We start from the raw sequence: 56,768 nt of genomic DNA, 5'->3' as shown, positions 1-56,768 counted from the left end.
GCGAACATGAAGAAGACGAGCATCGACTTCAGCATGAACCAGACGATGCCCGGTACCCAGTTGAGGAGCCAGATATCGACCGGCGGCAGCCAGCCCCCGAGGAACAGGATGGTCGTCAGCGCGCACATCAGGCAGACGGCTGCGTATTCGCCAAGCATGAACATCATGTATGGCGAGGAGCCGTATTCGACCATGAAGCCGGCAACCAGTTCCGATTCCGCTTCGGGAAGATCGAAGGGCGGGCGGTTGGTTTCGGCGAGCGCCGAGATGAAGAACACCACGAACATCGGGAACAGCGCCAGCCAGTGCCAATCTAGGAAGGAAGCAGGCAGACCCATTCTCGTGCCGAGGCCGTCATGCTGGGCATTGACGATATCGGTCAGGTTCAGCGAGCCGACGCAGAGGAGCACCGTGACGATGACGAAGCCGATCGAGACTTCGTAGGAGACCATCTGCGCCGCCGAACGGAGCGCGCCGAGGAACGGATATTTCGAGTTCGAAGCCCAGCCACCCATGATGATGCCGTAGACTTCGAGCGAGGAGATCGCAAAGATATAGAGGATGCCGACATTGATGTTGGCGATCACCCATCCGTCCGCGAGCGGCACCACCGCCCAGGTCGACAGGGCCAGGAGCACGGCAACCAGCGGCGCGAGCAGGAAAACGGCCTTGTTGGCGCCAGCCGGAATGACCGGCTCCTTGAAGACGAACTTCAGAAGGTCGGCGAAGGACTGGAACAGGCCGAAGGGGCCGACGACGTTCGGACCGCGGCGCAGCTGGACAGCTGCCCAGATTTTGCGGTCGGCAAGCAGAACATAGGCGATGAAGACGAGCAGGCAGACCAGCAGCAGCAGCGACTGCGCGACCATGACGATGCCCGGCCAGACGTAGATGGAAAAGAACGAATCCATGTTCAAAATTACTCCGCCGCAGCCTGGAAATTGTTGCGGGCCAATGCCGAGCATTCAGCCATGACGGCCGAAGCGCGAGCGATCGGGTTCGTCAAATAGAAGTCTTTGATCGGCGACGCAAACCCGGACTTCGTCATACCACCCGCTTTTTGGCCAAGTGCGGCAATTTCGTTGACCGAGCCCGCCGCAATCGCGTCGATAGCGGCGAAATGCGGGTAGTCCGCATAGAGTTTCGCACGCAGAGCCTGCAGCGAATCGAAGGGCAGCTTCTTGCCGAGCACGTCGGAGAGCGCGCGGATGATCGCCCAGTCTTCGCGAGCCTCGCCGGGCGCGAAGCCGGCGCGGTTGCCCATCTGGACGCGGCCTTCGGTATTGACCCAGGTGCCGGACTTTTCGGTATAGGCCGCACCCGGCAGGATGACGTCGGCATTGTGCGCGCCGGCATCGCCGTGGCTGCCGATATAGACCGTGAACTTGGCGCCCTTCTTCGAGAAGTCGAGTTCGTCGGCACCGAGCAGGAAGAGAACGTCCATGCCGGCCAGCTGGGCGCTGGCATTGATGCCGTTCGCACCCGGCACGAAGCCGAGGTCGAGGCCGCCAACGCGGGCAGCAGCAGTGTGGAGCACGGCAAAGCCGTTCCACTCGTCGGTCAGTGCGCCGACCGAACCGGCAAGCTGGGCGGCCGAGCTAAGGATCGCCGCACCGTCCGGACGGGAGAGAGCCCCCTGCCCTATGATGATCATCGGGTTCTTGGCAGCGCGCAGCTTGTCAGCAAAACCGTTCGAACCGGAGGCGAGGTCGGAGAGCGTTTCAGCGCCGGCACCGAGATAGTCGTAGACGTAACGCAGTTCGCTGACTTCGCCGATCACGCCGATCGGGAAGTTGCCGCGACGGAAGCGCTTGCGGATGCGGGCGTTGAGGACGGCTGCCTCGAGGCGCGGATTGGCGCCGACCAGGAGCAGAGCGCCGGCCTGTTCGATGCCTTCGATGGTCGGGTTGAAGATGTAGCTTGCACGGCCGAGCGACGGATCAAGCGCCGTCCCGTCCTGGCGACAGTCGAGGTTTTCCGATCCGAGCGACCGGATCAGTTCCTTCAGGGCATACATTTCTTCGACCGAAGCCAGATCGCCGGCGATCGCGCCGATCTTTGCAGCAGACGTTGCGGAAACCGCAGCCTTGATGGCGCCGAAGGCTTCGCCCCAGGAGGCAGCCTGAAGGCGGCCGTCCCTGCGGACGTAAGGCCGGTCGAGGCGCTGGGTCTTCAGGCCGTCCCAGATGAAGCGGGTCTTGTCGGAGATCCATTCCTCGTTCACCTGCTCATTGACGCGCGGCATGATGCGCATCACTTCGCGGCCACGGGTATCGACGCGGATCGCCGAGCCGACGGCATCCATGACGTCGATCGATTCGGTCTTGTTGAGCTCCCACGGACGGGCGGTGAAGGCGAAGGGACGCGAGGTCAGAGCGCCGACAGGGCAAAGGTCGATGACATTGCCCTGCAGCTCCGAAGTCATCGCGCTTTCGAGATAGGTGGTGATCTCGGCATCCTCACCGCGGCCGATCAGGCCGAGTTCGGAAATGCCGCCGACTTCGGTGGTGAAGCGGACGCAGCGCGTGCAGTGGATGCAGCGGTTCATCACGGTCTTGACCAGCGGGCCGATATACTTGTCTTCGACGGCGCGCTTGTTTTCCGTGTAGCGGGAACTGTCGATGCCGAAGGCCATCGCCTGGTCCTGCAGGTCGCACTCACCGCCCTGGTCGCAGATCGGGCAATCCAGCGGATGGTTGATCAGCAGGAATTCCATCACGCCTTCGCGAGCCTTCTTGACCATCGGCGTGTTGGTGAAGATTTCCGGCAGCTCGCCGTTCGGTCCGCCGCGGACATCGCGCACGCCCATGGCGCAGGAGGCTGCCGGCTTCGGCGGTCCACCCTTCACTTCGATCAAGCACATGCGGCAATTGCCGGCGACCGAAAGACGTTCGTGGAAACAAAAGCGCGGGACCTCGGCGCCGGCTTCCTCGCATGCCTGAAGCAGCGTGAAATGATCCGGAACTTCGACCTCTTTGCCGTCAACCTTCAGCTTAACCATCGTCTCACTTACGTCCTTAGTTCCATCCTTTGGGTCTCCTGGGGGTCAGGCGACTCGGGGACATATTCTTTTATTTCAACAGAGCTTTCGCCTGGCCGACCCAGTCGTCGCGGCTGATGCGTCCCTCGAAACCCAATTCCTTGTCGAAGCGGGCGATATCGGCCTCGTTCCAGGCCGCAACCTGCGCAAGGCTCGTTACGCCCAGGCCGTTCAGCACTTCCGCCAGCTTCGGACCGATGCCCGAAATCTGCTTCAGGTCGCCGCCCGCAGGTGCCTTGGCCGTCTTCGCCTTCGCCGGCTTTACCGAGACCGGCTGCTTGACCGAATCCTTCGGAGCGGCCTTGGCGGCCGGCTTTTTGACTGGTTCGGCAACCGGCGCCGCCTTGAGAACCGGAGCTGCTGCCTTGCGAAGCGCCTTCGGCTTGGCGACGACCGGTTCTGCAGCCGCCGACGCTCCCGCAGGGGCCGGAGTTTCCGCAATCGGCGACGCCTCAGCCGGATTTGGATCTGCGGCTTTCTGGCGGCCACCTGCTTCCATCGCGCCCTGCAGCGCGCCGAAGAAGACGCCAGCCATCTGGGTGGCGATGCCAAAGCCGATCGCGGTTGCGGCAGCCATGTTCGCCATCAGCGGATTGAGCTTCATCGCCTCGGAAAAATCGGGCATGCGCGCTGGATCGAGCGCCGGACGATCCGTCGCCTCCCGTTCATGCTCTTTGCCCGACTTCGTCACGTGGCTACTCCGCAGCTTCCAGGACGGCGCCATGCGCCGTCGCGTTTCGGGTATATTGGTCGATACGCGCTTCGATCTCCGGACGGAAATGCCGGATCAGGCCCTGGACAGGCCAGGCCGCCGCATCGCCGAGCGCGCAGATGGTGTGGCCCTCGATCTGCTTGGTCACCTGGAACAGCATGTCGATTTCGCGCTTCTGGGCATTGCCCTTGACCATGCGCTCCAGCACCCGCCACATCCAGCCGGTGCCTTCGCGGCACGGCGTGCACTGGCCGCAGCTCTCGTGCTTGAAGAAGGCCGAGATGCGGGCGATCGCCTTGATGACGTCGGTCGACTTGTCCATGACGATGGCGCCGGCGGTGCCGAAGGAGGAGCCGACGGCGCGCAGGCCGTCGAAATCCATCTGGCAGTCCATGATGTCCTTGGCCGGCACGATCGGGCAGGATGCGCCGCCCGGAATGACTGCCAGCAGATTGTCCCAGCCGCCGCGGATGCCGCCGGCATGCTTGTCGACCAGCTCGCGAAAGGTGATGCCCATCACTTCTTCGACGGTGCACGGCTTGTTGACGTGACCGGAGAGCATGAACAGCTTGGTGCCGACATTGTTCGGGCGGCCCATGGACGAGAACCAGCCGGCGCCACGGCGCAGGATGGTTGGGGCAACCGCGATCGATTCGACGTTGTTGACCGTCGTCGGGCAGCCGTAGAGGCCCATGTTGGCCGGGAACGGGGGTTTAAGGCGCGGCTGGCCCTTCTTGCCTTCGAGGCTTTCGAGCAACGCGGTTTCTTCGCCGCAGATATAGGCGCCGGCGCCGTGGTGGACGTAGATGTCGAAATCCCAGCCGAGCTTGTTGTTGCCGCCGAGCAGGCCGAAATCATAACACTCGTCGATCGCCGCCTGCAGCGCTTCGCGCTCGCGCATGTATTCGCCGCGCACATAGATGTAGGCCGTGTTGGCACCCATGGCGAAACCGGCGATGACGCAGCCTTCGATCAGCGTATGCGGATCGTGGCGCATGATTTCGCGGTCCTTGCAGGTACCGGGCTCGGATTCGTCGGCATTGACCACGAGGTAATGCGGACGGCCATCCGATTCCTTCGGCATGAAGGACCATTTGAGACCGGTCGGGAAGCCTGCGCCACCGCGGCCGCGAAGGCCCGAAGCCTTCATCTCGTTGATGATCCAGTCCCGGCCCTTCTCGATGATCTCCTTGGTGCCATCCCAATGGCCGCGACTCATCGCGCCTTTCAGGGACTTGTCCTTGAGGCCGTAGATATTGGTAAAGATGCGATCCTGATCTTTCAACATGATCTATTCCACAAGTCCGTCGCGATTAAGCCGGTTGTCAGTCGATATATTGCAGCCTTTTTCAAAGGCCGCACACAAATTCTCAAATGTCACGACTCACCTTCAGTCGTGGTCTTGCGCCGTGCGCGCTTCGGCTTCAAGTCGCCGGAGACCGCACCCGGTTCCGGCGGCGCGCCTTCCGCTGCACTGCCTGGCGTCTTCGGAGCCGGTTTGCTCTTCGCGGTCGCCGAAAGCGGCTGCTTCTCCGCGGCCTTGGCATTCGCGGCGGCAGCCGCCGGGGCGGTGGCAGGGGTCTTCAGTTTCGGGTCCGTCTCCGGCGCCGTGTCCTTCGGGCGAGCGGCTTCCGCCGGAGGAATGCTTGCCGCGGCAGCGGCCTCTTCAGCGCTCGGATGCGGGTCGAGGTTGGTGCGGACCGGCTTGATCTCGTCGTTCAACGTCTGCGGACCACCCTCGGGGGCCGAGAAGATGCGGTCGATCTGCGGGCCGGGCTTGATCTCATGGCCCTTGCCGGCTTCGAAAGCGTCGATGATCTCCTCGAGACGCTGCGGCGTCAGGTCCTCATAGGCATCCTTGAAGATGATGACCATCGGTGCGTTGACGCATGCGCCCTGACACTCGACCTCTTCCCACGACAACGTGCCCTCGGCATTCAGCGCGAACGGATCGTGATGGATCTTGTGCTGACAGACTTTCATCAGGTCTTCCGCGCCGCGCAGCATGCAGGGCGTGGTGCCGCAGACCTGGATATGGGCGCGGGTGCCGACCGGCTTCAGCTGGAACTGGGTGTAGAAAGTCGCGACTTCGAGGACGCGGATATAGGGCATATCGAGCTTGTTTGCGACGAACTCGATCGCCGCGCGGGTCACCCAGCCATCCTGTTCCTGTGCACGCATCAGAAGCGGGATGACAGCCGATTGCTGCCGGCCTGCCGGATATTTCCTGATCGTTGCCTCGGCCCAGACGGAATTCTCGTCATTGAAGGCGAAAATTGCCGGCTGCACCTGGTCTTCGGCTAATCGACGAACGGACATTCTTTTCCACGCCTTATCAGTTTATGGATCCACACCGCGATTTCGTGAGCGACACGAACTCGCAGGCATAGGCAGACTTGTCTTTCTGCATGAACACTATGAACTTTGTTCCACTGGGAACGGAGGTCTTGATCTCATATCCTTCGGACAGGAGATCGCGCATCGATTTCGATCCGCCGGCTTGCGTCGAAATCGCGCCATCCGTCTGCGCCTGCTGCGCGAGCGCAACAGGGGCGACAGAGATAACCGCAGCGAAAACGACAGCGCGGAGCATCAACGGTCCACCTCGCCGAAGACGATGTCGATCGAGCCAAGCACCGCCGAAACGTCGGCCAGCTGGTGTCCCCGACAGATGAAATCCATGGCCTGGAGATGGGCGTAACCCGGAGCGCGGATCTTGCAGCGATAGGGCTTGTTGGTGCCGTCGGCGACCAGGAAGACGCCGAACTCGCCCTTCGGGGCTTCGACCGCCGCATAAACCTCGCCGGCCGGCACATGATAGCCTTCGGTATAAAGTTTGAAATGATGGATCAGCGCTTCCATTGACCGCTTCATCTCGCCGCGCTTCGGCGGCACGACCTTGCCGTCCGTAGACGAGAACGGCCCGGTCCTGGCGTCGCCAAGCAGACGGTTGACGCACTGCTTCATGATCTTCACCGACTCGCGCATCTCGATCATGCGGATCAGGTAACGGTCGTAGCAGTCGCCGTTCTTGCCGATCGGGATGTCGAATTCCATGTCCGAATAGCATTCGTAGGGCTGCGCGCGGCGCAGGTCCCAGGCAGCGCCCGAACCGCGGACCATGACGCCGGAAAAGCCCCAGGCCCAGGCGTCCTCGAGCTTGACGACGCCGATATCGACGTTGCGCTGCTTGAAGATGCGGTTGCCGGTCAGCAACTCATCGATGTCGTCGAGCTTTGCCGGGAATTCATCGCACCAGATGCCGATATCCTCGACCAGTTCCGGCGGCAGATCCTGATGGACGCCGCCCGGACGAAAATAGGCCGCATGCATGCGCGAGCCCGAGGCGCGCTCATAGAACACCATCAGCTTTTCGCGCTCTTCGAAACCCCAGAGCGGCGGCGTCAGCGCGCCGACGTCCATCGCCTGCGTGGTGACGTTGAGAAGATGCGAGAGGATGCGGCCGATTTCCGAATAGAGAACGCGGATCAGCTGGCCGCGGATCGGGATCTGGATATCCAGGAGCTTTTCGACGGCAAGCGCAAACGCATGCTCCTGGTTCATCGGCGCCACGTAATCGAGGCGGTCGAAGTAGGGAATGGCCTGCAGATAGGTCTTGGTCTCGATCAGCTTCTCGGTGCCGCGGTGAAGCAGGCCGATATGCGGATCGACGCGCTCCACGATTTCGCCATCAAGCTCCAGCACAAGGCGCAACACGCCATGCGCCGCCGGATGCTGCGGTCCGAAATTGATGTTGAAGTTGCGGACGTTGTGTTCGGTCATACTGCTTGCTCCATGCCGGGCGGCGGATCGCACCGGGCGGGAAAGACGTGCATTCGGCTGGCGCGGATGCGCCGGTCTTAGGCTTTGGCCTTTTCATCCCCGGGGAGGACGTAGTCCGTGCCTTCCCAAGGAGAGAGGAAATCGAAATTGCGGAATTCCTGGCGCAGTTCGACGGGTTCGTAGACGACGCGCTTGGCGTTGTCGTCGTAACGGACCTCGACGAAACCGGTGGTCGGGAAATCCTTGCGCAGCGGATGGCCTTCGAAACCGTAGTCGGTCAGGATGCGGCGCAGGTCCGGATGGCCGGTGAACAGGATGCCGTACATGTCCCAGGCTTCGCGCTCGAACCAGTCGGCGCCCGGATAGACCGGGCAGGCAGACGGAACAGGCTCGTCCTCGGCGGTCGCGACCTTGACGCGGATACGCTGGTTCTGGCGCGGCGACAGAAGGTGATAGACGACGTCGAAACGCTTTTCGCGTGCCGGATAGTCCACTCCGCAGATGTCGATGAAGCTGATGAACCCGCACTGCACGTCGTCGCGCAGGAAGGTCAGCAGCGGCAGCAGGTTTTCCGCGGTCGCCGTCAGCGTCAGTTCGCCATAGGCGATCTGCGCATCCGCCACGAGGGACGCACGCGCTTCGCGAATGTAGGTCGAAAGCTCGTTCAGGGCTTCACTCATGATCTTGTCCAATTACCCTTGGCCTCTGGCCCTCAGCGCTCGATCGTGCCGGTCCGCCGGATCTTCTTCTGCAGCAGAAGCACGCCGTAGAGCAGTGCCTCCGCCGTGGGGGGACAGCCCGGAACATAGATGTCGATCGGCACGACGCGATCGCAGCCACGCACCACCGAGTAGGAATAGTGGTAATAACCGCCGCCATTGGCGCAGGAACCCATCGAAATGACGTAACGCGGCTCCGGCATCTGGTCGTAGACCTTGCGGAGTGCCGGCGCCATCTTGTTGGTCAACGTGCCGGCGACGATCATCACGTCCGACTGGCGCGGCGAGGCGCGAGGCGCAAAACCGAAGCGCTCGACGTCATAACGCGGCATCGAAAGCTGCATCATCTCGACCGCACAGCAGGCGAGGCCGAATGTCATCCACATCAACGAGCCCGTGCGGGCCCAGGTGATCAGCTCGTCCGTGGAGGTGACGAGAAAACCCTTGTCGGCGAGCTCATTGTTGATCTCGCCGAAGAACGCGTCGTCGCTACCGATGGGCTTGCCGGTATTCGGATCGATAATGCCCTTGGGTTGCGGCGCGACGAGAGTGCTGCCGTTGTCGACTACTCCCATTCCAGCGCTCCTTTCTTCCATTCATATATGAAGCCGATCGTCAGAACGGCGAGGAATACCATCATCGACCAGAAGCCGAACCAGCCAATCGCACCGAACGATACCGCCCACGGGAAAAGGAAGGCCACTTCGAGGTCGAAGATGATGAAGAGGATCGAGACCAGGTAGAAGCGAATGTCGAACTTCATGCGCGCGTCGTCGAAGGCATTGAAGCCGCATTCGTAAGCCGAAAGCTTTTCCGAATCGGGCGCCTTGTAGGCGACGGCGAACGGCGCAACCAGAAGCGCGATGCCGATCACCAGGGAAATGCCGATGAAAATCGCGATCGGGATATAGGAAGTGAGGAGTTCACTCATTGTATTCGATCCCAGCTTGCCTGAAGCGTCGGGAGACGACGCCTGAATATCAATGCACAGGCAAAGCGAACGTGCATTGCAACAAGCCGTGGTTAGCGCAGCCGAAGCCCCGGCGCAAGCTTTTTGAATGTCGCATCCTGCGCCAAAATGGAGCAGTTCAAACGATTATCAGCGGCTGTATCATAGCGACAACCTCAGACCGTGACCATCAGGGACCGGTGGCGGCCGGATCGTATCGGGAAGCATGTTCTTCTGGGTGGCGAATGGCGCGAGTGACGGGGCTCGAACCCGCGACCTCCGGCGTGACAGGCCGGCACTCTAACCGACTGAGCTACACCCGCGCATAATGCCGACCAGCGGCAGCCGCCTTATGCGCAAGACGCGCAATCGGCGGAGAGTTCGAATAAGAGAATGGCGCGAGTGACGGGGCTCGAACCCGCGACCTCCGGCGTGACAGGCCGGCACTCTAACCAACTGAGCTACACCCGCGCATTTCTCTTGAGGCCGAAACCTCGGAGCCGGGCGACCTCAATCGCTCGGTTGAGCGGCTAACTAAGAGGTTCGCGATCGGGTGTCAAGCGCGTTTCAAGACAAAAGGATGACGTCCCGTCGCTTTGCCCTCTCCTGCCCCATATGCGCCCCTGTCCAGTCGGCTCTTCCCCAGAATTTTCAAAAAAACATCATGAAAGCCCTTGCGGTTTTTCCGCGATCCGCATAGATCACGGCCACCGACGCGGCGGGCCTTGTTGCTCCGCAATCGCGAACGGGCGATTAGCTCAGTTGGTAGAGCGCCTCGTTTACACCGAGGATGTCGGCGGTTCGAGTCCGTCATCGCCCACCATTCCCACTCTCTTTCCTGCCTCTGCTCCGAGTTTCTCCTCTTCCGGGAGGTCAAATCGCTACGTCTCGCGCTTCGGTTTTCGGTCGAGCGCACGCTACCCCCGTCGATTCTTCTGGCTGTCGCGGGGAAGAACATTTGCCGTGAGCGCGACAGCTCGCTCCATTCCGGCCGCCCCATAGCCTCCGGTTCGTGAAGCATATCAGGCATTTGGCCGATAAGCCCTTCCGCACGGCAGCAGCCATTCATCGAATCTTTCCCGCCACTTCGTCCCCGCTCCTCAACCCGTTCCTAAAATCAGGTTCTGAAACGCCGGCCGGCAGTTAACCGATTGGCCGGGCTTGGAACCGAGGAGACCGGAATGGGAAAGCACCACCTCAGACACGGAACGAACACCACAGGTGCCGGATGCGTTCGAATCGGCGGGGGCCGGACGGTGAACGTTCGCGGCGGGAGGGGATGATGCTGGATCTCGGACTTTCCCTGACCGGTCCCGGCACTTTTTCCATCGGCGGCGGTGAGCCGCCCGAAGACGACGGGTTCACCCTGATGGATGCCGAAGGCAACACGCTTACCGACGCAGAAAACAATCAGCTCACCATCAGCCAACTCACGATCAGCCGATTCCTCGGCCTGGAGGACTGACACGATGCCATCGCGCCAAATTCCGAAACTCTACATTCCCTCAGATGCTACCGAAGCGGCAATCCGGGCCGTACATGCGGCAGCGGTCGCGGCGGGCGGCGGCACCATCCTGCTGCCGGATGCGGTGATCACGCTCACGGAGCCGCTCCCGGTCGCTTCCGGCATCGGTTATCAGGGCGTGCAGCCGGTGCTGAACTATCTCAACGACACCCTGCCGGACAGCGGATGGGATTTCGTCGGTGGCACGGTGCTTGCCGGCGACGGCTCGTTTCCGGCTTTTGCCGCCAATGACGCAGACCTTGGCTCGCCGTCTGCGACGATCACCGCCAATTGCATTACCGGCTGGCGATGCGAGCATATCGGCTTTACCGGCTTCACGCGCGCCATCAGCATCGGCGCGGTGAACAATATCGGCCTGCAGTTTTCCACCATTCATGACCTCTTCATCCGCGACTGCAGCGACTGGGGAATATTCCTTGCCAATTTCATGCACACGGACGTTTCCCGGGTCTGGACGCATCTCTGCGAAAACGGCCAGTATTACGCGTCATTGCTGCCGGGCTCGACGCTGATGCCCGGAAACAGCCGCTTCGATTCGCTCTTCAACATCATTCCCGCCAACGGACGGGACAATCGGCTCTGCCGGGGTATCGTATTCGAAGCCGGCGGAGACGGCGCTCGTCTGAACGAAATGTATGTCGACCGCATCCAGAACAACGCCTTCAACCGGGCCGAGCTTGTGGCCACCGCGACTTTCTCAAACGGCTCGGCGAATATCGCCGTTGCCGACGGCGGCAAATTCCGGGCGGGCATGCCGGTCGCGTTCGCGAGCAGCAATTATGGGATCACCGCCGGGCGGGTCTATGTCGTCAAGTCAGTGAGCGGCAACACGATCCAGATCGGCAAGGCCTTCACCTCGCCGGCCACGATCGCGTCCGGCAGCGGCTCGCTGATGCTCTCGTCCTGGGGCATGCCCTGTTTCGAGTTGAGCTCCCGCAATGAAGGCGCGTTCGTCTCCAATTCACGCTTCCTTGGCGTGGATGCAGAAGGCGGCTCCGGCGCCGGGATTTACGTGGAGAACGCACAGGGCTGCGACCTCAACATCTCCGAGGTCACTGGTGACAGAAATGCTGATATTGTCGGGCGGCGCGCGGGCTTCAGCCGCTTCTACAGCAGCAACACCGCTGTGACGGATTTCGACACGGTCTCGGCCACCAGCCAATTTCACGGCGCGCGTGGAGTCGGTCATCAAGCAATGTTGTCGGGCCTGTGGACAGACCAAACCCGCGGCGGATTGGCGGCTTTCAACATTCGTGGCGATGCCTGGGAGAACCAGGGCGATCTGGAGGTCCGGGGTGGCAACAGCTTCATATATCCTCGATTCGGAATGGGAATTAAGTCGACGCTCAAGACCGCGAACACCGTGCTCCATCCACTGGATGCCGGCCTCGTCACCTTTGACGCCGCTTCTGCGCTCGTCTGCACGCTGCCCGCGATCACCAACTCGTCGGATGCGACCTCGCTGGTGGGGCTGGCGTTTCATATCGTCAATGCCGGATCGGCGGATCTGACGGTCAATACCAACGGCACGCAGCTCTTCAACAAGATCTCGGGCAAGACCGGCTATACGTTGAATGCCGGCGAAAGCCTGCTAGTGGTCGCCGCCGAAGGGGCGGGCTCGACGCTCTTCTGGGCCGCCTTCCCGAGTGTCGGCGTTGTCTGAACCGCGGCGCTTTACGGGCTGTCGCTTCAGAGCGGCAGCCCCGTCAATCGCGCCAGCGTCGCGCGCTTTTCCTCAAGCGTTGCCAGCGAGCGGAGCGACCGGTCGAATTCCATGACCTTCGCGCCGACGAGGAAACGGTACCAGCAGCCTTGCAGGACATGGTAGATCAGCCCTTCGCGGCCATCGAGGACGCCGAGTTGGCCGATATAGCGGAACAGGAAATAACCGAGTGCGGCAACCGGGAACGGAAGCCGATTATAGATGCGCTCCTTGATAAGCCGTTTTATGGAAGCCTGACGTGACGAGGCCGCCTGCGAAAGGGCCGGTCGTTCGTAAAACAGGCCGTAACGCCGGCCCAGCACATCGACAGCTTCAAGGGTTGCGTATCGATTATGCTTGCCCGTGAAGAAGCTGAGATCGTTGAGATTGTGATCAGAGAACGGCGCGTCGAAAAGGATTATGCGGCCGCTCTTCACGACGATGTGCTCATCCATCCAGCGGTCCTCGACATGTCCCTGCCCCCGCCGCCAGATGCGGGTGAGGATGAGCGGATACCGTCCGCCGTGGCGGATCCAGCGTCCGAGGAAGATGTGCCTTCTCTTGAGGTTCACGCCTGCGACATCGGCAGCGAGAGCGGGAAGCTTGTCGGCGATCTCGACCGCCAGTTCAGGTTCGATCACCTCATCCGCATCGAGCCGCATGATCCAGTCGGCGGTGATCGGGGCATTGTCGAGCCCCCACTGGAATTGCCTGGAATAATTGATCCAGGGATTGCTGAGGACGGTTGCGCCGAGCGAGCGCGCGATTTCGACCGTGCTATCGGTCGAGAAACAATCGATGACGAAGACCTCGGACGCGAAGGGCGCGACGCATTTCAAGGCGCGGGCGATGTGGCGCTCTTCGTTATAGGTGAGGATGAGGACGGCGAGGCTGGCCATTCGGCGACTTGTCCCGATCAGGAGTTCAACCTTGCCCGAAAGATGCCGGGCCTGTCCTGCTCGAAGCGCCGCCGTAGTCTCCTGGCCGGATTGCCGGCATAGATCGTCCAGGGATCGAGGCTGCGGAAGGCGACGGCGCGGGCGCCGAGCACCGCGCCCTCCCCGACAGTGACACCCGGCCCGACAAATGCTTCCGCCGCGATCCAGGCATTCGCACCGACGACGATGGGTCTCGTAACCAGCTGGAAATCTGCATCGTCGACATCATGCGTGCCGGTGCACAGATGGGCGCCCTGGGAGACGATTGCGTGGGTGCCAAGCTCGATGCGATCCATGCAGTAGCAGTTCACGCCCCTTCCGAGACAGGAATACGCGGCCATGGCGAGGTTCGGCGGATACCAGACCTCGACGCCGGGATAGATCCGCGCCGTCCGGTCAATCCGGGCTCCGAAGCGCCGCAGCAGGAACCGGCGCCATACAAACAGCGGTACCGGTGTCCAGCGGCCGAAAAGGCTCCAGACGAGGTTCCACGTGAGCCGGAACAACCGATGACCCAGCGGGAAACTCGGGGCACCCTGCCGCGGATTGGAGATCTTCGCGTCAAGCGGCTTCATGAAAGCCTCGTGGGGAGATGGAGTGCAGAACGGTGATGAGATCGCGGGCCGCCGCCTCGATGCGGAAATGCCGTTCGAAGCCCGCGCGGGCATGGGCGCGCATGGCGCTTTTGCCGTCATCGGAGAGGGCTAGCCATGACCGGAGCAGGTTTTCGATGCCTTCCGATGTGTCGGTCCCGATAAGGCCGCCGCCGCTCATTTGCACTTCACGCCAGATATTGACCTTGTCGGTCAGTAGGACCGGCGTTGCGCAGGCCATGGCTTCCGCGACGACGATGCCGAAATTCTCCTGATGCGACGGCAGGACAAAAGCCTCGGCAGCGCGGAAGGCGCCCCACTTGGCGTCGCCGGCCAGCATGCCCGGCCAATGGAGGCGATCGGCGATGCCGGCCTTGGCGGCCTGGGCAATCAGTTTCGATTTCAACCCGGACTGATCCGGCCCCGCCATCACCAGGTGGAGATCGGGATCGGACGCGGCGATCTTCGAAAAGGCTTCGACGAGGAGGTCACAGCCCTTCTTTGCGTGGAAACGGCCGAGGAACAGCAGGAACCGCCTATTCTTCAATTCCGGCAGAAGCCGGTGGAATGCGGCAAGCTGGCTCTCCACCCCTGCCGGCGGATCGGCGGTGCCGAAGGCGACGACACGCTCCGCGTAACCATAGCCCCGGAAGACGCCGCGCGCCCGGTGGCGCTCTTCTTCGCAGGTGAAGAGGACTGCCGCTGCATCGCGGAGAACCCTGCCTTGCCAGGCAAGCCAGAACGCCTGTTTGGCGACGTGCTTGAGCGGATAGGTTTCGCGGAACCATGGATCCATCATGCCGTGGGCGAAGACGACATAAGGCAGGCCTGCCCGCCTCAGGGACGACCAGCCGCCGACAGAGGCATGGTTCCATAGGCCATGGATGATCGCCGCATCGAACCGATCCGCGTTCGCGGCGATCCAGCGTGCCAATTCCGGCGTATATCCGTATCTCCGGGTCCACCGCCCGCAGGCATGAACGGGGAAGGGAAACTCTTTCACGTAGGGCGCCGATGGTTTGTCCAGCGTGACGACTTCCACCGCATGGCCTAGACGCGCCATCTGCAGTCCAGTCAGCCGCAGCGCCTCGATCGGGCCTCCGGTTTCGGGATCGGCGCTGGCGATGATGTTGAGGATTCTCATGACAGCTCCGCGATGATTTTTTCGAGATTTCCTTTGAAGTGTCTCATGAGATAGCGAGAGCGGACCTTTTCGACTCCCGCCTCTCCCATTGCCGCTGCCATGCCCGGATCGGCGAGAAGCATCGCCATTCTCTCGGCGAGTGTTTCGATATCCGAGGGATTCACGGCAAACCCATCGACCCCATCGGTGATGATCTCCACGGCCGCATCCTGCGTACCGCAGATCACCGGCAGGCCGTGCAGCCAGGCCTCCAGGAAAACGATCCCGAACCCTTCCTTGGACGAGGGCATCGCGAACAGGCAGGCTTGGGAATAGGCCTCGGCCAGTCTTGCATCTGATACGCGGCCCAGGAGTTCGACCCTCTCTTCGACCGCGAGCTCACGGGCCAACGACGCCAGTTCCGATCTGAGCGGTCCCTCGCCGACGACCTGGAGGACGCATTCCACGTTGCGGCGCTTGAGCAGCACCATCGCCTTGATCAGGGCGTCGATATTCTTGCCGCGGTCATGCCGATCCAGCCGGGCGACCGCCAGGATGTTTCGGCCGCTCTTTTGGGGCTGCCGGTCGATGTCGTCGACGGCGTTCGGAAAGAGCGTGAATTTTTCATGCGGCAGTTTGAACGCCTCCTGCATCCGGCTTGCCGTGAAGGCGCTGACGGAGGCGATCCGGCTGAGGGCTCTTGCCATAAGCGGTTCATAGAATCGCATGCGGCGATGGGCCGGATCGTTCCAGACCTCGTCGCCGTGGACGAAGAGCACGAGTTTGATTCTCGGAGACAGCAGCTTGCACAACAGTCCCACGGGCAGAAGGTTGATATGCCCGAGGAACAGGATTTTGCAGCTTTGAGCGGTGACAGCCGAGTGGACGATGAAGCCCAGGCGCCAACTGCCAAACGCGCGGATTGCGGCCGCCGTGGTTTCGGGAATGTCAGCCTTGCCATCGCGCATGATGTGGACGGCCGGCTGCTTCCAGCCGTTGTCGCCAGAGATCTCGGCCAGGGCAGCGATAACCCGTTGGTTGAAGCGCTGGATACCGCCTATCCGGCCGTAGGTGTCCAGGGCCAGAAACAGAGTGCCGTCATTCTGCGCCTCCGCCCTCCTCATCGCACGCCGCCATGTTTTATGTCCGCGACTCGATCGACAATCCGGCGGGCCAGGACCTCGTTATAGGTCCCGTTCGCGAACGTGCGCCGGTGCCCGGCATCGGCGATCGTTTGGCGCCTGCCGTCATCCGCCAGCAGACGTCTGCAAGCCTCCGCGCAGCCCTCCGCTCCGTCGAAAAAGACCGCTTCCTCGCCCCCCTTATAGAGCTGTTGATGATGCAGCGTGCGAGGAGCGCACATGGCGGTGCCGATGGCGGGAATTTCGGCGGAGCGCGTCGTATGCAGGTCGGCATTTTGGCCGTTCAGCAGAACCAGACCGATTTTCGCGCCGGCAATTGCGCGTGTGTAGTCTGCGCCTTCAAGGTGATCGGAGCGGATAAACGGGCGGAGCAGCCGGTATTCCGGCGCTCTTTGCCATCGGCACCCATGGATCGCGAGCGGCACGCCCTTCTCGATCAGCCGCGCCATGAAGGCGCCGCGCCCCGGCATCCATGTCCCGACGAAAACGACGTCGGACGACCATCGGCTTTTCTCCTCCAGCGTCGGCGACAGGGGGCGATGCACCACCTCGTCCGCGGATTGCCAGATCGTGTCGATCCGGCTTGCACCTCTCCTCGCCATCATCTCCTCGATGCCGTTGCGGCGCACTGCGACGACCAGATCGTAGTGCGTGAGGGCCCGGTGAAAGATACTCCAGCGGAGGCGTTCCGGAGACGGTTCCAGATAGGGGTTGTCGGCGTTGTAGTTGACGACGATCGGCGCCGCCTTGCGGATGATGTTCAGGGCGGCTGGTCCGACCACGTCGCCGCAATCCACCAGGGCAAAATCGAAGCGTTGCCCGCCGATCCGCCGGCCGAGCCCGTTTGCCACGAGGCGATCGATGCCGGGTCCGCCGGCCCTGTTCAGCCACGGCGCCCAATGGGAAGGAAGGAGGGCATAAGGCGACAGGTGCAGAACGTCGAGGCCGATACGCCCGAATGCCGTTGCCCGCTGCAGGCTGCTGCCTGATTCTGCGCCGATATAGAGGAGCTTCATCTCAGCTTCACGCCCCTCGTCAGCCGGAACATCAGCGCATAGAGCAGCACCGTCTGTGGCAGCGCCCGGACAAGGTTGCCGGCCTGGACCGCAATAGATTCGTCCATGAGGCCGTTCATGAAGAAGCGGGTGATGCAGATGCAGGCCAGAGCCGAAAGCAGCACATGTCCATCCCGCGTCCGGATCGTCAGCGCATCGCCAAGAATGAAATTCGCCAGGGCGAAAATCGCGAACACCACCACGTAAAACGCGCCGAGCACGACGAAGCCGTCGGCGATCGACGAGCCGGTGCGGTATCCCCCCAGCTCATCGCCGGTCACCAGAAAGTTGTAATAATCGCCGGACGAAAAGGCGTTGCCGGATTTATCGAGTTCGGGCGCGAAAAAATTCAGAGCCGGCGTGGGAAGCAGCAATAGCAGCTGATTGAGGGCATTTTCACGCGCCAGCAGCTCGCCGGCCTGCGACAGCGAAAGCCCGAGAGCGATGTTGTGGTCGATGTATTTGGTGGCGCCGAAGCGCGCCAGCAGCGGGTTGTCGACATAGATCTCGTTATAGCTGCCTTCCGCCAATATCCGGTCCGTCTCCCGTCGCGACTGCAGCGCCTGTTCATCGAAATACGTGCCGATGGTCGAGAAGACGAGATCCTGCGACGAGATGTCGGAGCGGTCGTCGCGGGCAATGACCATGGCGGTTGCAAGATCCGAGAGGATGCCGGCCGGAACGGGGCTGAGCAGGACGGCGACCGCGAGCCAGATCACCCGCCGCCTCGTCAGGATGAAACGTCCTATCATCACCGTGATGGCGAGGCAGATCAGCACGGTCAGGACGTTGACCGCGAACACGCCGCGGCTGTTGCGCGCCAGCGCAATATAGAGCGTCAGGGCGCAATAGGCGGTCAGCGCGAGCCAGTTGACAGAGCGCTTTTGGTCCGGCGGATCGATGAGGTAGCTGGCGATCGGGATCAGGAGGGGCGCGACGGAAAATTGCGACAGGCCAGCGAGCAGTTTGAAGGCGATATCGCCGAAATTGTCCTCGCCCCAGCGGTCGGCATTCGTGTACCAGGAGGCGAACGACCCCAGCAGCCCCATCCACCACAATTGCCGGTTTGTCGGCGAACGATAGAGGCCGAGCGGCGCAAATATCCTTTGGCAGATCGCCGTCGTCGCAACCTGCATCACCCGCGACTGCGCATAGAACCAGTGCAGCGCCACCGCCCATATCTGCAGAAGTGCCAGAACAGAAAACGTGGCTACCGGCGCATCGAGGTTGAAGGTGATCGGTTTCCAGGCAGAGGTCTGGACGATCAGGGCGGCCAGGCTCGAATGGACCTGAAAGCCGAGCACCACCAGCGTCGAGATCGTAAACCGTTCGATCCGTCTTGGGTCGGCGCAGTAGGTGAATGCCCAGGTGCCGATCAAACCGGCTGTCCCCGCACAAAACGCGTTGGTCATATCAGGCGATATGGCGAGCTGAAGCATCGTGCAAAGCAGGATCAGAAAGGCGGTGCCCCAGCGGGCTTTGGCGACGAAGCGAGAATTGCCGCGGCGCTGCTGTGGCATCGTACGCATGCCCAATATCGTATTACCGTCCGCCAAACTCCCGCTTCCCATCATGGCCGATCCCCTGTGAGAACCGCCCGTTTGCGGGAGAGGTTTGGAAAACGCCTTTGAAGGATCGTCCGCATGTTGGCTGGCAGGGACCGATAGGCCATCCACGCCGCCAGCAGCGGGCCGATCACGGCGAGAACGGATGACAAGCCGACCGACTGCGGCCAGATCGCCATGGCGAACAGTCCGGCGATGGCCGAGACGCAGCCGCAAACGGATGCGGCGAAGGCATGGATTGGGAGGGGCAACCGCAGCTCTCGGAGGACTCCGCCGGCGGCGGCTGCGTAGATGAGGAAACTGGCGATCTCGGCCGCCAGCAGCGAAAAGCCGGCGCCCGGCAACCCCCATGAGGTCAACGTCAGATAACAACCGATCGCCGTGATCAGCAGAGACACGCCGTTCGCGACGATCTGCGGCAGCAGAATATTGTTTCCCCGGACGATCGAAACCAGCGGCTGGGCGAAACCGTAGACGATGATGCAGGCGCAGAGCGAGCCGAACAGCAACGGGTCGAGATGGAAGTTGCCACGGGTCCACCACAGGAAAAGGCTGGGGGCTGCCCATTGGAGCAGAAGGCAGACAGGCCCGATGACGCCCAGCACGAAAATCCAGCTTAGAGTGACCGTGGCTTCCGCCGGTTCGCTCTTCCCTTCCCTCAGATAGCACAAGAGCTCCGGCTCGACCGGCCCCGCCAATGCATTGATGCCCTGCATCGCCATATTCGACAGCGTCCGGGTCGCGGTGAACGCACCGAGAAGGCTAACGCCGGCGAGCGGTGCGATCAACAGCCGGATGCCCTGCTGGTTTCCGATGGTGAGCAGTTCGCGGAGAGATACGAAAAGGCTCCTTGTGAGGTTGGACCAACTCCTGCGTAGATCAGGAACGGCGAAGCCGATTTCTTCGCGCCGCCAGAGACGAAAGCAGTCGAGATGGATGGCGATATTGACGGCCACGTTGGCAACCGACGAGGCGATGACGGCGTCGAGGACGTTACCGCCGGAAAGGACTGCCGCGAGGGCCGCGAGGTTGGCACACACCAGCAGCGCGAACCGCCACCACGCCATTCTCGCATAATAGCCGAACGGGATGAGCGCCCGCCCGAGGATGCCGCCAACGGAGCTGGTGAGGAGCCAGGTGAGCGCGTAGATGATCATCGAGCCTGAAAGGTCGTCCATCATCTCCGCAGGAACGAAATCTCCGAACAACGCGTCGGCCCATCCGAAGGCCGGGACAGCCGTCCAGAAGCACAGGAGTATCGTTCCCAGCAGAATGGCGGTCGGGATGGACGAGGCGAAGTCCCGCCTTACGGCATCCCTGGTGCAGAGGCGTTGGAACTCGTAACCGAGGTAGTTCTGATGGCCGAGGTCGAAGACGACGGAGAGGGAATAAAGCGTCTGCAGCAGGACCCAGAGCCCGAATTGCTGCGCCGACCACCAGCCGAGCATGATCGGCACGCTGATCGTCTGGATCAGGATATTGGCGGCAAGCAACGCCCCATTGGCGATCGAGCCCGAGATTAGCCGTACTGACACACTCATCGAAAACGCGACCTACGGCTACACGGTTGACCTTCTCAATAATTTTCGTGCGACGATGCGGACGTCCGTCGCACGGTCGGCAAGCATGTTTTCCAGGAAATCGACAAAACCGAGCGGTGCGGTTTCCTGGCTCGGGCTCATGAAAGAAGAGGCGAAGGCGGGTTGCCTGCCGGGAAAGCGGATCGCCTTCGGCCAGAACAGCGGCGTCACCGGATGGAGGTATGAATGGACGGGTGTCCATCCGAGCCATTTCAGGCGAAACCATTTTTGCGCATTCACCTGATGCGCATGTCCCCAACTGGTGATCTTTTCCCACATCTCGGCGTCGCTCATGACGTAGCCGTAGTGGTAGCAGGGCGCATCGATAAGAATAGTCGCTGCAGGGGTGGTCTTTCGGGCCGTATCGAAGCGGACGCCGCTTTTGCAGCGGATCGCAAAACCCGCGTTGACGTCCCTGATCGAGCCATCGCCGCTGGTCAGAACCAGCTCGGGCGTTTTCCAGAAATTGTGCCATGGCGTCAGGATGCGGTCATGCCTGCGGTCCGCCGCCATGAATTCGAGCAGCGTTTCCCAGCCGCTATCCAGATAGAACTCGTCGGCGTCCTGGATGACCAGCCAGTCGTAACCTTCGCGGGTCGCTCGGTCGAGGCAGTCGTTGCGGGTGCCTTCCTCGGTTTCGAAGTCGCTGCAGATCACCTCGATCTCGCAGCTCACGCCTTTTGCGCGGGCGGCGGCGATTGCCTCGTCCACCGTTTCCCTGGTCGTGGGGTTTGTCCTCGTGGCGCGCGAGCCGGGCAGATAGGCCCAGGGACGCTCCGGAAGGACGATGAAGATCTTGTCGACGAAACGGCCGCAGTTCTCGACAACGTGAGGCAGAAAACGATCGACGTTGTAGGCGAGGACGTGGCCGGCGACCTTCATGGACTGCCGCCGTCGATCAACTGTTTGATGGCTATGATGGCCGGCCGTTTTGAGAGATTTTGGACCAGAACCGTCTGGAGCTGTGGCTGCCACGCTTCCCGTTCCGACATCGCGCGAAAAATACAGGCCGCGAGGTTTTCCGGATCGTTGGGCGGAGTGAGGTAGACGGCACTCCCGACGAACTGCGCCAGTTCCGTGCCCTCGTCGGCGGTGACGAGGACGGGCTTTCCCGAGGCAAGCATGCCGCCGAGTTTCGACGGCAGCGTCAGGTCGGCAGCGCTCCTGTCCTGCGGCAGCACGTGCAGATCCGGCATGTTGAGGAACGCGTTCAGCCGGGAATAGGGCTGGAAGGCCAGGAAGCGGAGATTCTCAAGATGGCCGTAACGGGTTTCAAGTTCCGGCTTCTGCGGTCCCTCGCCGGAGATCACGAAATGAATGCGCTGCTCGTCTTTCAGACGCTCGGCCGCATCGAGCAGTACGTTCAGGCCCTGTTTGGCGCCGATACTGCCTGAATAAAGAACGACGAAATCCTCGTGGCCGAAACCGAGTTCAGCCCGGTAGGGGCTGACGTCTTCCATCGGATGGAATTGCGCGAGATCCACCCAGTTGCGGACGACGGATACTTTGGTGGCCGGAACGTGCTTCAGGGCAAGGCCTTCGGCCATGCGGTTGGAAATGGTGACCAGCTGGTCGAACCGGCCAAGCACGCTGCGCTCGAAGGCATGGCCAAGCCTCTTCAGCCAGGTCTTGGAACTCAGATGCCCGACGGCGAATGCCGCATCCACCTCCATGTCATGGACGTGGAGCACCGTGCGGGCGCCGACCAATTTGGCGGCAAGCTGGGCTGCGGGAGCTGCAAACAGCGTCGGCTCGACGCAAAATACGGTGACCGGGCGATGCCGCAAGATCTGCCAGAAAACCAAAGGCGCCGAGGTGAGCGCGAAGGAGAGCGGCGCCAGAAGCCGCCAGATACCTCTCATCTTTCGACGCAGCAGCAACGGCGACCGCAGCACCCTGATGCGTCCTTCGATGCCTGAAGAATAGCGGTTCCGATATCCGGCCTGGACCGACCAGCCGGGATAATGCGGCGGGGTCGTCACCACCGTGACGTCCATGCCCTCGGCGGCGAGATATTCGGCAATTTCGCCGGTATACTTGCCGACACCGGCCGTTTCGGGTGCGTAGTTCATCGCATAGACGACGACGCTTTTGCGTGGCGATGTGGCAGCTGCCGTGGCCAGCCCCGGTGCGGCGTCGAACGATCGTTCGCATTCGTCGCTGAGGGGCTGGACGGCTGCTGTCATCAGGCAGCATCTCCGCGTTTGCGCTCAAGATATTCGCCCTTGAGGAAGGCTCGGTAGGCATCGGTTATGCCTTGCTCCAGCCCGATCCTCGGCGACCAGCCGAGCGCCCGCAGCTTGGCCGCACTCATCAGCTTGCGCGGCGTGCCGTCGGGTTTGGTGAGATCATGAGAAATACTCCCCTGGAAACCGACGACCTTGGACACCAGTTCGGCGAGCTCCAGGATTGTCACGTCCTCGCCGGACCCGACATTGACATGGGTTTCCGCCGAATAGGTCTTCATCAGGTGGACGCAGGCGTCGGCGCAGTCGTCCACATGCAGGAATTCGCGGCGCGGCGTGCCGGTGCCCCATACGGTGATGTCCGGAAGGTGGCCGGTCTTCGCCTCATGCGCCTTGCGGATCAGCGCCGGCATGACATGGCTGGATTTCAGGTCGAAATTGTCGCCGGGGCCGTAAAGGTTGGTGGGCATGGCCGAGATGAAGTCGCTGCCATGCTGCTTGCGATAAGCCTGGCAGAGCTTGATGCCGGCGATCTTGGCGATCGCATACCATTCGTTGGTCGGCTCCAGTAAGCCGGTCAAAAGCGACTCCTCGACGATCGGCTGATCGGCGAATTTCGGATAGATGCAGGACGAGCCGAGGAACATCAGCTTTTCGACGCCGACCGTGTGGGCGGCCTCAATGATATTCGCCTCGAGGATGAGGTTGTCGTAGAGGAAATCGGCCGGATAGGTGTCGTTGGCAAGGATGCCGCCGACCTTGGCGGCCGCCAGGAACACCGCGTCCGGACGGTTCTTCTCCATCCAGGCCTCGACTTCCGCCTGCCGCGTCAGGTCGGCATCACCGCGCGACGCCGTCAGGATCTCGCAGCCTTCCGAGGCCAGACGGCGAACGATCGCCGAGCCGACCATGCCGCGATGTCCCGCGACATAGACTTTCTTCCCCGCAAGGCTGTAGATCGTCTCAGGCATGGGAGAGACCCTTGTTGCCACCCGCGGTCGGCACGTTGCGCGCCATCACCTTCAGGTCTTCGCGAACCATTTCGGCGATCAGCTGGTCGAGGTTGGTCTCGTGCTTCCAGCCGAGCTTCTGGTGGGCCTTGGTGGGGTCACCGATCAGAAGGTCAACTTCCGTCGGGCGGAAATAGCGGGGATCGATCGCCACGACGCATTCACCGGATGTCGTGTCGTAGCCCTTCTCCTCGACGCCCTCGCCGCGCCACTCGATCGGCATGCCGACCTTCGCGAAGGATTTTTCGACGAAGGAGCGCACCGTGTGTGTCTCGCCGGTCGCCAGAACGTAGTCGTCCGGTTCGTCCTGCTGCGTCATCAGCCACATGCCGCGCACGTATTCGCGCGCATGGCCCCAGTCGCGCTTGGCGTCGAGATTGCCGAGAAAGAGGCGTTCCTGCAGGCCGAGATGGATGGCGGCAGCGGCACGGGTGATCTTGCGGGTGACGAAGGTCTCGCCGCGGATCGGGCTCTCGTGGTTGAACAGGATGCCGTTGGAGGCATGCAGGCCATAGGCCTCGCGGTAGTTCACGACGATCCAGTAGGCGTAGAGCTTGGCGACCGCATAGGGCGAACGCGGATAGAAGGGCGTCGTCTCGCTCTGCGGCACTTCCTGCACCTTGCCATAGAGCTCGGAGGTCGACGCCTGGTAAAAGCGGGTCTTCTTGGAGAGGCCGAGGAGCCTGATCGCCTCAAGCAGGCGCAGCGTGCCGGTGCCGTCGGCATTGGCGGTATATTCCGGCGTCTCGAAAGAGACCTGCACGTGGCTCTGGGCGGCTAGATTGTAGATCTCGTCCGGCTGGGCTTCCTGCACGACACGGATGAGGTTGGTCGAATCCGTCATGTCGCCGAAATGCAGGATGAAACGCGGGTCGGCCACATGCGGATCTTCGTAGAGATGCTCGATGCGGTTGGTGTTGAACGAGGAAGAACGCCGCTTGATGCCGTGGACGGTATAGCCCTTGGACAGCAAGAGTTCCGCAAGGTAAGCGCCGTCCTGGCCCGTTACCCCGGTGATCAATGCTACCTTGCCGTTGCTCTTCACAATTCCAGTCATCATATCCCCCTAACGGAACCCGTCAGTCTTTAAGTGAAACGTGCACGTCGATGCGCGCAATGTGCCAGTCGCAAGCACTGGGAACACCCTTGTGATGTCCCCCGGAATGCGGCGAATCCGAGACATACAGTGATTCGTAGCATCCTGGGCTTATGCCAAACATTGCAGTGAAACGCTTCAGAAAAGATCATCGGCTGCTGTCAGGCTTCTCCCTCGCTGTTTTGACCCTGGTTGCGGCGCCGATGGAAACCGGCGTCGGATCAGGATGCGTTTCATGATAGTAGTGCGTGTAACGCGATGCATAATAATCCGACGAACCGTATCCCTCATAAAGCCTCACCCTGGCGGCATCGACCTTGTTGAGGATCACGCCGAGGCAACGGCCGGCAATCTGCGGCTCGGCATCCAACGTTTCCTTGACGGCTTTTCGCGATGTCTCGCCCCATTCGACGACCATGATGAAGCCGTCGACACGCGGGGCGATGGCCCTCGCATCGACGACGGGACCGAGCGGCGGCAGGTCGAGAACGATATAGTCGAACTCGCCGGCGACCTGTGCCAGCAGCCTGGCCATCGCAGCCGACGCCAACAGCTCGGAGGAATGCGGTATCCGTCGCCGGACGACCGCCGGAAGGAATTTCAGGCCGGTGACCGGATCGGCCAACATCGCGGAGGCCGGCGCAACGCCTTCCAGCAGCACTTCGAGCAGCCCCTCTTCCGCATGCTGGCCCAGCGCCCTCGTGGCACCCGGATTTCGCAGGTCCACATCGATCAGCAGTGTCCTTGCGCTCCTGGCTAGCGTCTGGGCGAAATTCACGGCGATCGTCGATTTACCCTCGCCCGCCAGCATCGAAACGATGCCGATGACCCTGTGGGGCCTGTCGATCTGGACATCCGCCGCGATCCGGGCGCTACGCAGCGTTTCGGCAAAGGCGGAGGACGGATGCTCGGTCGCAAAACCGGACAGCTCGTTTTTCCTGTAGATTTCTCCCTTCACCGGCTCGGTCGACGGTCTCGAGCCGGTCTGCGGCTGCACCAGTGGCACCGATCCGAGATATTCGAGGCCGAGAATATCCCTCACCTGTTCACCGGTGCGGAAGAACCGATCCCGGAACTCACGGAATGCCCCGAGAACTCCGCCGACGCCGCAGCCAAGCGCGAGGCAGAGCGCAAGTACCAGCGAAAGCCGCGGCTCGCTGGCGGTTGTCGGCGGCACGGCTCGGGAAATGATCCGCGCTTCCGTGACGGGGAATGACTGCTGCTGCACGGCCTCCTGATAACGCTGTAAAAACGTCTGGTAGAGGTTCCGGTAGGCGTCGGCGGCCCGTTCGAGCTCCCGTAACTGCACCTGCGTTTCGCCGGCGGTGACGCTGATATCGGTGGCGTTGCTAACGCCGAGGGTGATCTGACGCTCGCGGGATTGCGCGACTTCAAGCTCGCTTTGATAGCTCCCAGCGATCCGCTTGAGCTCGTCGAACATCAACCGATCGTATTCCGCCATCTCTTGGCGAAGGCGGGCGGCCTGGACATGGCCCTGCCCCAGCCGCCTCGATATGTCGGCTTCCCGCTTCGACGACTCCAGGTACTTTTCGCGCAGGGAGCTGATCACGGAACTGTCCAGCGCATCGGTGACGATCGCCTCACTTTGACCCCGTGCTATGATCGCCTCGATGCGGTCGGAGCGCGCCTGTGCTCTGGCTGTATCCGCCCGTGCCACGATCAGGGCGCTGTTCAGCTCGGTAAGCTGCTGGTCGGAGACGAGCCTGTCATTGGCGGTGACGAGGCCGTTTTCGGCGCGAAACCGCTGGACCGCCAGATCCGATTCCAGCGAGCGCTGCCGCAGTTCCTCGATACGCTCCTGCAGCCAGGTGCCGGCCCGCCTTGTGGCATCGTATTTGGCATCGAGCTTGTCGGTCAGATAGGCATCCGCAATCGCGCCGGCGACCGCTGCGGCAAGACGCGGCGATGTGGCCGTGAACGTGATTTCCAGGACATAGGAACGTCCGACGCGCGAAACCTTCATATTGCCGAGAAGGTTGGCGAGCGCCTGGCGGCGTTGCGCCTCAATCTGATCGAAACGAACCTCGCCACCGCCCGGCCATCGCCTGATATCGAGTATCGATCGTATGTCGGATACAGCCGCGAGCAGCAGGCTTCGGCGGCCCGCCATGAATTCCGGATCATCCGACAATTCCAGCTTGTCGACAGCCGACAGGCCTATCGTCTCGGAGCGCAGCAGTTCGACCTGGCTGAGGACCGACGCCTCATCGTCAAGAACCCCGCCGATCGTCGACAATTGCTCGACGACCTGCCGGTTGCCGCGGTCGATCAGCACGCTCGTCCTCGCGGTATATCGGGGCACGGCTGTCAGCATGTAACCGATGCCGAGCATCACGAAGACCGCGACGCAGAGGCCGACCACTCGCCATTGCCGCCGGATGATGGCGATCAGGCCATCCATGTCCAGCTCCGAAACCTCTTCCTCGCGGGGCTCCTGTCGGGGTCGAGTGAGAAAAACGGGCCGCTGGTTCATCGCATCACCCGATCGATGTGCGCAGAGCCCCAAACCGGCTCGGAGCGGCCACAAACGGTCTGAATGTCAGTTGCGCCAGACATCATGACTGCTCGCAATATCCCGGGTGGAGGCGGTAACCGAATTGAGGATGCTGAGGAATTTGACGAGCTCGACCGCATCGGCAGTCGAGACATAGATCACGTCCTTGTCCTGCATGGGAAATTGCTGGACAGCGAAGAACGCGGCCGGATCCCGCAGGTTGGCGCGGAAGATAACCGGCACGTCCCGCGCGCTGAACCGGCTGACGTCGAGGCCGATATTGCGCAGGAGATCACGCTCCACGAGGCGGTAGAGCAGGACCGATTGCGGTTCCGCCTTGTCGTCGAGCAATCCGCCGGCCTTCGCCAAAGCCTCGCCGAGGGAGAGATTGGAATCGTCGAAATCAAAGCGTCCGCTTTCGCCTGTCAGGCCGAAGGCCAGGAAGGTCCGGCGATTGCGATCGACGAAGATCGTATCGCCCGGCTGCACATAGATATTCTCCTGCGGACGCTCGCTCAGCGTCCGATAGGCGACGGTGATGCTGCGGCCTCCACGCTGGAGCGTCACCGTTGCCTCCTCCTTCGGGACACTCAAACCGCCTGCCTCGGAAATCACGTCGATGATGCGTTCGCCCGCCGGGCTGAGCTCGATCTTCCTCGCCTGCTTGACGTCGCCCAGAACCGACGCGCCCATCGAACGGCTCGTCACCGTCGAGATGACCACCTGCGGCTCGATGGCGCGGTTGGCGAGCCGGTCTGCGATATCGAGCTGCACGGCATCGACCGTGCGGCCGGCGGCCTTCACCCTGTTCGCGTATGGGACGCTCAATGTGCCGTCCCGACCGATCGTCTGGTTCGGCAGGGTGATGTAATTGCCCGGACGGGCGCCGGCATCGGCCGGAATGAACAGGCCGCCGCTCTGCGCCTCGAAGACCGAGACCTGGACGACATCGCCGATCCCGAGCGTGAGCGGCGGCGGTCCGCTGCTGCCAGAGCCGAAACCGGCGCTCAGGTTAGGGCCTGCCGGTTTGGGCAGACGGGCGAGGACGGACTGATTGATATCGACGAGCGCGTAGTCGATCCCGACCCTGTTGCCGGCCGCGGAAAAAGCCTTCACGGTTGCATTGGCTTCAACGGCGGACGGATCCGGACCGGACCTCGGTAGCCCCGTGCAACCGGACAGAAACGCAACAGTAGCAAGCGTTAAAACAGCACCCAAAGAACTAACCATACGCCCCGCCATACAACCCAAAGTATGGTATCGGTTTAGCCGAAGGGCGGACCCGGTGATTCTAAGGGGTAAGCACGCGGCGAATCAAAAATCCGCGCACTGTGGCGAATCAATCACATAATTGGTTAATCGTTGGTTATCCACAAAATACACTCCTTTTGCCGTGAACGCCGCCGAGCGGCCTTGTCAGGTTCGAAATTGTCTCGCAGATGACGGTGACATTGCCGATACCCGCATCCAAGGGTCGAGCTTCGGACATTGTTAACACTCCTTCGGGCATCCACTTCTCATTGTCGGCAGGATCTTCCATATCGGGCGGATGGCGGTAAGCATGCAAAAGTTGACGGACTGGTTTTTGAGACGCCGGCCGGCCAGACCGATACGGCCTCGCCGCCGCCGGATCGATCTCGGTACCAACCCGCCCTCCTATCCGATCTATGCGATCGGTGATGTGCATGGCTGTATCGACGAGCTTCGGGACGCCGAGGCCCGCATTGCCCATGACATGTCGGAAAACCGCCGGCCCGGAATGGTCATACTGCTCGGCGATTATGTCGACCGCGGACCCGCGTCGAGCCATGTCCTCGAGCACCTGATCAGACCCAGCGAACACGGCTTGAGGCGGATTGCGCTCTGCGGCAACCATGACGATACCTTCATGAGGTTCGTGGACGATCCGGAACGTTATTCCGAATGGCTAGGGATGGGCGGTGAACAGACGCTGCTATCCTACGGTTTGGACCCATACCAGTTCGGCGCGCGCGGCAAGAAGCGCGGCGCCAGGTTCGGCGACCTGCTGATGGAAGCCGTGCCGGTGCCGCACAGAAAATTCCTTGCCAACCTCCCGATCAGCCTGACGATCGGCAAACTCGTCTTCGTCCATGCGGGCCTGAGGCCGGGTATACCGCTCAACCGGCAGACCGAGGAAGACATGCTCTGGATCCGAGACGCCTTTCTTGCGACCGGACCGCAGCTGCCGCTTCTCGTCATCCACGGGCATACGCCGCAGCCGGAGCCGGATTTCGGACCCGGACGGATTGGCATCGATACCGGCGCCTATTATTCCGGCAGGCTCACGATCCTCAAGATCGACGGCGGCCGCTTCTCGTTCCTTTGAAAGTCCGGGATATCGGGCGGGCCGACACCTCAAGCAGCAGAGGCTTGATCATCGAGCCAAAGAAGCGCGTTATGTCAGCGGCGGGGGCCGAACGCCGGACCGTACTCGATCGGAAGCGGAGCCATGCCGGAGGAGGGTAAGGCGGACATACTGACACCAGCCGATCGGCGCCGCGGGCAGCGTTCGGCTGTTTGGGTTTTCGGCTTTTTCCTTGCGGTCGTGCTGGCCGCCCTGGTGACGACCGTGCTCGCGGTCAACAATGGCCGAAACTATAAACGGCTCGTCCGGCAATTCGCGCTGGAGCAATACCTTCTTCCCGCGTCACCGGCGCCATCCTTGCGGATCGACAGGCATAGATCGCTGCCACCGGCGGAACATTATCCACCCTGGCTTCTCAAGGCGGGCCTCGAGCGGATGGCGGTATTCGAGAAGACCGAGGCGCTTTCCGCCGACGAACGCTGCGACCTGCTGCGGGACGACAGGGGCACGGCGCCCACCTTCACCCGTTCGGGTCACGATTGGGAATGCCTGTTTTTTGAGGAATTCGGGAATGCGCCGGAACCGGCCGCGATGTTCATCCAGGTCCGTGGCACGGAGCCCGACATGGTCAGCAGCTTTCGTATCAAAGTCAGCCTGACGGACCTGACCATGGAGCTTGCAGTGCTCAGCGAAGCCATTCGTGCCACCGAGCGGTTCGGCCTGCCGATGACGCCCGAAACCCGAAGCTATGTGATCGAGAAACTTGCGGGACGCACCGAGTTCAGCTCGATCGTCGAAAACTACCGGATGACGTTCAGCCAGGAGGTCACTGACGCACGGCGCTACAATCTGCTGATCCTGCCGCGCCGACAGACGACCGGTTGCGGCGAACGCCCGTCGCCCCAGCCGGACAGGTGGACCGCGCCCATCTATCGCATGTCGGTCGGCTGCCTGGCGTTGCGCAGCATGCCTCAGCCGCAATCCGCCTCTCTAGAGCCTTTCAAGGTTAAATTGAAGCGTTCTGCCGGAGCAGGTTTTCGTCAGGGCAAGGGCATACCCCGATGTACGTCCGAGCCGATCGCCTCTGATCCTGGCGGAAAGATGCCCGGCCCTTCGGGTTGGCTGAAACAGGCCGCCTGATCGATCGGCCGGCTTGGCCGTAGAGCATGGCTACGACGCGCGCCGGCCGATCGATCATCCGACTCCGTTTGAGCCAACAGAACGATTCAATTTAACCCTGAAAGGCTCTAGGCTCGCTCCAGCTGGACGAGGTTCAGCCCGTCCCCCAGCTCGCGGCGCGCCGTCTCGACCAGGCTCATCTGGTGGGTAAAGAGCACGGTCTGAAATTTTTCGCCGGCCGCGGCCAGGGTACGAATGCCGGCCGCAGTCCGTTCGTCGTCAAAGGTCTGGAAGATGTCGTCAAGGATCAGCGGCGCCGGTTCGTTGCGGCTGCAATAATCCTCCAGGAAGGCAAGCCGCAGCGCCAGATAGAGCTGATCGCCGGTGCCTTCGCTCAAGCCGGGAAGCCTCACCTGCTCGCCGGTATTCCGTTCGACCGCGAGCTGCAGCTCGTCGCGCTCGTCATAGACCTGGACAAGGCGCGAGAAACGGCCGCCGGTGAGATCGGCGAAGACCTGCCCTGCCCGCTGCATGACCGGATCGGCCTGGCGCTCGCGATAGGCTTCCATGGAGCTCGCCAGAAGGCCGGCCGCAAGCTTCAGCACCACCCAGCGCCGCGCCAGCTCCTTTGCCTCCACCTCGGCGGCGAGCTTCTGGAAGACGGCGCGCTCGGCACCGATGCCGGTCTCCAGCTCCCGGCGGCGGCGCTCGCTATCGGCCTGGGCAATGCCGAGCGTCTTCATCCGCTCGACCTGCCGGGCATCCTCGGCATCCAGCCTCTCGATTTCCAGGCCGGCGGCGATCTTGTCGAAACCGACGAGGGCCGTACGGGCCTCGTCTTCGCTTGCACCATCCGCCTGTTCGGCAAAGCGTGTGCGGCATTGCGCGAGACTGCCTTCCAGCCGGTTGCGTTCGCGAAGGTCGCGGAGAAGGCCGTCGGCCTCCTCGATATCCTTGGATGCGGCGGCGGCAAGTCCGCGCAGGTCCGCTACAAGTTGTTCCGCGTCGGCCGAGTGCCGGGCAACGGCAAGCTCCGCGCGCTCCAGCGCCGTGGAGAGCGTGGCTTGCTGGTTGGCGGCGGTCCGGGCGCCCATGGCGCGGTCGTTGAGCATGGCGGCGGCGACATCGGCAGGAAGCAAGGCAAGATCCGGCGATACTTCGGCGGCGATTCTGCGCACCTCCGTTTCGAAATCCTCCATGTCCCGGGCCATGCCGCGCACGCGGCGGTCGCGGTTTTCCCGCTCGGAAAGCAAATCCGGGATGGTGCGCCAGACATCCAGCGCCGCAAGCGCCATGTCGACCGTCGCGTCTTCGGAAAGACCCGCCAGGACTGCCGCGTTCGAGAACGTGGAACGCCAGCGCTCGATATCCCGGCGCAAACCGGTCTCGCGCTCCACCAGCTTTTCCAAAGCCTCTTCGGCGGAATGGCGCTTGCCCTCCAGCGACCGGCTTTCGGTCCAGCGCTCGTTGAGTTCTCCGATCCGGCGTTCAAGCCCGCGGGCGAGAGCGGGAGGAGGAAGTGCCACCGCGGCCAGACCGATCGCGTCGGCCAGCCCCAGCAGTGCCGGCTTGAGTTTTTCCGCCCTGAGACGCAGCGTCTCCAGCTCGTCGCGCGCATCGTTCAGCGCACCCGACAGGAGTGAAAGGCCGTCGACGGCACGGCGCCATTCGATCATCCGCTCCGGCGTCGACGGTGCGACGGGTGCTGCATGGAAAAGGTCTTCGAATTCGGTGACCGCGTCGGCGGCGGCAATGCCGCTTTCCATGGCAGTGATCTCGGCAGCGCCGATCGCCTGTTGCAGTTCCCGCTGGCGAAGGGTGAGCTGGGCGTGGCGCGACACACGCTCGGCGTCGGCAAGCGCCGCGTCGGAGAGTCGGTCGGCGTCTTCCACGGCGATCTTCAGTTCGCTCAGATTTTCGGCGGACGGTTTTGTCCCGAGCGCCTCGATCTTTTCGTCGCGGCCGGCTCTTGCCGCCGCGATATCCTCGCGGGAGACGATCCGCCCCTGCCCTTCCAGGGCCGCAAGCTGGCCGGCGATCGCCTTGGCTTCGTCGCGGATGCCGGCAAGTTTCTGGGCAGCCTGAGCGCTCTCCGCTTTGGCCGCGTCGATCAGCCGCCGGTGATGGGTGAGCGTCGCAATATCCGGCAGCGGCACAGAAAGAAGACGGTCGATATCCCTGACCGGCGGGTCGAGGCGGGCAGCAGTGGCAGCGAGATCACTTTCCGCCCGGGCAACCCGCACCTGCAGCGTTTCGACGCTGGAGAGTTCGCTGATGTCGGGACGCAGCGCTGCGAGCTGCTCCGCCCACGGTTTCGGGTCGATCAACCTGCCGTCCGGCCCGTGGTCTCCGAGCCGCCGCAGGACATCCTGCGCGTCCTCGATCTGCTGGCGCAGCTGCTTCAGGCTGCGGTCGAGTTCATTGCCTTCCTCGACAAGTTTGCGGAGGCGCACGAGATCGGCATCGGCCGGCTGGGCGCGCTGAAGCTCTTCGAATTTGCCAAAACCGAGCCGGCGGGCCGACTGGACGATACGCTGGTCGAAATCGTCGACCTCGCCGCGCACCCGGGCGATATCTTCCCGCGCCTTGAGATAGGCGCCCTTATCCGCATGGGCGGCCAGGATCTTGGGCGCCGCGGCGATCAGCGCCTCATCGACATGCACGGCGCTGATCTCGTCGCGCAGACGCGATACCTCTGCCTCCGCAACCTTGAGCGCTTCGGCGTTCTTGTGCTCCGCCTCCAAAGCCGCGGCCAAGCGTTCCTCGAAGCCCGCCGGCAGCGCAGCCAGCGCTTCATATTGCGTGAGCAGTTCCCGCTCGCGGTCGATCTCCCGCAGCACCGGTTCCAGCCGCAGCAGTGTCCGCAAGCGATCGAGGGCGCGCTTGGTTTCCTGCCGCTCGGCCTGCACGGCGGCGAGATCGGTTTCGATCTCGGCCTGTTCGGCGAGCAGCTTTTTCCAATCGCCGGATTTCAGCTCGTTGTCGCGTTCGGCCTTGCGGGCCTCGTCGTGGCTGTCCAGCACCTGATAGAACGAGCGATCCTTGGAGCGACGCGGCGCATAGATGCCGTCGGCCTCCGTATCGAACGACTTGCGCAGGTCCGAAAGCCCGGTCAGTCCGGAGGCTGCGGAAAACAGCAGGCTGCCGATCTCGCCGCCGCTTTTCAGCATCGTCTCGCCGCCGGCCCTGAGCGACGCGGAATCCAGCCCGAAAGCACGTTCGAACACATCGCGGGAGAGCGTGCCGAGGAATGGCGCCAATGCATCCTCGGCCAAGGCCTCTTCCGCCTCGTTGGCGGCGAGCAGCGTGTTCTTACGGCCACGGCGGCGTCGGAATTCGAGCACCTGCCCATCGCGCGCGGTGATCGCGGCACCGACGCGAAGCGCGGTCGCATCATGGAGGAAGCTGTATTCGGCGGCAGTCGGGAAGCCGAACAGCAGGTCGGAGATCGCCGACAGCGCCGAGGATTTTCCGGCCTCGTTCGGTCCGTAGATCACATGCAGTCTGGCATCCGGGCGGAAGGTCAGCATCCGGTCGGTCAACGCGCCGTAGCGCAGAATATCGAGGCGATTAAAACGCATGGATCAGCCAGCCCTCGCCGCACGCGAGAGCAGGAGATCGCGGGCCTCGGCCAGCAGCGCTTCGGCATCGTCGCCGAGCGCCAGATCGCCGGCGCCGATGCCGCCCGGCAGGCGGGCGGTGATCTCGGCGATCTTGGCGTTGGCATCGGCGAGCAGTTCCGGGGCGAAGCCGCCCATCGGGATGAGGCCTTCGAGGCCGAGCATGTCGGTCGCGACGCTCGTCCCGTTTGTTGCCGGTTCGAGCCGCAGTTCCAGCTTTTCGAGCCAGATATCCTGGTGAGAGCGATGGCAGGCCGCCTGCACCTCATCGCGAAAATCCTCGGCGCGGGCCATGACTTCGTTGCGGAAGCGGCTTTTGCCCGTCAGGCGGATGCGCAGCGCCAAGGGCCGGCCTTCCATCCGCTCGACGACATCTTCCAGCGCATTCTCGATGCGGCGCAGAATCGCCGGGATGTTGTCGTCCGGTTCGACCGCGACCACGAGTTCGGCAAAGCGGGCGCTGTCGGTGATGATCCGCTCATGGGTGATACGACTGTCCTCGACGGTCACCAATACCGCGCCCTTCGCCCCCTGTTCGCGGATCGAACGACCCTGGAGATTGCCCGGGAAGACAACCAGCGGGTCTTCGGCGACGATCTCGAAATCATGCACGTGGCCAAGCGCCCAGTAGTCGTAACCGCGCGAGCGCAGGTCCTCGACCGAGCACGGGGCGTAAGGCGCATGCGGCTCGCGGCCCGTGAGCGAGGTGTGCAGCACGCCGATGTTGAACCAGCCCGCTTCCGGCTTCGGATAGGCCAGCGCCAGGTTATCGACCGCCGAGCGCTCGGCAAAACCCTGGCCGTGCAGCGCAACCTTCAAATGATCGAGCTTGAAGCTGCCCGGTTTGTTGACCGGGAACTCGCTGACATTCTTCGGCAACGTAATCGTTTTGGTGATGACGCTTTCGGCGTCGTGATTGCCCTTCAGGAGGAAGACCGGGATGCCGGCACGCTCCAGCCGCGCCACTTCGCGGTTGAAGAACAGGCCGATCTTGTTGTCCTTCCAGTCGCCGTCATAGACGTCGCCGGCGACGATAAAGAAGTCCACCTTGCGTTCGACCGCCTGGTCGACCAGGCCTGAAAATGCCCTGCGGCTCGCCTCGATGAACAGTTCGGCGATCGCGGCATCCTTCAGCGCCAGCCCCTGGAAGGGACTGCCGAGATGCAGGTCTGCGGCGTGAATGAATCGGAAGGAGGTCATCGAATCGCTTGTTTCGGTTGCCGGAGCTGATCAGGTGTTTTAGGCAAATGCCGGGCACGAAGAAAGCTCAGGGTTCCGCAGCCTGTGGATAGCCCAATCTTATTCGGAGGACATCATGAGAAACCACGCGTTCGGACGCACATCCTTCACCGTCAGCGAGATCGGTTTCGGCGCCTGGCAGATCGGCGGCTCCTGGGGCGACGTCGCCGAAGCGGACGGTGCCAAGGCGCTGGAAGCGGCGCTCGATGCCGGTGTCACCTTCATCGACACCGCCGACGTTTATGGCGACGGCCGTTCGGAAAAGATCATTGCCGGGGTCCTGAAATCGCGCGGCAGCAATCGCCCGATGGTCGCGACCAAGGCCGGTCGGCGTCTCAGCCCGCATGTCGCCGACGGCTATACCAAGGCCAATCTCGAAGGCTTCATCGACCGCAGCCTCAAGAATCTCGAAATCGACAGCCTCGACCTCGTGCAGCTCCACTGCCCGCCGACCGAAGTACTCTACCGGCCCGAAGTCTTTGGCGCGCTCGATGATCTGCGCCGCGCTGGCAAGATCAAGAACTACGGGGTCAGCGTCGAGAAGGTCGAGGAAGCGCTGAAGGCGATCGAATATCCCGACGTCACCAGCATCCAGATCATCTACAACATCTTTCGCCAGCGCCCGGCGGACCTGTTCTTCAGGGAGGCCAAGCAGAAGAACGTCGCGGTCATCGTCCGCGTGCCGCTCGCAAGCGGGCTGTTGTCCGGCAAGATCACCCGCGATACGGCGTTCGCCAAGGACGACCATCGCAACTTCAACCGGCATGGCGACGCCTTCGATGTTGGCGAGACTTTTGCCGGTGTACCGTTCGAAGTCGGCCTCCAGGCGGTCGAGGAAGTCCGCAAACTGGTGCCGCAGGGAGCGTCGATGGCGGCTTTCGCGCTGAAATGGATCCTGATGAACGAGGCGGTCACCGTCGTCATTCCGGGCGCCCGCAACGAGGCGCAGGCCAGGGGCAATGCGGCAGCGGCCGAGCTTGCCGCACTTTCGGCCGACGTGATGACGGCGACCAAGGAAATCTATGCGCGGCTGGTTGCCCCGCACGTGCATCAGCGCTGGTAGGAACGCTGAGCTTGCCGTCACGCACCACGCAGTCCCCGACAGGCGGATGACAGTTTTCACATCCGGAGTTGTGATTGGCAGCGATTTGCGGCTCGTAAAAAAGGCCCGGGAATAACCCGGGCCTTTTCGAAATATGAGACTGTAACAGGATGCCTCAAAGGCAGCGCGTTAGCTGTTGACTGCGTCCTTCAGGCCCTTACCGGCCGAGAACTTCGGCACGTTACGTGCCGGGATGTCGACTTCGGCGCCGGTCGACGGATTACGACCCTTGGACGCTTCGCGACGGGAAACGGAGAAGCTGCCGAAACCGGCAAGACGGATATCGCCGCCCTTCTTCAGTTCAGCCTGTACGGTCTCAAAAACGGCGTCTACAGCGGATGCGGCATCAGCCTTAGAGAGGCCGGCCTTCTCGGCCACTGCGGATACCAACTCATTCTTATTCATGTTTCCACCCCTTTCAAACGGTTTTGGAACGACTCATGTAATCGGGGCAGACAATAGTCAGGCGCCCGCCCGTGGCAACCCAAAAGCTCCGCAATCGCCTGAAAAACAAGGGGTAGACGTTATTTTTCACAAAAAAAGCCGGCGTTGTGCCGGCTTTTTTTCATTGCTGGTGCCAATTTGGCATAACCAAAAGACTATCGATCAGTGGGCTATGGTTACGCCCGCGTCGTCCACACCTTCGACCGTGGTGATCAGCGGCGTTTCCACCGTGCCATCCCATTCGATCGGTTCCGGCTGACGGACGAGCGCGTGACGGATCACCTCGCCCATGCGGGAAACCGGAATGATCTCCATGTTGTTTTTCACGTTGTCCGGAATCTCGGCCAGATCCTTGGCGTTCTCTTCCGGGATCAGAACGGTCTTGATGTTGCCGCGAAGGGCGGCAAGCAGCTTTTCCTTGAGGCCGCCGATCGGCAGCACGCGGCCGCGAAGGGTGATCTCGCCGGTCATCGCCACGTCCTTGCGGACCGCGATGCCGGTCATGATCGAGACGATCGCGGTCGCCATGCCGACACCGGCCGACGGTCCGTCCTTCGGGGTTGCCCCTTCCGGCACGTGAACGTGGATGTCCGACTTGTCAAAGCGCGGTGGTTCGATGCCGAAATCGATCGCACGCGAACGGACATAGGAAGCCGCCGCGGAGATAGATTCCTTCATGACTTCCTTGAGGTTGCCGGTGACCGTCATGCGGCCCTTGCCCGGCATCATCACGCCTTCGATCGTCAGCAGCTCACCACCGACTTCCGTCCAGGCGAGACCGGTGACCACGCCAACCTGATCCTCGCCCTCGGCTTCGCCGTGGCGGAACCGCGGGACGCCGAGGTAGTCGGAGATGTTGGCCGCGGTGATCGCAACCGACTTGGTCTTGCCCTTGATGATCTCGGTGACCGCCTTGCGGGCGAGCTTCATCAGTTCACGCTCATAGCTACGAACGCCGGCTTCGCGGGTGTACTGCTGGCTGATCGCCATCAGGGCATCGTCGGTGATCGAGAATTCGTTCGGCTGCAGGGCATGTTCCTTGATCGCCTTCGGCAGAAGGTGACGCTTGGCGATCTCGCGCTTTTCATCCTCGGTGTAACCGGCGATGCGGATGATTTCCATACGGTCCATCAGCGGTGCTGGGATGTTCAGCGTGTTCGCCGTGGTGATGAACATCACGTCGGACAGGTCGTATTCGACTTCCAGGTAATGGTCCATGAAGGTCGAGTTCTGCGCCGGATCCAGCACTTCGAGCAACGCCGAAGACGGGTCGCCGCGGAAATCCATGCCCATCTTGTCGATTTCGTCGAGCAGGAAGAGCGGGTTGGACTTCTTGGCCTTCTTCATCGACTGGATGACCTTGCCGGGCATCGAGCCGATATAGGTGCGGCGGTGACCGCGGATTTCGGCTTCGTCACGAACACCGCCGAGAGCCATGCGCACGTATTCGCGGCCGGTCGCCTTGGCGATCGACTGGGCGAGCGAGGTCTTGCCGACGCCCGGAGGCCCGACGAGGCACAGGATCGGACCCTTGAGCTTGGTCGCGCGGGCCTGCACGGCGAGATATTCGATGATGCGTTCCTTGACCTTGTCGAGGCCGAAGTGATCGGCTTCGAGGATCTTCTCGGCATTGTTGAGGTCGACCTTGACCTTCGACTTCTTGGCCCACGGAATGCCGAGCAGCCAGTCGAGATAGTTGCGCACGACGGTGGCTTCCGCCGACATCGGGCTCATCTGCTTGAGCTTCTTCAGCTCGGCGTCTGCCTTTTCCTTGGCTTCCTTGGACAGCTTGGTCTTGGAAATGCGCTCTTCCAGTTCGGCCATCTCGTCGCGGCCTTCTTCGCCGTCGCCGAGCTCCTTCTGGATCGCCTTCATCTGTTCGTTGAGATAGTATTCGCGCTGGGTCTTCTCCATCTGGCGTTTTACACGCGAGCGGATGCGCTTTTCCACCTGCAGGACGGAGATCTCGCCTTCCATGAAGCCGAGCGCCTTTTCGAGGCGCAGCTTGACGGAAACCGTTTCCAGCATTTCCTGCTTTTCGGTGATCTTGATCGACAGATGCGAGGCAACCGTATCGGCCAGCTTCGAATAGTCTTCGATCTGGCTTGCGGCGCCCACCACTTCCGGCGAGATCTTCTTGTTGAGCTTCACGTAGTTTTCGAACTCGGAAACCACGGAACGCGACAGGGCTTCGACCTCGACCGCATCCTCGTCGGGTTCGGCAAGAACGCTCGCCGTCGCTTCGTAGAATTCTTCACGGTCGGTATAGCCGTCGATCTTGGCGCGCGAACGGCCTTCGACCAGAACCTTGACGGTGCCGTCGGGCAGCTTCAGGAGCTGCAGCACGTTGGCGACGGTGCCGACCTTGTAGATTGCCGAGGGTTCGGGATCGTCGTCGCCGGCGTTGATCTGGGTGACCAGCATGATCTGCTTGTCAGAACCCATCACCTCTTCGAGCGCGCGAATAGACTTCTCCCGTCCGACGAACAAAGGCACGATCATATGCGGAAAGACCACAATGTCGCGCAGCGGCAGCACCGGATAGGTTTCGCTACCAGTCGCAGACGTTGAATTCGTCATTTCATTTCCTTTCCATCGTCCCGTTTCCGGGATACGTCCCGGGGCAAATCACCCGGGCATTTCACTCTCGCCCAAAGTGGAGTTTTAGAAATTTGATTTCAAGCCTTGTAGGCCGCCGTCGCCTAACGAATGTGACAGGTGCATTACAAAGCGTGTACACACAAACGCCACGCGGAACGCCAAAGGACACGGGACGCGACCACCGGACCTGCCAACCTGAGATCACACCCAAACGAAGCAACCGGAGCGTCGATGATCTTCCCGCACAGTCTCTAATGCAAGGCGAATATGGTGCAATTCTTCGCGAGGCAAAAATGGTGGAAAAATCAAAAAAAGCAAGGCTGTTCGCCGACATAAAAAAGAGGCCCCGATAGGGCCTCTTCAAGCTCCGGAACGGAACGGCCCGCTTCAAGCCGAAACGTTCGCCTTTTCATCCTGCCGGTCGGCATAGATGTAGAGCGGCCGGGCGTTTCCACGCACGACATCGTCCGAGATGACCACTTCGCGCACGCCTTCGAGCGTCGGCAGTTCGAACATGGTGTCGAGAAGGATCTTCTCCATGATCGAGCGCAGGCCGCGGGCGCCGGTCTTGCGGGTGATCGCCCGCTTGGCAATCTCGCGCAGCGCATCCTCGTGGAAGGTCAGATCGACGTCTTCCATCTCGAACAGGCGCTGGTACTGCTTGATCAGCGCGTTCTTCGGTTCCGACAGGATCTGGATCAGCGCATCCTCGTCGAGGTCTTCGAGGGTTGCCAGAACCGGCAGACGGCCGATGAATTCCGGAATGAGGCCGAACTTCACCAGATCTTCCGGCTCCAGTTCGCGCAGCACTTCGCCGACGCGACGGTCATCCGCGGACTTGACGGAGGCACCGAAGCCGATCGAGGTCTTTTCGCCGCGAGCCGAGATGATCTTGTCGAGACCCGCGAAGGCGCCGCCGCAGATGAACAGTATGTTCGTCGTGTCGACCTGCAGGAATTCCTGCTGCGGATGCTTGCGGCCGCCCTGGGGCGGTACCGAAGCAACCGTGCCTTCCATGATCTTCAGAAGCGCCTGCTGCACGCCCTCGCCCGACACATCGCGGGTGATCGACGGGTTGTCGGACTTGCGGGAGATCTTGTCGACTTCGTCGATATAGACGATGCCGCGCTGGGCGCGTTCGACATTGTAATCCGCAGACTGCAGAAGCTTCAGGATGATGTTTTCGACGTCCTCGCCGACATAGCCGGCTTCGGTCAGCGTCGTGGCGTCTGCCATCGTGAAGGGAACGTCGATGATGCGGGCGAGCGTCTGGGCAAGATAGGTCTTGCCGCAGCCGGTCGGGCCGACCAGCATGATGTTCGACTTCGCAAGCTCGACATCGCCACCCTTGGAGGCATGCGCGAGGCGCTTGTAATGGTTATGCACCGCGACCGACAGGATACGCTTGGCCTGCTTCTGGCCGATGACGTATTCGTCGAGGACCTTGATGATATCCTGCGGCGTGGGTACGCCGTCGCGGGACTTGACCATCGAGGTCTTGTTCTCTTCGCGGATGATGTCCATGCACAGTTCGACGCATTCATCGCAGATGAATACGGTCGGCCCGGCGATCAGCTTCCGGACTTCGTGCTGGCTCTTTCCGCAGAAAGAGCAATATAGGGTATTCTTGGAGTCGCCGCCGTTGCTGCCGCTGACTTTGCTCATATCACTTTCCTTCCAGCACTCCGCACTCACGTCAAAACGGGCGCGGTCCACTCTACCGCTTGCCGGCGCGCGCCCGACGGGCCTTGCGCGCCTGCCTTGCCTTAAGGGTACTCTACCGATCCTGCGCACATCATGCGGGATCAGCGGCAACGAAACCCCTAAGAAACGAATGCTATGTCATAAAAGTTCAACACAGCATTAATAAGTACTAATAGCGCTTTCCGTGCGACTTGAAACCCCTTTTTGCTCACATCGGGGTGAGGTGCACGGGTCGCGCCATCAGACTCAGTCTCCGGAGCCACCTTCCATTTCCTGACGCGATGTCAGGATCTTGTCGATGACACCCCAATCCTGGGCTTCGTCCGACGTCATGAAGTGGTCGCGGTCGAGGGTCTTTTCAACTTCCTCCAACGTGCGGCCCGTGTGCTTCACGTAAACCTCGTTAAGACGTCTTTTCATCTTCAATATGTCACGGGCATGGCGTTCGATGTCGGACGCCTGACCCTGGAAGCCGCCGGACGGCTGGTGAACCATGATGCGCGCGTTCGGGGTGGCAAAGCGCATCCCCTTTTCGCCGGCGCACAGGAGCAGCGAGCCCATCGAGGCTGCCTGGCCGATGCAGAGCGTCGAAACCGCCGGCCTGATGAACTGCATCGTATCGTAGATGGCCATGCCGGCGGTCACGACGCCGCCGGGCGAATTGATGTAGAGGGCGATTTCCTTCTTCGGATTTTCCGCTTCCAGGAAGAGAAGCTGGGCGCAGATCAGCGACGCCGTATAATCTTCCACGGGGCCGGTGAGGAAGATGATGCGCTCTTTCAGAAGACGCGAATAGATGTCGTATGAGCGCTCACCGCGATTGGTCTGTTCGACGACCATCGGCACCAAGGCCATTGCGGTATCAACTGGATTTCTCATGTCCGTCCTTTGTCAAGCTTCTCTTGATCCCTGGCCGAAGGCAGAAAGGCGCTCCGGAATCAAATGGAATGGGTCATCCCTACATAGAGTGTCAACGCCCGGTACTTCAAGACGGAGCATCCGATATCCTTAACTGCCCGGGGATGCGCGAGGCTGACCGCTATTACGATTCCTGCCGGGCGACAGCCTGCGGACGCCCCATTTCACCCGATGGCACAGGTTTTTGCGCGATCAGGGTAAAGCAGGCGTGAATTTCGGCTCGAAATCTCACCGCAACCGGGTCTGAGCCCAGGGTTTTCCAGAATCCGTGCAACTTCGTCTTAAAGACTGCATGTCATGTTGGGCGCGCTCGACATCGAGCACTGGAGTTTGGGGTGGACATTTTAACGGGCCTGATGATCTGGGCGGCGGAGGCGCTGACGCTTGCGGCCCTCCTGTGCTCACGCTGGTATTACGAGCGGGACCGCTTCTACCTGAGCTGGGGCGGCGGGTTTGCGCTGCACGGGATCGGCGTCATCCTGGTCGCGTTGCGCGGCGACATCCCTGATTTCATCTCCATCCAGATCGCCAATACGCTGGTGCTCGGCGGCGTCGGCCTGTGGATTGCCGGCCTCCTGCAGTTCGATCGAAAGCCCGTCGAGGCCTATATCGCCATCCCAGCGCTTCTCTGGGTGGCCGGCATGTTCCTCTATCCGGTTCGCGAGAACTTCGCCAACCGGGTTGCTCTCCACAACGTTGCGACCATGGTCGGCCATGCGATCATGATTTATATTCTCCTCAGGAACAACGGCGCGTCGAAGATGACGCGGCGGGTGCTTGCGACCTTCCTTGCCGTGCAATTTTGCGCGAACGGCGTGGTTGCAGTTCTGGTGGTAGCCGGTGAGGCGAAATCCATTGGCGTATCGCCGCACTCCGCCTGGCTGCTCTTCCCGGCGGCAATCTGCTTCATCGCCAGCATCATGACCGGCGCGAAGCTCTTGACCGAGCGCTCGGAAGAGAAGCTCAAGACGCTTGCCGTCACCGACCCTTTGACCGGCGTTCTCAACCGGCGCGGCCTGATCGACCAGTTCCATGCCCTGAGAAAACTCGAGAACGAGGAGAAGCCGCTGATCGCGCTCCTGCATTTCGACCTCGACAACTTCAAGCAGATCAATGACCGCTGCGGCCATCAGGCGGGCGATTCGGTGCTGGTCGCCTTTTCGCAGGTCGGCCAGACGTCGATGCGCAGCCGCGGTTTCTTCGGCCGCATGGGCGGCGAGGAATTCGCCTCCATCCTGCGCGTCGGCGACATGATCGAGGCCGCCAGCATCGCCGAGGCGATCCGCCTGACGCTCAAACGCCAGACCATCGTCGCCGGAGAGCACAATATCACGGTCACCGTCAGCGCCGGCATCGCGCTTGCGGGCGCCGGAACCGCCGACCTCGATCTTCTGCTCAGCGCCGCGGACCGGGCACTTTACACAGCTAAGGACAGCGGCCGCGACCGCACCGCGATAGATACCGGCACCGAAGCCTCGATCGTTCCGGCCGTCGACCGGCAGGGCGAGGACGAAGCCCCGACGGACGTCCGCGCCAGCCGGCAGGTCGCAGCCCTGAAACGCCTCGCTTCGCTCGGTAAGCGCTGACATCCTCTTGTTCTCGTCATCCTGAAACCCACATTCCTCCGCAGGGATTCAAACGCGGAGGGCGCGCCATGCGGGCGAGATTTTTCGGGACAAGTTTCTTCACCGGCATCCTTCTTTCCTCGGCGCTTTCCGCCTTGATGCTTTCGGCCGGAACAACGCTGGCGCAGCAGGCGTCCGATACGGTTGCGCCGGAGCGGGCGACCGGGTTCACCTCGGCCAAGCGTGTCGAGACCAAGAACTTCATGGTCGCCGCCGCCAATCCGCTGGCAGCCGAGGCCGGGCGGGACGTGATCGCCAAGGGTGGCAATGCGATCGACGCCCTGATCGCGGTCCAAACCGTGCTCGGCCTTGTCGAGCCGCAGAGTTCCGGCCTCGGCGGCGGCTCGTTCCTCGTCTATTACGATGCGGCCGCCAACAGGCTCACCACGTTCGACGGCCGCGAGACGGCACCGATGGAGGCTACGCCGAAACTCTTCCTCGATGCCCAGGGCCAGCCGTTGAAATTCATGGACGCGGTGGTTGGCGGCCGATCGGTCGGCACGCCCGGCACGGTGCGCCTCCTCTCCGAAGTCCATAAGCGCTACGGCAAGGCCGACTGGGCGAGCCTGTTCGAACGGGCGGAGAAGCTCGCCGCAAGCGGTTTCCAGGTCTCGCCCCGCATGGCTTCGCTGATCGCCGCCGAAGGCGACCGGCTGAAGAAATACGACGGTCCCCGCGGCTACTTCTACGACGCTTCAGGCGCGCCACTGAAGGCCGGCGCGGTGCTCAAGAACCCAGCCTATGCCGAGACGCTGAAGACGATCGCGACCGGCGGCGCCGACGCCTTCTACAAGGGGCCGATCGCCGAGGCGATCGTCAAGACGGTGCGAGAAGCACCGGGCAATCCCGGCGTCCTGTCGCTCGCCGACCTCGCCAACTACCGCGTCAAGGAACGCGAGCCGGTCTGCGCCGCCTACCGGGCGCTCGACGTCTGCGGCATGGGTCCGCCCTCCTCCGGCGCGGTCGCGATCGGCCAGATGCTCGGCGCGATCGAGAATTTCGACATCAAGGCACTCGGTTTCCAGAACGCCGAAAGCTGGCGGATCATCGGCGACGCCCAGCGCCTCGCCTTTGCCGACCGCGAACGGTATCTGGCCGATCCGGATTTTCAGCCCTTGCCGATCAAGGGCCTGCTGAAGAAGGACTATCTCGGCAAGCGCGCTGCCCTGCTCGACGGTACGAAAGCTCTCGCATTGGACCAGGTTAAGGCCGGCGAGCCGGAATGGGACCATGCGCTGCTGTTCGGCCGCGACGCGGCGATCGAGATGCCCTCCACCAGTCATTTCGTCATCGTCGACAGAGAGGGTAACGTCGTGTCGATGACCACGACGATCGAAAGCGGGTTCGGCTCGCGGCTGATGACGAACGGCTTCCTGCTCAACAACGAGCTCACCGATTTCTCCTTCAAGACCCATGATGGCAGCCTGTCCGTCGCCAACCGTGTCGAGCCGGGCAAGCGGCCGCGTTCCTCGATGGCGCCGACGATCGTGATGAAGGACGGCAAGCCGCTGCTGGCAATCGGTTCGCCCGGCGGCAGCCAGATCATCGGTTACGTCGCCCAGGCGCTGATCGCCTATATCGACTGGGGCATGCCTGTGGAGCAGATCGTCGCCCAGCCGCATTTCATCAACCGGTTCGGGCCTTATGAGATCGAGGCCGGCACAGAGGCCGAAAAGTTCGCGGAGCCGTTGAAGGCGCTCGGTTACGAGGTGAAGCCGGGCGAGATGAATTCCGGCCTGCACGCGATCGAGATCACCGCGAGCGGTCTCGTGGGCAGCGCCGACCCGCGCCGCGAGGGCGTGGCGGTCGGGGAATGATCAATCGGCGCCGTAGACGAGCGCCGTCTTCGTCCTGCCTTTCGGATCGATGAACGGCGAGCCGCTGAGCGCAGTCATCGCCGTCCAGGCGTTGCGGACGACCTTGGCATCCGCCTCGCCGTCGTCGAGGGCGAAACGAAAGCTGAATTCGGCTGCGATCGGCTCCAGCGCCTTGTCTTCCTTCCACCACAGGATCAACGCGCACTCGGCCCCGACCTTTTTCGAGAGGTTCAGCCAGCCATCCTCGAAGACGTGCTCGATCACTTTCAGGCCCGAAACGGTTTGAACCTTTTCCTTCAGCGGCGGCAGCGACGCGCTGTCGAGTTTCTCGAAAGGGGCGAGGCAGTCGCCAATGGTCAGGAGTTTCTTTCGGGGGCCGAACGCGGCCTCGACGGAGCGGCTGAAAAGCGCCCAGAAGCCCGGCATTCCGGATCGCGGAACCGCCTTGACGTCCTCTTCGAACTTGCCCCGTCCGCGCCCTTCCCGCAGCCGGAACGCCGGCGCCCCAGCGAGCAGACGGTCCCCATGGCGGAATTTCAACGTCGCATCCCAGTCGCCCTTGGCGGCGACCGGTCGTCGCATCCGGAAAACGAGATCCGATCGCTCGTAGAGAGCCTTGTCCGGCGTATCGAGGAAAAACACGTTTCGCTGCTTGTCCGGCTCCAACAGGTTCAGTTTGCCGCTTGCGCCGATCCCGGTTTCGCCGAGCCGATTGACCGTGTCCGTCCAGAAATCTGCGGCCTTCGAACGGTAGGCGGCTTCGTCGCCGGCAAACTCCGGCGCGTGCAGCGTCAGCTTGTATTCGCGAGACGACAGCTTCAACCTATCCCTCCCCCCAAGGCCCCAAACTCCCCGTGCATGATGGACCATGCGCGCAATCTTGAATTGCGTCAATTCAGCCCGCTTTCCCCATCGACTGAAATTCGCTAGGTCTCCTGGCATGACCATTCTGCCCGATTTTCTCCACATCAATCCTCAAACGCGCCACGTCTCGCTGGACGGCCGCAATCCGGCTTTCTACAGCGACCCGAACCGCGTCTACGCCCTCCTCCACGAACATTGTCCGACTTTCTACTGGGAAGAACAGCGGCAATGGTTCTTCACCGGCTACGACCACGTGAACGGGCTGTTGCGCGACCGTCGCTTCGGGCGGCAGATCCTGCATATCGCCAGCCGGGAGGAACTCGGCCTGCCCGAGCCCTTGGCTCATCTCGAAAACTTCAATCTCGCCGAGCGGTATTCACTGCTGGAGCTTGAACCGCCGGAGCACACCCGGCTTCGCACGCTCGTCAACCGCGCCTTCGTTTCGCGGCATATCGAAAAGCTCCGGCCGGAGATCGCAAAACTTGCCGAAAGGCTGATCGACGGGTTCGAAGGCCAAGGCGAGACGGAGCTGCTTTCCTCCTTCGCCGACATCATTCCGGTAACGATGATCGCCCGGATGATCGGCATCCCGGACGAGATGGGGCCGCAGCTTCTCAAATGGTCGCATGCCTATGTCGGCATGTACATGTTCAAGCGGACGCGGCAGGACGAATATGCCGCCGACCGCGCGGCCGGGGAATTTTCCGACTACGTCAAAGGCCTGATCGCTGAGCGCCGCCGGGAACCGCGCGAAGATCTCCTCACCCACATGATCCATACGGAGCACAAGGGCCAGTATCTCACCGACGACGAACTGGTCTCGACCACCATCGTGCTGCTCAATGCCGGCCACGAGGCGACGGTGCATCAGATCGGCAATTCGGTGCGGGTGATCCTGGAGAGCGGCCTTCCGCCGGCAGACCTTTTCCGCGACGAGGCCGCGACCGAGCGAACGGTCGAGGAGACGTTGCGCATCTGTGCGCCGGTGCATATCTTCCAGCGCTGGGCGCTCGAGGACGTCGAGATAGACGGGCTTTCCTTCAAGCGTGGCGACAAGGTGAGCCTGATCCTCGCCGCCGCCAATCTCGATCCGAATAAATTCTCCGATCCGCTGGCCTTCAAGCCCGACCGGCAGGAAGCCCAAAACCTCTCCTTCGGTGCCGGCATCCATTTCTGCATCGGCGCGCCGCTCGCAAGGCTGGAACTCAATACCGTGCTGCCGATCCTGTTTCGGCGACTGCCCGGCATGCGGATCACGAGGACGCCGGTGGTCAAAGACGTCTATCATTTCCACGGACTGGAGCGGCTGGACCTAGCCTGGCGACAGGGAAGCCCGGCTCTCTAAATAGTTCCCAAAATTAGTGTGCAACTGCGGACCTATGCCGCAGTTGCACTTCGCAATCAGGCGCCAGCGACAACTCCGTAGCGGGTTGCCGGCTTGTTGAGCGACAGGTAGGGGCGAAGCCCGCCGCGGGCGGTCGTGTAGGCCTCATAAAGCTGGGTATCGGCAAGCGACGGCATGGTGACGAGTTCGCCGCGGTCGAGACCCACAAGCGCCGCATCGACAAGGTCGCCGACTTCCATGACCGAGTTCGGGTCGAGATTGTCCATCGAGCCGCCAACCCGATCGAAGATTTCGGTGCGGGTATAGCCGGGCAGGACCGCCTGGATCCAGACGCCGGTGTCCTTCAATTCGGCAGCGAGGGCTTCCGTCAAGGCCAGTACGAAGGCCTTGCTGGCGGCATAGGTGCCGCTGAAGAATTCTGCGGCGAGCGCGACGGCGGAGGCGATGTTGACGATGGCGCCCTTACCCCGGGCGACAAAGGCCTGGGCCGCCGCAACGGCGAGGCGGTTGGCGGCGGTGACGTTGAGGTCGACCATCTGGTCGAGATAATCCGGATCGGCCTTCAGCAGCGGACCCTTCGGGCCAATGCCGGCATTGTTGATGAAGAGCGTGATCGAGCCGTCCTCGCGCAGGCGCTTGTCAACGGCGAGCACATCGGCACGCTGGCTGAGGTCGGCACGTAGCACGTCCGCCTTGATCCCATGTTCGCTTGCCAGCCGAGCGGCAAGCGCCTTCAGGCGGTCCGCGTCGCGGGCGACGAGGACGAGGTCATAGCCGCGCTTGGCGAGCTTTTCCGCATAGGTAGCGCCAATGCCCGACGATGCGCCGGTCACGAGTGCGGTTCCGAGTTTCGAGGTGTTGGTCATGGTCCATCTCCTTTGGTTTTCGCTGGAATTCTTGCCGGCGTCTTCAGTATCTGGAATTTACTGGCATATGCCACTATATATGAAAGGCACGATTTGAAGCTGCAAGAGGCGGCCGCAAATTTTTCATCGGAGTGGAAGGGCCAGCCAAAAGCGGGCATTGTCCCGCGACAAGATCGGAACGAGACATGACGGACAAAAACAAGCAGGACAAGCAAGGGCAGAACGAAGACGGCGTCTGGCTTCATTGCAGCAATACCGCAGTGCGCCGCGCCTCGCGGCACCTCGGCCAACTCTATGAGGATGCGATGGGCGATACAGGCCTCAAGGGAACGCAGTTTTCCCTTTTGTCGCAGATCGCCAGATCCAACGAGCCTACATTGAAGAACCTCGCCGATGCGATGGTCATGGACCTCTCCGCGCTCGGCCACACGCTGAAGCCGCTGATCCGCGACGGGCTGGTGGAACTGGTGCCCGACGCTCAAGACCGCCGCGCCAAGCGCGTCCGCCTGACTGACGCCGCCGCAGCCATGCAACGCAACCTCACCGCCCGCTGGCAGGTGGCCCAGGACCGTTTCGACAAGGCGTTAGGTAAGGAAAAGTCGGAGGAATTGCGGCGGGTGCTGGCGTTCATTTCGTCAAATGAATTCACAAAGGCCTTTAAGCGGGATGAAGAAGCCTGATCCTCAAACCCTGATCACGTAATCCTTGCGAGTCGTTTCAACGACTTCCCAGGTTCCCTTGAAGCCGGGTCTGAGGATCATGCTGTCGCCGGCCTTCAACTGGACCGCCGGGCCGTCCTCCTCGGTGACGATCGAATGGCCGGAGAGGATGTGGAAATATTCCCACTCCTCATAGACGATCCGCCACTTGCCGGGCGTCGCCTCCCAGATGCCGACATAGAGGCCGCCGTCCGCTTCCTCGAAATTCCATGTGCGGAATGTCGGGGTGCCGGAGATCAGCCGGTCCGGTGCCGGGGCGCCCTCTTCCGGCGCGATCGACGAGAGGTCGAATTTGATCCAGGCGCTCATTGTCCTATCTCCTTCAGATGATGGGAAAGCTGGTTGGACGCGATTGCGGCCAGTGCGCGCAGGCGGTCTGTCGGCACGCCGTTGCGGGCGCTCGCCGAGAGGCCGGACATCGCCATCATGATGTAGTCGGTGATGATTTCGGCACGCTGCGGTTCACGGCCTGCGATTGCGGCGTGGATGACCTTGCGGCTCATGTCCAGCATGCGCCGGGCCTGGTCGGAGGCCTGCGGGTCAGCCGTGCCTCTTGCTCCCTCGATCACCATGCAGCCAGGCGCGTCACCGCTGCCGTAGTTGTCTGCAGCCTGCCTCAGCAGCGCGGCCACGCCTTCGTCGAGCGGTCTGTCCGCTGCCAGGGCGCCTGGAACATCCAGACCCTCCCTTTCTTCGTAACGCTTCAAGGCGGCTGAGTAGAGCTCCGCCTTGCTGCCGAAAGCGGCATAAAAGCTTGGCGGGTTGATGCCGATCGCCTCGGTGAGATCGGCGACGCTCAAGGCATCGTATCCCTTCGCATGGAACAGCGCCTGGGCTTTTGCCAGCGCCTCCTCCTTGTCGAAAGCGCGCGGCCGACCGCGCGGCGAAACATTTTTTGTAGCGATCATTACAAAATCCTTGACTGCACTGCCCGTTAGATTTATGTAGCGTTCATTACATTAAATCTCAAGCCTCTTTGAAGGAGACACGACAATGACTGACTTCCATGGAAAGAAAGCGCTGGTTCTGGGCGGCAGCCGCGGCATCGGGGCAGCAATCGTCCGCCGCTTTGCCGGTGACGGCGCCGACGTGACATTCACCTATGCCGGCTCCAAGGATGCCGCCGACGCTCTTGCCGTCGAAACCGGCGCCAAGGCTGCCCGGTCGGATGCGGCAGACCGCGCGGCCGTGATCGGCACGGTGCGTGAGGCCGGCCCGCTGGACATTCTGGTCATCAGTGCCGGCACGCTGGCGCTCGGCAATCCGCTGGATCTCGACCCCGACGCGGTCGACCGGATGATCGATGTCAATGTTCGCGCGCCCTACCATGCGGCCGTGGAAGCCGCCCGCAGCATGCCGGACGGCAGCCGGATCATCGTCATCGGTTCGGTCAATGGCGACCGCATGCCGTTTGCCGGCGGAGCCGCTTATGCGCTCACCAAGTCTGCCATGCAGGGCATGGCGCGCGGTCTCGCCCGCGATTTCGGCGACCGCAACATCACCGTCAACGTCATCCAGCCCGGCCCGACCTCCACCGACATGAACCCGGAAGACGGACCGATGAGCGACTTCATGCACGGCTTCATGGCCATCAAGCGCCACGGCCGTGCGGAAGAGATCGCCGGTCTTGCCGCTTATCTCGCCGGTCCGGAAGCCGGCTTCATCACCGGCTCCCTGCAGACGATCGACGGCGGTTTTGGCGCCTGACGCCAAAACCTTCCCTCAGATTTTCGACAAAGCCTGGTCGAGGTCGGCAATGATGTCGGCGGCATCCTCGATGCCGATCGACAGGCGCACCACGTCCGGCCCGGCACCGGCAGCGATCAGCTGCTCTTCGCTCAGTTGCCGGTGCGTCGTCGAGGCCGGGTGAATGACCAGCGAACGGGTGTCGCCGATATTGGCGAGGTGGGAGAACAGCTGCAGGCCCTCGACCAGCGTCTTGCCTGCCTCGTAGCCGCCGGTGACGCCGAAGGTGAACACCGAGCCGGCGCCCTTCGGCGAATACCGCCTCTGCAGGGCGTGGTTCGGATCTTCCTCCAGGCCGGAATAACTGACCCAGGCGACCTTCGGATGCGCCTTCAGCCATCTGGCGACGGCAACGGCGTTGTCGCAGTGTTTCTGCATCCTGAGCGGCAGCGTTTCGATGCCGGTCAGGATCATGAACGCGTTGAAAGGCGAAATCGCCGGCCCCATATCGCGCAGGCCCAGCACGCGGCAGGCGATGGCAAAGCCGATATTGCCGAAAGCCTGGTACAGGACGATGCCGCCATATTCGGCACGGGGCTCCGAGAGCATCGGATAATTGCCCGATTTCGACCAGTTGAAAGTGCCGCCGTCAACGATCACGCCGCCCATGGAATTGCCATGGCCGCCCATGAACTTGGTCAGCGAGTGGATGACGATATCGGCGCCGTGCTCGAGCGGCCGGACGAGATAGGGCGTCGCCATGGTGTTGTCGACGATCAGCGGAATGCCCCGCCGATGCGCCACCTCGGCGATCGCCGCGATATCCACGAACGTGCCGGCGGGATTGGCCAGGCTCTCGATAAAGATCGCGCGGGTACGCTCGTCGATGCCAGCCTCGAAGCTTGCCGGATCGTCGGTATCGGCCCAGCGCACCTGCCAGTCGAAACTCTTGAAGGCATTGCCGAACTGGTTGATCGAGCCGCCATAGAGCTTTCGCGCCGCGATGAAATTGTCGCCCGGCTGCATGATCGTGTGGAAAGTCAGCATCTGGGCGGCATGGCCGGAGGCGACCGCGAGCGCCGCGGTGCCGCCCTCGAGCGCCGCCACCCGTTCCTCGAGCACGGCCTGGGTCGGGTTCATGATGCGGGTGTAGATATTGCCGAACTGCTGCAGGCCGAAAAGGGCGGCTGCGTGGTCCGCGTCGTTGAAGACGAAAGCGGTCGTCTGGTAGATCGGCGTCACCCGCGCCCCCGTCGTCGGGTCGGGTTGCGCGCCCGCATGCACGGCCAGCGTCGAAAACCCCGGATTGAGTGTCGGCATGTTAGTCCCTCCCCTTGAAATGGCGCCTGATCGTTAGCGCTCCAACAGACCCCGGCGGTTGATCACGATCAAGGTATATCGTTCTCCGGAACCTATCCTCCGGGGAAATAGAGAGGAGTTTGCAATGGACAACACAATTCCCACCCTTGACCCCAAACCGGAAAATCTCACCGACAGACTAAAGCGCTGGTGTTCCGCCACCTGGGCGGCGATCAACGAAGCCAAGCTTCTCGCCAGCCTCGACGACGAAACCGTCAAGCTGCTGGCGCAGGACAACGCGTTGTCGGAACAGGAACTGCGCGAACTGATCGCCAAAGGCCCGCATGCGGCCGACGAAATGCTGGCGCTGATGAAGCTGCTCAACATCGATCCGGAAGAAGCCAGGCTGGAGGAGCCGGTGGAATTCCGCGAAATGCACGTGACCTGCGTCCATTGCGGCGAGAAGACCCGCTGCCGGCGCGAACTGGCCGACGGCAGCGCCGCCGTGGACTTCGCAAGCTATTGCGGCAACGCCGAACTGCTCGACGACATGCGCAGCCGACCGGAACTGCTCGCCAAATAGCCGGACGCCCGGCGGCGAACCCAGGCGGTCGTCTCAGGCAACCAGACGGGGATACTCGATCGCCGGGCAGCGATCCATGACGACCTTGATGCCGGCGGCTTCCGCCTTTTCGGCGGCCTTGTCGTCACGGACGCTGAGCTGGCCCCAGATCACCTTCGGCCTGGTTTCAAGCCCGATAGCCTCGTCGATCACGCCGTCCAGATACTCGGCGGCCCGAAAGACATCGACCATATCGACCGGCTGCGGCACGTCCGCCAGCGTCCTGTAGACCGTCTGGCCGAGGATCTGCTTGCCTGCCTGGCCGGGATTGACCGGAAACACCGTATAGCCCTTGGAAAGCAGAAACCCCATGACACGATTGCTCGGCCTGTCGGGATTTGGGGATGCGCCGAGCAGCGCAATGGTCCTGGTGCTCTTCAAGATATCGGCGATATAGGCACTGTCATAATGGTCATGGTTCATGACGGCGGCTCCCGCAACAATGCGCCTCTGGCGGCGCGGTGCTTCTGCGCTATGTAAGTCCGCGTCTCGTCAAAAGGGATGAGGATCATGAAAAAATTTCTCGGCTGCCTTGCGGTCATTGCCTGCGGCACCCTCCTCTCGTCTGGACCGGCTGCCGCGATCTCGCGCTACAATTCCACCGGCATGTCCTGCGCCGCCGTGCAGCGGGCGATCGGTCGGGAGGGCGCGGTGATCCTGCGTTACCCGTCCCGCAACAAGGCGCGGATGACACTCTATGACCGCTATGTCATCGACAGCGGCTATTGCGACGGCCATGAGTTCGCCGACCGGGCGACGGTGCCGACGGCCGACACACCGAGCTGTCCCGTTCGTGCCTGCAAAAGAAGACCCGACCCAGAAGATTGTTTTCCTCTACAGGCAGGTTGCCTGAGATTTTAGTCGGCTTCTTGACTCCAAAATTCGAGAATGCTCAGCACGCCATGTTCTGCACAAGTTCGCGGAATTCCCCTCTTTTGTACCCGTACATATTAGCACCATCTTATGGTTGAATTAGAAAGTGCTACTAGATTTTAGTAGGCAAATTTATTTTTCTGAACATTTGTCAGTTTTTCTTTTCCGCAGTGGATCTGCTTAAAACGTGAGTGATTGACAGCTATTCATGTGTGAAATCCGTTGTAAAACCTTCAAGAAAGCGCCTATTCTGCCAATTGCGCCCGCCTGCCATCTTTCGCTCAGCACAATTCCAGGATGCAGGCCAGGCAAGCGATACGCGGGATAAATGGCGCAGATCGCGTTCATGTCAGCGGGTCTTTGCGAGCTTCCGACAGGGCGGTTCCTGGATGGAACTCCCGGTATGGGGATGGGTTTTCTTTCCCATCGGCACATAAGGCCAACAGCCCAATCGAGCCCTCGCTCAACGGCTACGATGAGCAGAAGCATTCCGGCATCAACGGCGTCCGAATTTCATTCAGAAAACTGTGGTATCATATAACCACATGAATAAGTCATTGATTTTACTTGCTCTATTTTTCAGCAGCGCAAAACCATCACCTTGACGCTTTCGGCCTCCCTCGGTATAAGCCGCCCCAGATCGCGGACCGTTTCGGCCCCCTTTCTTTTTTGCCGGCGTCAGCCATGGCAATCCAAGCAACAAGAAACGCCCTGCATTCGAAGGTTTCGGATGTCACGGGTCCTAGAAGAAAGAGTTAAAAACATGTCAACCTTCGTTCAGAAGCCTGCAGAGGTGGTGAAGAAGTGGGTGATCATCGATGCCGAAGGCCTCGTTGTCGGTCGCCTCGCCACCATCGTCGCCAACCGGCTCCGCGGCAAGCACAAGGCCACCTTTACCCCGCACGTCGATGATGGCGACAACGTCATCATCATCAATGCGGAAAAGTGCGTCCTCACCGGCAAGAAATATTCCGACAAGACCTACTACTGGCACACCGGTTACCCGGGTGGCATCAAGGAGCGCACCGCGCGCCAGATCATCGAAGGCCGCTTTCCGGAGCGCGTTATCGAGAAGGCTGTTGAGCGCATGGTTCCCCGTGGCCCGCTCGGCCGTCGCCAGATGAAGAACCTGCGCGTCTACGCCGGTTCCAACCATCCCCATGAAGCACAGCAGCCGGTCGCCCTCGACGTGGCATCGCTGAACAGCAAGAACGTAAGGAGCGCCTGATAATGGCCGATCTTTCCTCCCTGAAGGACCTCGCGCCGGCTTCCGAAGCTGCCGCTCCGGTCTATGTCCGCAAAGTCGACAGCCTCGGCCGCTCCTACGCGACCGGCAAGCGCAAGAACGCCGTCGCCCGCGTCTGGGTCAAGGCCGGCACCGGCAAGATCACGGTCAACGGTCGTGACTTCTCGACCTACTTCGCCCGTCCCGTCCTGCAGATGATCCTGCAGCAGCCGGTTATCGCCGCTGCCCGCACCGGCCAGTTCGACATCGTCGCGACCGTCACCGGTGGCGGTCTCTCCGGCCAGGCCGGCGCTGTTCGTCACGGCGTCTCCAAGGCACTCACCTACTTCGAGCCGGGCCTTCGCGGCGTGCTCAAGAAGGGTGGCTTCCTGACCCGCGACAGCCGCGTGGTCGAGCGTAAGAAGTACGGTAAGGCAAAGGCCCGCCGCTCCTTCCAGTTCTCCAAGCGTTAATCGCTTCTGGTTTCAGACTTTCAAAAGGCGGGGCTTCGGCTCCGCCTTTTTCGTTTGTAGGCTTTCTCATATCGGCAGTTCGGTCGTCGATTTCAGCTCGCGCAGGACAAAGCTGGAGACCACGTTGCGCACATGCGGATTGCGCATCAGGTGGCGGGTCATGAAAGCCTCGTAGGCTTCGACGTCGCGTGCCCGGATCTTCAGCATGTAATCGAATGTCCCGGACAGCGCGTAACACTCCATGATCTCCGGCCGGTCGCGTACGACCGTGGCGAAGGCTTCGATCGCCTCCTCGTGGTGATCCTCCAGCGTCACATGGGCGACGATGCAGAGCTTGAGGTCGAGCTTTGCCGGATCGAGAAGTGCTACCCGCTTTCGGATGACGCCTTCGGCCTCCAGTTCCTGGATCTTGCGCCATGCGGTGCTTTGCGACATACCGGCCTTCTCCGCCAATTCGGCGAGCGACGAACCGTCGCCCGTCTGCACGAGTTGCAGAAGCTTGCGGGCCGCCTGCAGGTTTTCCTTCATGATGGCCTCTCCTCCCGAAATATCCTCCCATTATTTACGCTCAATTCGGCAAAGCTGAAATGATTACCCGCGCTTTCGGAGATATAATGGTGATCTGACGGCCGGCGGCTGGAGCACCCGGCCATTCCATCACCGAACGGGAGGGCGCTGATGACCAAGCAAAGCACCTACACGGCAAACCTGCCGGACGTAGACGGCGTCTATCACTACACGAGTGAAGAAGACCGGATCTGGAGCGAGCTCTACCAGCGCCAGATGACGCTCCTGGCCGACAAGGCCTGTCGAGAATATCTGGACGGCGTCAGGGCACTCGGGCTGAGACCGGACAAGGTTCCGCAGCTTGGCGATGTCGACCGGCGCCTCAACGAGACCACCGGATTCGGCGTCGAGGGCGTACCCGCGCTCATTCCGCCATCGCGCTTTTACGAATTGCTGTCGCAGGGCAAGTTTCCGCTGGCGACCTTCATCCGCCGCCGCGAGCATATCGACTACATCGAGGAACCGGATATCTTCCACGAAG

At 61.9% G+C, this 56,768-nt stretch carries 51 protein-coding genes and 3 tRNA genes (2 of these 54 cut by a window edge); 16 read left to right on the top strand and 38 right to left on the bottom strand.

The annotated features are described in order from the left end of the window. From nuoH to RG540_RS05930, 12 genes are all read right to left on the bottom strand, one after another. Positions 1-911 carry the 5' portion of an NADH-quinone oxidoreductase subunit NuoH gene (gene nuoH / locus RG540_RS05985; RefSeq protein ID WP_038593139.1) on the bottom strand. It extends 133 nt beyond the left edge of the window, so only the first 911 of its 1,044 coding nucleotides appear in the window; it begins with the start codon at positions 909-911; its stop codon lies off the left edge, out of view. 8 nt (positions 912-919) lie between these two features. Then, positions 920-3,001, bottom strand: a complete 2,082-nt coding sequence (gene nuoG, locus RG540_RS05980) for an NADH-quinone oxidoreductase subunit NuoG (protein ID WP_038585693.1) — start codon at positions 2,999-3,001, stop codon at positions 920-922. 70 nt (positions 3,002-3,071) lie between these two features. Beyond that, positions 3,072-3,731 carry a hypothetical protein gene (locus RG540_RS05975; RefSeq protein ID WP_046600306.1) on the bottom strand — a complete coding sequence of 220 codons (660 nt, stop codon included), beginning with the start codon at positions 3,729-3,731 and terminating at the stop codon, positions 3,072-3,074. A 4-nt stretch (positions 3,732-3,735) separates the two neighbouring features. Continuing rightward, complete coding sequence (gene nuoF, locus RG540_RS05970; RefSeq protein WP_038541986.1) at positions 3,736-5,040, bottom strand: NADH-quinone oxidoreductase subunit NuoF; 1,305 nt, start codon at positions 5,038-5,040, stop codon at positions 3,736-3,738. Between the two features lie 89 nt (positions 5,041-5,129). Continuing rightward, positions 5,130-6,071, bottom strand: a complete 942-nt coding sequence (nuoE, locus tag RG540_RS05965; RefSeq protein ID WP_080724889.1) for an NADH-quinone oxidoreductase subunit NuoE — start codon at positions 6,069-6,071, stop codon at positions 5,130-5,132. A gap of 16 nt (positions 6,072-6,087) precedes the next feature. Beyond that, positions 6,088-6,345: a hypothetical protein gene (locus tag RG540_RS05960; RefSeq protein WP_038585690.1), complete on the bottom strand. Its 258-nt coding sequence runs from the start codon at positions 6,343-6,345 to the stop codon at positions 6,088-6,090. Continuing rightward, positions 6,345-7,535, bottom strand: coding sequence for an NADH-quinone oxidoreductase subunit D (locus tag RG540_RS05955; RefSeq protein WP_038585687.1), 1,191 nt, complete (start codon positions 7,533-7,535; stop codon positions 6,345-6,347). Before RG540_RS05955 ends, RG540_RS05960 begins: the two co-directional genes overlap by 1 nt. Before the next feature lie 77 nt (positions 7,536-7,612). Continuing rightward, on the bottom strand, positions 7,613-8,215 hold the full coding sequence (locus RG540_RS05950; protein ID WP_038549024.1) for an NADH-quinone oxidoreductase subunit C: 603 nt from the start codon (positions 8,213-8,215) through the stop codon (positions 7,613-7,615). Between the two features lie 32 nt (positions 8,216-8,247). Beyond that, positions 8,248-8,829, bottom strand: coding sequence for a NuoB/complex I 20 kDa subunit family protein (locus RG540_RS05945; RefSeq protein ID WP_007754646.1), 582 nt, complete (start codon positions 8,827-8,829; stop codon positions 8,248-8,250). Continuing rightward, positions 8,820-9,185, bottom strand: coding sequence for an NADH-quinone oxidoreductase subunit A (locus RG540_RS05940; protein ID WP_037080537.1), 366 nt, complete (start codon positions 9,183-9,185; stop codon positions 8,820-8,822). Before RG540_RS05940 ends, RG540_RS05945 begins: the two co-directional genes overlap by 10 nt. A gap of 264 nt (positions 9,186-9,449) precedes the next feature. Then, positions 9,450-9,526, bottom strand: a tRNA-Asp gene (locus RG540_RS05935). 71 nt (positions 9,527-9,597) lie between these two features. Then, a tRNA-Asp gene (locus RG540_RS05930) sits at positions 9,598-9,674 on the bottom strand. A 276-nt stretch (positions 9,675-9,950) separates the two neighbouring features. Between RG540_RS05930 and RG540_RS05925 the strand changes: the two genes are divergently transcribed. From RG540_RS05925 to RG540_RS05915, 3 genes are all read left to right on the top strand, one after another. Continuing rightward, a tRNA-Val gene (locus RG540_RS05925) sits at positions 9,951-10,026 on the top strand. Between the two features lie 456 nt (positions 10,027-10,482). Further along, positions 10,483-10,668, top strand: a complete 186-nt coding sequence (locus RG540_RS05920) for a hypothetical protein (protein WP_157884588.1) — start codon at positions 10,483-10,485, stop codon at positions 10,666-10,668. 4 nt (positions 10,669-10,672) lie between these two features. Continuing rightward, positions 10,673-12,391 carry a hypothetical protein gene (locus tag RG540_RS05915; protein ID WP_038585680.1) on the top strand — a complete coding sequence of 573 codons (1,719 nt, stop codon included), beginning with the start codon at positions 10,673-10,675 and terminating at the stop codon, positions 12,389-12,391. A 26-nt stretch (positions 12,392-12,417) separates the two neighbouring features. Here the strand turns inward: RG540_RS05915 and RG540_RS05910 are convergent, their stop codons facing one another. The 13 genes from RG540_RS05910 to RG540_RS05850 form a co-directional block, all read right to left on the bottom strand. Further along, complete coding sequence (locus RG540_RS05910; protein WP_038585677.1) at positions 12,418-13,329, bottom strand: glycosyltransferase family 2 protein; 912 nt, start codon at positions 13,327-13,329, stop codon at positions 12,418-12,420. Positions 13,330-13,346: 17 nt separating this feature from the next. Next, positions 13,347-13,943 (bottom strand): LbetaH domain-containing protein, encoded by a 597-nt coding sequence (locus tag RG540_RS05905; protein WP_038585674.1) that lies wholly within the window; start codon positions 13,941-13,943, stop codon positions 13,347-13,349. After that, a complete protein-coding gene (locus tag RG540_RS05900) occupies positions 13,930-15,105 on the bottom strand; it encodes a glycosyltransferase (RefSeq protein WP_038585671.1) in 1,176 nt (391 codons plus the stop codon). The genes RG540_RS05905 and RG540_RS05900 overlap by 14 nt, the downstream gene beginning before the upstream one ends. Next, positions 15,102-16,208: a glycosyltransferase family 4 protein gene (locus RG540_RS31065; RefSeq protein ID WP_051909250.1), complete on the bottom strand. Its 1,107-nt coding sequence runs from the start codon at positions 16,206-16,208 to the stop codon at positions 15,102-15,104. The genes RG540_RS05900 and RG540_RS31065 overlap by 4 nt, the downstream gene beginning before the upstream one ends. Continuing rightward, a complete protein-coding gene (locus RG540_RS05890; protein WP_157884587.1) occupies positions 16,205-17,077 on the bottom strand; it encodes a CgeB family protein in 873 nt (290 codons plus the stop codon). The genes RG540_RS31065 and RG540_RS05890 overlap by 4 nt, the downstream gene beginning before the upstream one ends. A 161-nt stretch (positions 17,078-17,238) precedes the next feature. Beyond that, entirely contained in the window at positions 17,239-18,810 is a 1,572-nt protein-coding gene (locus tag RG540_RS05885) for a hypothetical protein (RefSeq protein WP_038585668.1), read from the bottom strand. A gap of 41 nt (positions 18,811-18,851) precedes the next feature. Beyond that, positions 18,852-20,387, bottom strand: a complete 1,536-nt coding sequence (locus RG540_RS05880) for a lipopolysaccharide biosynthesis protein (RefSeq protein ID WP_157884586.1) — start codon at positions 20,385-20,387, stop codon at positions 18,852-18,854. 18 nt (positions 20,388-20,405) lie between these two features. Beyond that, complete coding sequence (locus RG540_RS05875) at positions 20,406-21,308, bottom strand: hypothetical protein (RefSeq protein ID WP_038585662.1); 903 nt, start codon at positions 21,306-21,308, stop codon at positions 20,406-20,408. Continuing rightward, complete coding sequence (locus RG540_RS05870; RefSeq protein ID WP_051909248.1) at positions 21,305-22,612, bottom strand: WcaI family glycosyltransferase; 1,308 nt, start codon at positions 22,610-22,612, stop codon at positions 21,305-21,307. The genes RG540_RS05875 and RG540_RS05870 overlap by 4 nt, the downstream gene beginning before the upstream one ends. Beyond that, positions 22,612-23,583: a GDP-L-fucose synthase gene (gene fcl, locus RG540_RS05865; protein ID WP_038585659.1), complete on the bottom strand. Its 972-nt coding sequence runs from the start codon at positions 23,581-23,583 to the stop codon at positions 22,612-22,614. Before fcl ends, RG540_RS05870 begins: the two co-directional genes overlap by 1 nt. Beyond that, positions 23,576-24,682, bottom strand: a complete 1,107-nt coding sequence (gene gmd, locus RG540_RS05860; RefSeq protein WP_038541956.1) for a GDP-mannose 4,6-dehydratase — start codon at positions 24,680-24,682, stop codon at positions 23,576-23,578. The genes fcl and gmd overlap by 8 nt, the downstream gene beginning before the upstream one ends. A 184-nt stretch (positions 24,683-24,866) precedes the next feature. Further along, entirely contained in the window at positions 24,867-27,140 is a 2,274-nt protein-coding gene (locus RG540_RS05855) for a polysaccharide biosynthesis tyrosine autokinase (protein WP_065814411.1), read from the bottom strand. A gap of 138 nt (positions 27,141-27,278) precedes the next feature. Continuing rightward, positions 27,279-28,349 carry a polysaccharide biosynthesis/export family protein gene (locus RG540_RS05850; protein WP_244446628.1) on the bottom strand — a complete coding sequence of 357 codons (1,071 nt, stop codon included), beginning with the start codon at positions 28,347-28,349 and terminating at the stop codon, positions 27,279-27,281. 445 nt (positions 28,350-28,794) lie between these two features. Here RG540_RS05850 and RG540_RS05845 point away from each other — a divergent pair, with 445 nt between their 5' ends. Both RG540_RS05845 and RG540_RS32970 read left to right on the top strand, forming a co-directional pair. Beyond that, positions 28,795-29,580 carry a metallophosphoesterase gene (locus RG540_RS05845; RefSeq protein WP_038585653.1) on the top strand — a complete coding sequence of 262 codons (786 nt, stop codon included), beginning with the start codon at positions 28,795-28,797 and terminating at the stop codon, positions 29,578-29,580. A 123-nt stretch (positions 29,581-29,703) separates the two neighbouring features. Further along, on the top strand, positions 29,704-30,699 hold the full coding sequence (locus RG540_RS32970; protein ID WP_038585651.1) for a DUF6030 family protein: 996 nt from the start codon (positions 29,704-29,706) through the stop codon (positions 30,697-30,699). A 107-nt stretch (positions 30,700-30,806) separates the two neighbouring features. Here RG540_RS32970 and RG540_RS05835 read toward each other — a convergent pair whose 3' ends face one another. Together RG540_RS05835 and RG540_RS05830 are read right to left on the bottom strand one after the other, a co-directional pair. Then, positions 30,807-34,259, bottom strand: coding sequence for an ATP-binding protein (locus tag RG540_RS05835; protein ID WP_038585648.1), 3,453 nt, complete (start codon positions 34,257-34,259; stop codon positions 30,807-30,809). Between the two features lie 3 nt (positions 34,260-34,262). Next, positions 34,263-35,498 carry a metallophosphoesterase family protein gene (locus tag RG540_RS05830; RefSeq protein ID WP_038585645.1) on the bottom strand — a complete coding sequence of 412 codons (1,236 nt, stop codon included), beginning with the start codon at positions 35,496-35,498 and terminating at the stop codon, positions 34,263-34,265. A gap of 115 nt (positions 35,499-35,613) precedes the next feature. Between RG540_RS05830 and RG540_RS05825 the strand changes: the two genes are divergently transcribed. Beyond that, positions 35,614-36,600 (top strand): aldo/keto reductase, encoded by a 987-nt coding sequence (locus tag RG540_RS05825; protein ID WP_038585642.1) that lies wholly within the window; start codon positions 35,614-35,616, stop codon positions 36,598-36,600. Positions 36,601-36,768: 168 nt separating this feature from the next. On the opposite strand, the gene hupB is transcribed toward RG540_RS05825, so the two are convergent. The 4 genes from hupB to clpP form a co-directional block, all read right to left on the bottom strand. Continuing rightward, positions 36,769-37,044: a DNA-binding protein HupB gene (hupB, locus tag RG540_RS05820; RefSeq protein ID WP_007753405.1), complete on the bottom strand. Its 276-nt coding sequence runs from the start codon at positions 37,042-37,044 to the stop codon at positions 36,769-36,771. A 201-nt stretch (positions 37,045-37,245) separates the two neighbouring features. Next, on the bottom strand, positions 37,246-39,663 hold the full coding sequence (lon, locus tag RG540_RS05815; RefSeq protein ID WP_038585639.1) for an endopeptidase La: 2,418 nt from the start codon (positions 39,661-39,663) through the stop codon (positions 37,246-37,248). A gap of 408 nt (positions 39,664-40,071) precedes the next feature. Continuing rightward, a complete protein-coding gene (clpX, locus tag RG540_RS05810; RefSeq protein ID WP_038541942.1) occupies positions 40,072-41,349 on the bottom strand; it encodes an ATP-dependent Clp protease ATP-binding subunit ClpX in 1,278 nt (425 codons plus the stop codon). Between the two features lie 285 nt (positions 41,350-41,634). Continuing rightward, on the bottom strand, positions 41,635-42,267 hold the full coding sequence (gene clpP, locus RG540_RS05805) for an ATP-dependent Clp endopeptidase proteolytic subunit ClpP (RefSeq protein WP_038585636.1): 633 nt from the start codon (positions 42,265-42,267) through the stop codon (positions 41,635-41,637). Between the two features lie 374 nt (positions 42,268-42,641). Between clpP and RG540_RS05800 the strand changes: the two genes are divergently transcribed. Together RG540_RS05800 and ggt are read left to right on the top strand one after the other, a co-directional pair. Then, positions 42,642-43,892: a GGDEF domain-containing protein gene (locus RG540_RS05800; protein WP_151041626.1), complete on the top strand. Its 1,251-nt coding sequence runs from the start codon at positions 42,642-42,644 to the stop codon at positions 43,890-43,892. A gap of 68 nt (positions 43,893-43,960) precedes the next feature. Continuing rightward, complete coding sequence (gene ggt, locus RG540_RS05795; protein WP_038585629.1) at positions 43,961-45,748, top strand: gamma-glutamyltransferase; 1,788 nt, start codon at positions 43,961-43,963, stop codon at positions 45,746-45,748. Here the strand turns inward: ggt and RG540_RS05790 are convergent, their stop codons facing one another. Continuing rightward, positions 45,749-46,570 (bottom strand): hypothetical protein, encoded by an 822-nt coding sequence (locus tag RG540_RS05790; RefSeq protein WP_038585626.1) that lies wholly within the window; start codon positions 46,568-46,570, stop codon positions 45,749-45,751. A 118-nt stretch (positions 46,571-46,688) separates the two neighbouring features. On the opposite strand from RG540_RS05790, the gene RG540_RS05785 reads away from it, so the two are divergent. After that, positions 46,689-47,957 carry a cytochrome P450 gene (locus RG540_RS05785; protein WP_038585624.1) on the top strand — a complete coding sequence of 423 codons (1,269 nt, stop codon included), beginning with the start codon at positions 46,689-46,691 and terminating at the stop codon, positions 47,955-47,957. 56 nt (positions 47,958-48,013) lie between these two features. On the opposite strand, the gene RG540_RS05780 is transcribed toward RG540_RS05785, so the two are convergent. Further along, positions 48,014-48,823, bottom strand: a complete 810-nt coding sequence (locus tag RG540_RS05780; RefSeq protein WP_038585621.1) for an SDR family NAD(P)-dependent oxidoreductase — start codon at positions 48,821-48,823, stop codon at positions 48,014-48,016. A 185-nt stretch (positions 48,824-49,008) separates the two neighbouring features. On the opposite strand from RG540_RS05780, the gene RG540_RS05775 reads away from it, so the two are divergent. Beyond that, positions 49,009-49,503: a MarR family winged helix-turn-helix transcriptional regulator gene (locus tag RG540_RS05775; RefSeq protein ID WP_051909247.1), complete on the top strand. Its 495-nt coding sequence runs from the start codon at positions 49,009-49,011 to the stop codon at positions 49,501-49,503. 3 nt (positions 49,504-49,506) lie between these two features. Here the strand turns inward: RG540_RS05775 and RG540_RS05770 are convergent, their stop codons facing one another. Both RG540_RS05770 and RG540_RS05765 read right to left on the bottom strand, forming a co-directional pair. Then, on the bottom strand, positions 49,507-49,851 hold the full coding sequence (locus tag RG540_RS05770; RefSeq protein WP_038585618.1) for a cupin domain-containing protein: 345 nt from the start codon (positions 49,849-49,851) through the stop codon (positions 49,507-49,509). Then, the gene (locus RG540_RS05765; protein ID WP_038585615.1) at positions 49,848-50,450 is read right to left on the bottom strand and encodes a TetR/AcrR family transcriptional regulator; all 603 of its coding nucleotides are present in this window, start codon (positions 50,448-50,450) and stop codon (positions 49,848-49,850) included. Before RG540_RS05765 ends, RG540_RS05770 begins: the two co-directional genes overlap by 4 nt. Before the next feature lie 85 nt (positions 50,451-50,535). Here RG540_RS05765 and bdcA point away from each other — a divergent pair, with 85 nt between their 5' ends. Beyond that, positions 50,536-51,249 carry an SDR family oxidoreductase gene (gene bdcA, locus RG540_RS05760; RefSeq protein WP_038585612.1) on the top strand — a complete coding sequence of 238 codons (714 nt, stop codon included), beginning with the start codon at positions 50,536-50,538 and terminating at the stop codon, positions 51,247-51,249. A gap of 15 nt (positions 51,250-51,264) precedes the next feature. Here the strand turns inward: bdcA and RG540_RS05755 are convergent, their stop codons facing one another. Continuing rightward, the gene (locus RG540_RS05755; protein WP_038585610.1) at positions 51,265-52,548 is read right to left on the bottom strand and encodes an O-acetylhomoserine aminocarboxypropyltransferase; all 1,284 of its coding nucleotides are present in this window, start codon (positions 52,546-52,548) and stop codon (positions 51,265-51,267) included. A 124-nt stretch (positions 52,549-52,672) separates the two neighbouring features. Here RG540_RS05755 and RG540_RS05750 point away from each other — a divergent pair, with 124 nt between their 5' ends. Continuing rightward, positions 52,673-53,110, top strand: coding sequence for a DUF6455 family protein (locus RG540_RS05750; protein ID WP_038585608.1), 438 nt, complete (start codon positions 52,673-52,675; stop codon positions 53,108-53,110). A gap of 33 nt (positions 53,111-53,143) precedes the next feature. Here RG540_RS05750 and RG540_RS05745 read toward each other — a convergent pair whose 3' ends face one another. Next, complete coding sequence (locus RG540_RS05745) at positions 53,144-53,572, bottom strand: CoA-binding protein (RefSeq protein WP_038585605.1); 429 nt, start codon at positions 53,570-53,572, stop codon at positions 53,144-53,146. Positions 53,573-53,659: 87 nt separating this feature from the next. On the opposite strand from RG540_RS05745, the gene RG540_RS05740 reads away from it, so the two are divergent. The 3 genes from RG540_RS05740 to rpsI all read left to right on the top strand — a co-directional run bounded on the left by RG540_RS05740 (position 53,660) and on the right by rpsI (position 55,720). Continuing rightward, the gene (locus RG540_RS05740; protein ID WP_038585602.1) at positions 53,660-54,010 is read left to right on the top strand and encodes a hypothetical protein; all 351 of its coding nucleotides are present in this window, start codon (positions 53,660-53,662) and stop codon (positions 54,008-54,010) included. Positions 54,011-54,785: 775 nt separating this feature from the next. Next, the gene (gene rplM, locus RG540_RS05735; protein ID WP_037080613.1) at positions 54,786-55,250 is read left to right on the top strand and encodes a 50S ribosomal protein L13; all 465 of its coding nucleotides are present in this window, start codon (positions 54,786-54,788) and stop codon (positions 55,248-55,250) included. 2 nt (positions 55,251-55,252) lie between these two features. Then, positions 55,253-55,720 (top strand): 30S ribosomal protein S9, encoded by a 468-nt coding sequence (gene rpsI, locus RG540_RS05730; protein ID WP_037080614.1) that lies wholly within the window; start codon positions 55,253-55,255, stop codon positions 55,718-55,720. A 66-nt stretch (positions 55,721-55,786) separates the two neighbouring features. On the opposite strand, the gene RG540_RS05725 is transcribed toward rpsI, so the two are convergent. After that, complete coding sequence (locus tag RG540_RS05725) at positions 55,787-56,248, bottom strand: Lrp/AsnC family transcriptional regulator (RefSeq protein ID WP_038541909.1); 462 nt, start codon at positions 56,246-56,248, stop codon at positions 55,787-55,789. 150 nt (positions 56,249-56,398) lie between these two features. Between RG540_RS05725 and RG540_RS05720 the strand changes: the two genes are divergently transcribed. Continuing rightward, on the top strand, positions 56,399-56,768 hold the start of the coding sequence (locus RG540_RS05720; RefSeq protein WP_038585599.1) for a phenylalanine 4-monooxygenase. The gene runs 422 nt beyond the window's last position; only the first 370 of its 792 coding nucleotides appear in the window; its start codon is at positions 56,399-56,401; its stop codon lies beyond the right edge, outside the window.

Source organism: Neorhizobium galegae bv. orientalis str. HAMBI 540 (assembly GCF_000731315.1).
Lineage (GTDB): Bacteria > Pseudomonadota > Alphaproteobacteria > Rhizobiales > Rhizobiaceae > Neorhizobium > Neorhizobium galegae.
Note: the sequence above shows the minus strand (reverse complement) of the source record. Positions and strands in the feature narration are given on the sequence as shown.

Excerpts from the sequence above, each read along its gene's own strand:
- nuoG (WP_038585693.1), bottom strand. The coding sequence starts at position 3,001 with ATGGTTAAGCTGAAGGTTGACGGCAAAGAGGTCGAAGTTCCGGATCAT.
- nuoF (WP_038541986.1), bottom strand. The coding sequence starts at position 5,040 with ATGTTGAAAGATCAGGATCGCATCTTTACCAATATCTACGGCCTCAAG.
- nuoE (WP_080724889.1), bottom strand. The coding sequence starts at position 6,071 with ATGTCCGTTCGTCGATTAGCCGAAGACCAGGTGCAGCCGGCAATTTTC.
- RG540_RS05960 (WP_038585690.1), bottom strand. The coding sequence starts at position 6,345 with ATGCTCCGCGCTGTCGTTTTCGCTGCGGTTATCTCTGTCGCCCCTGTT.
- RG540_RS05955 (WP_038585687.1), bottom strand. The coding sequence starts at position 7,535 with ATGACCGAACACAACGTCCGCAACTTCAACATCAATTTCGGACCGCAG.
- RG540_RS05950 (WP_038549024.1), bottom strand. The coding sequence starts at position 8,215 with ATGAGTGAAGCCCTGAACGAGCTTTCGACCTACATTCGCGAAGCGCGT.
- RG540_RS05945 (WP_007754646.1), bottom strand. The coding sequence starts at position 8,829 with ATGGGAGTAGTCGACAACGGCAGCACTCTCGTCGCGCCGCAACCCAAG.
- RG540_RS05940 (WP_037080537.1), bottom strand. The coding sequence starts at position 9,185 with ATGAGTGAACTCCTCACTTCCTATATCCCGATCGCGATTTTCATCGGC.
- RG540_RS05920 (WP_157884588.1), top strand. The coding sequence starts at position 10,483 with ATGATGCTGGATCTCGGACTTTCCCTGACCGGTCCCGGCACTTTTTCC.
- RG540_RS05915 (WP_038585680.1), top strand. The coding sequence starts at position 10,673 with ATGCCATCGCGCCAAATTCCGAAACTCTACATTCCCTCAGATGCTACC.
- RG540_RS05910 (WP_038585677.1), bottom strand. The coding sequence starts at position 13,329 with ATGGCCAGCCTCGCCGTCCTCATCCTCACCTATAACGAAGAGCGCCAC.
- RG540_RS05905 (WP_038585674.1), bottom strand. The coding sequence starts at position 13,943 with ATGAAGCCGCTTGACGCGAAGATCTCCAATCCGCGGCAGGGTGCCCCG.
- RG540_RS05900 (WP_038585671.1), bottom strand. The coding sequence starts at position 15,105 with ATGAGAATCCTCAACATCATCGCCAGCGCCGATCCCGAAACCGGAGGC.
- RG540_RS31065 (WP_051909250.1), bottom strand. The coding sequence starts at position 16,208 with ATGAGGAGGGCGGAGGCGCAGAATGACGGCACTCTGTTTCTGGCCCTG.
- RG540_RS05885 (WP_038585668.1), bottom strand. The coding sequence starts at position 18,810 with ATGCGTACGATGCCACAGCAGCGCCGCGGCAATTCTCGCTTCGTCGCC.
- RG540_RS05880 (WP_157884586.1), bottom strand. The coding sequence starts at position 20,387 with ATGAGTGTGTCAGTACGGCTAATCTCGGGCTCGATCGCCAATGGGGCG.
- RG540_RS05875 (WP_038585662.1), bottom strand. The coding sequence starts at position 21,308 with ATGAAGGTCGCCGGCCACGTCCTCGCCTACAACGTCGATCGTTTTCTG.
- RG540_RS05870 (WP_051909248.1), bottom strand. The coding sequence starts at position 22,612 with ATGACAGCAGCCGTCCAGCCCCTCAGCGACGAATGCGAACGATCGTTC.
- fcl (WP_038585659.1), bottom strand. The coding sequence starts at position 23,583 with ATGCCTGAGACGATCTACAGCCTTGCGGGGAAGAAAGTCTATGTCGCG.
- gmd (WP_038541956.1), bottom strand. The coding sequence starts at position 24,682 with ATGATGACTGGAATTGTGAAGAGCAACGGCAAGGTAGCATTGATCACC.
- RG540_RS05855 (WP_065814411.1), bottom strand. The coding sequence starts at position 27,140 with ATGGATGGCCTGATCGCCATCATCCGGCGGCAATGGCGAGTGGTCGGC.
- RG540_RS05845 (WP_038585653.1), top strand. The coding sequence starts at position 28,795 with ATGCAAAAGTTGACGGACTGGTTTTTGAGACGCCGGCCGGCCAGACCG.
- RG540_RS32970 (WP_038585651.1), top strand. The coding sequence starts at position 29,704 with ATGCCGGAGGAGGGTAAGGCGGACATACTGACACCAGCCGATCGGCGC.
- RG540_RS05835 (WP_038585648.1), bottom strand. The coding sequence starts at position 34,259 with ATGCGTTTTAATCGCCTCGATATTCTGCGCTACGGCGCGTTGACCGAC.
- RG540_RS05830 (WP_038585645.1), bottom strand. The coding sequence starts at position 35,498 with ATGACCTCCTTCCGATTCATTCACGCCGCAGACCTGCATCTCGGCAGT.
- RG540_RS05825 (WP_038585642.1), top strand. The coding sequence starts at position 35,614 with ATGAGAAACCACGCGTTCGGACGCACATCCTTCACCGTCAGCGAGATC.
- hupB (WP_007753405.1), bottom strand. The coding sequence starts at position 37,044 with ATGAATAAGAATGAGTTGGTATCCGCAGTGGCCGAGAAGGCCGGCCTC.
- lon (WP_038585639.1), bottom strand. The coding sequence starts at position 39,663 with ATGACGAATTCAACGTCTGCGACTGGTAGCGAAACCTATCCGGTGCTG.
- clpX (WP_038541942.1), bottom strand. The coding sequence starts at position 41,349 with ATGAGCAAAGTCAGCGGCAGCAACGGCGGCGACTCCAAGAATACCCTA.
- clpP (WP_038585636.1), bottom strand. The coding sequence starts at position 42,267 with ATGAGAAATCCAGTTGATACCGCAATGGCCTTGGTGCCGATGGTCGTC.
- ggt (WP_038585629.1), top strand. The coding sequence starts at position 43,961 with ATGCGGGCGAGATTTTTCGGGACAAGTTTCTTCACCGGCATCCTTCTT.
- RG540_RS05785 (WP_038585624.1), top strand. The coding sequence starts at position 46,689 with ATGACCATTCTGCCCGATTTTCTCCACATCAATCCTCAAACGCGCCAC.
- RG540_RS05780 (WP_038585621.1), bottom strand. The coding sequence starts at position 48,823 with ATGACCAACACCTCGAAACTCGGAACCGCACTCGTGACCGGCGCATCG.
- RG540_RS05775 (WP_051909247.1), top strand. The coding sequence starts at position 49,009 with ATGACGGACAAAAACAAGCAGGACAAGCAAGGGCAGAACGAAGACGGC.
- RG540_RS05770 (WP_038585618.1), bottom strand. The coding sequence starts at position 49,851 with ATGAGCGCCTGGATCAAATTCGACCTCTCGTCGATCGCGCCGGAAGAG.
- RG540_RS05765 (WP_038585615.1), bottom strand. The coding sequence starts at position 50,450 with ATGATCGCTACAAAAAATGTTTCGCCGCGCGGTCGGCCGCGCGCTTTC.
- bdcA (WP_038585612.1), top strand. The coding sequence starts at position 50,536 with ATGACTGACTTCCATGGAAAGAAAGCGCTGGTTCTGGGCGGCAGCCGC.
- RG540_RS05755 (WP_038585610.1), bottom strand. The coding sequence starts at position 52,548 with ATGCCGACACTCAATCCGGGGTTTTCGACGCTGGCCGTGCATGCGGGC.
- RG540_RS05750 (WP_038585608.1), top strand. The coding sequence starts at position 52,673 with ATGGACAACACAATTCCCACCCTTGACCCCAAACCGGAAAATCTCACC.
- RG540_RS05745 (WP_038585605.1), bottom strand. The coding sequence starts at position 53,572 with ATGAACCATGACCATTATGACAGTGCCTATATCGCCGATATCTTGAAG.
- RG540_RS05740 (WP_038585602.1), top strand. The coding sequence starts at position 53,660 with ATGAAAAAATTTCTCGGCTGCCTTGCGGTCATTGCCTGCGGCACCCTC.
- rplM (WP_037080613.1), top strand. The coding sequence starts at position 54,786 with ATGTCAACCTTCGTTCAGAAGCCTGCAGAGGTGGTGAAGAAGTGGGTG.
- rpsI (WP_037080614.1), top strand. The coding sequence starts at position 55,253 with ATGGCCGATCTTTCCTCCCTGAAGGACCTCGCGCCGGCTTCCGAAGCT.
- RG540_RS05725 (WP_038541909.1), bottom strand. The coding sequence starts at position 56,248 with ATGAAGGAAAACCTGCAGGCGGCCCGCAAGCTTCTGCAACTCGTGCAG.